The following is a 57,671-nucleotide window of genomic DNA, read 5'->3' as shown; positions in this document are numbered from 1 at the left end:
CAATTGGATTTAAATTTAAAGTAATATTAGGTATACAATCAGCAGTAGATGATGAATTATGAGTATAACTAATTTCAGGTTTAGTATCAAAGCCAGAATAGTAGCCTCCATAAGTAGCATTACCATCATTACCAAAATAAGAAACATAAACCTGATTGGTTGAAGTAACTTTGATGTTACCAGTTCTATTGGTTACCGTATATCTTACAAATTGTGTTGCAGTAGAGGCTGGACCTGTTACAGCAACTGGGGTAGTTGTAACAGTAACGTTGTTGATTTTTACTATGGAACCAGCTACCGTTACTATATTTACAGAAGCTGGAAAAGTTTGTGAACCAATTTTTTGAATCAATGGAATGTTATCTACTACAGTCGGTGTTGAGCAATTGATAGGAGGTACAAAAAACATATTTTGATTTCCTAAATCAGTATTTCCTCCAACTGCCTGATAACAAAAAACTTTTTCGGATGAAGTAACATATAAATTTCCATTAATGAAGTCACTACCATTATAAACATAATATTCTCCCGCGTTTAATGTAGTGGTTGCAGTGGCACTTCCGTTTTTAAATATTTGTGTTCCATTAGTATGCGCAACTACCATTACACGCTCTAAAGCATTACTTCCAAGTCCTCGAACAAAAATATATTCTTGACCATTTTTTTCTAAAGGTACAATTTGATCAAATCCATAATCTTTTCCTCTGAAATCTCCAGTACTAGAACCATCAGTAAGATTATTATTTGAAATTGATCCGTTATCTCCTGTAACTCCAGGCACATAACTATTTCCACCAAAAGAACCTGAATTTACAACAACATTTTTATCCGATTGAATTAATCCACCATGTATGTAACTACTTCTAAAAAGTGTTGTAGTGTTTTCAAATGAAAAAATATAGCTTTCGTGTTTTTGTAGTGTTACAGTAATTGGACCTGTATAAACTACACCATTTGTCATTGGCGTTCCAATTGCTGATGGGTTACTTAAACTAATTGTTACATGAGTATCATTTTCGGTAGCCATTACGGAAGCAAAATTCAAAAGCGAATCATGATTGTTGTTTAAAGGATTCCATTGATTAAGCATTCCAGCAATTCTAAATGTTTTTCCCATAGCGCTTGTTCCTTTTGCTACGAGTCCACCTGCTTGAGAACCATTATTTGATGTTACTCTAATATTTGCATAAATTAAATCTGTTGCTTCAATAAAGTAACCTTTATTAGTTAATACTCCTATAGTATTATTTGGAGTAAATAATTGAGAATTTCTACCAGTATTTCCAGATGTTGTAGTATTAATTGGATATTGAATAGGTGTTCCGTTAGTTACCGTTAAAGTAAAAGGTGTTCCTCCAATAGGAGTTACCGTGACTGTCACAGGTGATGTGTTTGGTGTTGAAATATATAAATATTGTTCACCAGGAGCCATTCCACTATTTGTAGCAGAAGTTATAGGTGGAATATAATGAGTTTTACTAAACTGTGAGTAACTTGCTACACAAGTAAATAAAATGAAAAGAGAAGTAATTATTTTATTCATTTTGAAAAAAATTAATATCAACAAAAATAGCTGCAATCGATTGCACAAAAATAAAAAAATATTAATATGAATGAAGAAATCATTGTTAATATTTGAAAAAAAAGATGATTTTTTTTTACATACAAAAAAAAATATACTAAAAAATTACATTATGAATATTGTTTTTCCAAAATTTAAATATATTTGCAATCGATTGCATGACTTTTTTAGACATAATTAAATACGTTTAAAAAAAGTATCTAATCACCAAAATATATGTTGATATAAGTAAATCAAGCGCTTAATTAATTCACAGCATACAATTATGATTTTAATAAATACGAAAATTTTTATGAGAAGAGTTAATTTTTTTTCAATGTCAAAAGCAATTGTCTTTTTAATGCTCTTAGGTAGTTTTCTTACTGCTAATGCTCAAGGTACTCCGGATGATATAGATGGAGATGGTGTTCCAAATAGTATTGATTTGGATGATGATAATGATGGAATTCTTGACACTGTCGAAAATGTTATTAATTATATTCAACTAAATGGATTCACTGCATATTATCCTGCTGTTATTCCATCATCGGGATTGGTAACTGGTAATCGCTTAATCAAAGTAAATGCACTAACCTATTTGGGTTCATCTTATGATGCTGTACTTGAATTTACTGATGTTCAACCTGGTTCTGGTAGAGTTAGGTTAATTGGTGGTGGGGATATTGCTCTTCAAGATATTTATGCCTACCAAAACCCATATTTTGCATATACTATAAAATTTGTGCCCACAGGAACAGCAACTCCAACAGGTCCAATAACTGGTGCAGTAATAAATAATGTGGCTATAACGATTGCTGATATTGATGGTAATGGTAATAGTTCAGACATGGGAGATGTTGCAGGTTATGCTTTTGCAAACAATATTACAGGTGCGCCTATCGTTGGTGCTAACTTGGTTAATCAGGGCTTTACATTTGGTACTTCTGGAATCGGAGGTCCAGGTCCAGCATTTGATTACTATAGACCTTTTCAATTAACTGCAACAAATGGAGCTCCTAATACAACAATTCTTGCTGATCCTTTATATATGGTAACAACCTATCAGGATGTTTATTCAAGTAGTGAGTTTATTTATGGTGCTACCGGTACAGAAACTAGTGAAATAGGAGAAAGAAGATCTCAAATTTTTGTTCGTTTGGGTAATATTAATGGTGTAGATACTGACGGTGACGGAATTATTAATCAATATGATTTAGATTCTGATAATGATGGTTGTTCTGATTCAAATGAGTATTATTATGATAGCAATCTAGCTGGACCTGGACAACAATATGGACAGACAGGAGGAAATGTTGCTCCAGTTGATGTAAATGGATTAGTGATAGGAGCAAGTTATAGCGGTTATTATGCTTTGGCTATTACTGTTAATGGAGTAAGTGCATTTACTAGTCCTGTAAATCAAGTTATTAATGTTGGCGCAAATACTAGCTTCTCAGTAACTCCTACTGGAGCAACAGGTATAACTACTTTTGTGTGGCAGGTAAGTACCAATGGAGGTCTTACTTGGACGGATGTTATAAATGGAGGAGTTTATTCAGGAGCAAATACAACCACACTTACTCTGACTGGAGTACCTTATTCAATGAATAATTATCAGTTTAGATTAAAAGTTACTGATAGTGATTATGTTTGTGGTGACAGCTTTAGTGCGCCAGCAACATTGACTTTTCTTAATGCCGCACCAGATGCAGTTGATGATAATTTAAGTGCAAATCCTCTATTAGAAGATGGTCCGAATGGTACAGTAAATGTTATTGCTAATGATACAGATCCTGATGGAAATCCAACTGCACCTGTAAATGGAGCAGGACAATTTACGGTAGATTTAGATGCTTCAACACCTGGAATTCAAACAACAGTTACTACTCCAGAAGGTGTTTGGACATTAGATCCGGCAACAGGTATAGTAACATTTAATCCAGCAGATAATTATTTTGGAACAGCTACATTAGTGTATACACTTTGTGATCCGAGTGGAGCTTGTGATTCAGCAACCATTACATTTGTTGTGAATCCAGTAAATGATCCACCAGTTGCTGTTGATGATACTATAACAACTCCTTATTTTACAAGTGTAACTATACCAGTAGCATCAAATGATTATGATATTGATGGTACAATAAACGTTGCAACAATTGACTTAGATCCTTCAACTCCTGGTATCCAAACTACTTTTACGGTTCCTGGAGAAGGAACTTACACTGCTAATAGTGATGGCACTGTGACTTTCACTCCAGTCGAAGGTTTTGAAGGTTCAACAACTCCTATAGGTTATGTGATACAAGATAACGAAGGTTTGATATCCAATATCGGAACTATTTCTATAGTAGTTGGTCCATGTAGTACAGATCCAAATGGTGATTGTGATTTGGATGGATTATCAAATTCAGAAGAAATCAATATAGGAACAGACCCAAATAATCCTGATACAGATGGTGATGGTGTTTTGGATGGAACTGAAGTAGCAGATAATACTAATCCTTTGGATTTTTGTGAATCTATAGAAGAACATGCTACTTTACCTCAATCTCAAGAGTTTATGGATGCAGATTGTGATGGTGACGGTCTTGTAAATGGTCAGGAAATCGGAAATATAATTGGTCAACCATTTGACAGTAATGGAAATGGTATTCCAGATTATTTAGAAGTTAATAATTACTATTTATCAAATTACGAAGACGATTTAGAAATTTTTAATGGAGTTTCACCTTCAAGTGATGATATTAAAAACAATGTATTTACCATCAGAAATATAGAAATGTATCCTAACAACACGCTACAAATATTTAATCAATGGGGAGTTGTAGTTTATGATGTGTCAGGTTATGGAACTAATAACAAATATTTCAGAGGAGTTTCTGAAGGTAGAGCAACAGTTTCTACATCTTCTGAATTGCCAGAAGGCACATATTTTTATGTGTTGAAATATGTTAACTCGAGTGGAAAAAACAAAGAGCGATCAGGATATTTATATCTAACTCGATAATTATAAAAGTTGTTATTATATACTAACGTTCTCAATTTAAAATATATGAAGACAAAATTTACAGGTTTATTTTTAGTGTTATTTAGTGTAATTGCTTTTGGACAGCAAGAATCACAATATACACAATATATGTACAATACAAGTATTATCAATCCTGCATATATAGGTTCAAAAGACGTATTAACTATTTTTGGATTACATAGAGCTCAATGGGTTGGATTAGAAGGAGCACCAAGAACAAATAATTTTTCAATTAATTCACCAATAGGAAAAAATGTAGCATTAGGCTTAATAGTTGTAAATGATAAAATTGGTCCAGCAGACGAAAATAATTTTGCAGCACAATTCTCTTATGGCTTTAATGTTTCAGAGAATTATAAATTATCATTCGGACTTCAAGCTAGTGCTAATATCTTAAATGTTGATTTTACAAAATTGCACATATACAATCCTAGTGATCCTAGATTTCAAAACAATATTGATAACAGATTTACTGCAAATGTTGGAGCAGGAGTTTATTTGAATTCTGATAAAACTTATTTTGGAGTTTCTGTTCCTTACTTAATAGAAAGTAAACACTATGATGGTTCAGCTTCAGATAACTCTAGTACATTTATTGCTTCCGAGAAAGAGCATTTTTACGTTATCGCAGGACACGTATTTGATTTAAATCAAAACCTCAAATTTAAGCCATCAGTATTATCAAAAGTGGTTCAAGGTGCGCCGTTGCAGTTGGATTTGTCAGGTAACTTTTTAATTAATGATAAATTTTCTGCTGGTTTAGGCTATAGGTTGAGCTCTTCATTTAGTGCTTTGGCTGGATTTCAAGTAACTAACTCTATTTTTATAGGATATGCCTATGATAGAGAAACTACGGAATTAGCAAATTATAACTCTGGTTCTCATGAATTTTTTCTGCGTTTTGAGTTAGCCAAAAGAAATGTAAAAATTATGTCTCCAAGATTCTTCTAATAGTAATATCATGAAAATAAAAAATACACTATACAGTTCACTTTTACTTCTTGTTTTATCTCAACAAGGATATTCTCAAAAATCAGAAGTTGCTGCTGCTGACAAAAAATATGAAAGCAGTTATTATGTTGATGCAATTGCTACTTATGAGCGTTTAGCAGAAAAAGGATATAAGGATGAAAATATGTTCCTAAAATTAGGAAATGCTAATTATTTTAATGCAGAGTTACCAAAAGCCGAAAAATGGTACACTGAACTTTATAAAATGAATAAAGAACAAGAGCCAGAATTTTATTACCGTTATGCTCAATCATTGAAGTCAATTGGTAATTATAGCAAAGCCAATGAAATGATGGAGTTGTTCAATAAAAAATCAGGTAATGATAACAGAGCAAAGCTTTATGCAAGTCATAAAAATTATCTGGAAGAAATAAAAGCCAACTCGGGAAAATATGCTGTTGAAGATGCAGGAATTAATTCGGCAAACTCAGATTTTGGTGGTGTTTTAACAGGAAATAAAGTAGTATTTGCTTCATCGCGTCCAGGAAATTCAGGTAAAGTTTTTGAACAAACAAAAGAATCGTTTACGGATTTATATGAATCAGAAGTAGGAACAGATGGAAAACTATCTGAACCAAAACCATTTGGAGGTTCTACTATCAATACTAAATTCCATGAATCATCTGTAACCTTTACAAAAGATGGTAAAACTGTTTATTTTACGAGAAATAATTTTATAGATGGTAAAAAAGGTAAAATTACCAACAACATAATGGTACTTAAAGTATACAAAGCAACTTATGATGATGGCGCTTGGGGTAATGTAACCGAATTGCCTTTCAATAGTAACGAATATAATGTGGCAAATCCGGCTTTAAGTCCTGATGATAAAACACTTTATTTTGTTTCTGATATGCCTGGAACTATTGGACAATCCGATTTATTTAAAGTTGAAGTTAAAGCTGATGGAAGTTTTGGTAATCCAGTAAATCTTGGGAAAACAATAAATACTGAAGGAAGAGAATCGTTCCCATTTGTATCAGCTGATAATAAATTATACTTTGCTACAGATGGTCGTCCAGGACTAGGAGGTTATGATGTTTTTGCTTCTAAAGTAGAAAGCGATGGAAGTTTTAAAAATGTTCAAAATGTTGGAGCTCCGGTTAATAGTCCTCAAGATGATTTTGGATTCAGTATTCAAAGCAACGGAAAAGGATATGTTACCTCGAATAGAGCAGGAGGAAAAGGAAGTGATGATATTTATAAAGTTTCCGAAGCTCAATGCAAACAAAAGATTGAAGGTATCATTACTGATTCTGAATCAAATGAAGTTTTGGCAAATGTAAAAGTGAGTTTGTTTAACGATAAATTTGAATTAATTAAAGAATCTAAATCAGATAGCAAAGGAAGCTATAGTTTTGAGGCAGAATGTGGTAAAAAATATTATATAAGAACTGAATTGGAAAATTACATCACAAAAGAAAGTCCTGTTATGGTTGGTAATGCAAATGGAACAACCACTTTGCCTATTACAATTGAAAAAGCAGGATGTAAATTGGTAGTAGGAGGTGATTTGGCGAAGTGCTTCGGAATTAAAGTAATCTATTTTGATGTAAACAAGTCAGTAATTACTAAAGAAGCAGTTTTCGAGTTAGAGAAAATTCTTGATGTAATGAAACAAAACTCTAAATTAAAAATTGATGTTCGTTCACATACTGACAGTCGTCAATCGGCTCAATACAACCAAACCTTATCGGATAATAGGGCAAAAGCTACAATTGATTGGTTAGTGAAGAATGGAGTGGAAGCATCAAGATTAACTGGAAAAGGATATGGAGAATCGCAATTATTGAACAAATGCGCGGATGGCGTGCCATGTACCGAAGAGGAGCATCAGGCCAACCGAAGAAGCGAATTTATTGTAGTAGCATTCGAATAATTAAAAATGTATATAAGTTATACAAAAACAAATATATTTGTACCTTTGAATGTGTGTTCTATGAGCACACATTCAGGTATTTATACTTTTTTTAAACAAAAATAACGCAATCGATTGCACTGATAATAAAAAGTAAAAATTTCAACTTAATCCGTCATACTATATGAACACGAATACAACACTTTTTTTTGAGGCAAAAACCTTTAAGGCATTCACTCGATTGCTGACTCTTTTTGCATTGTTGTTGACGGTTCATACCAGTTGGGGACAACAAGTAATTGGAGAGTTCCCTGATTTTAACGGTGGATTTGAAAGTTTTACTGTAGGTACTTTGGGTTCAAATACTACAGGGTTGACCTCTGGAACTCAATATTCTGCTTACAGTTTAAGTCACACATCTAGTAATTCTGGTTCTATTACTACAACAACTTCAAGAACTGGTACAAAAATACTAACTTGGGGAACTTCAGGAACAGGAAGAAAATTATATAGTACTACCGTAAATACTAATGGAGGGGTTGCTAATGCAACTGCATATACAGTTCAGTTTTACTATCAAACTTCTAAATCCAATGCACTCAGTTCTGTTCCTACAATAGCCATTTCACCCGATGGTTCAGGAGCTGTAGGCACGCCAGCAGGTTCAACAATTGCATCAAGTTTGGGAACATGGGTGTTTAAACAGATTTCAGTTACATCAGGGACTAGTGCTGCCGCTACAAAATATGGTTCAATTGTTTTTGCTGCTGATAATTTCAGTAATACTAACATCATCTATTTTGATGATATGTGTGTATATGCTGGTGCTGCCGATAATATTGCGCCTACGGCAGCTTCCGGAGCTTCAACATCTGTAGTTTCAGGGACTTCATTAGCAGTTAATTGGACTGGTACGCAATATGCCAGTGATGGTGGAGGATATGTAATTGTTCGTAGCACTTCAGCTACTGTAGTTACTTTGAATGCGAATGGTATTTATGCTGTGGGTAATACTACTGCTACTGGTGGTGGTACCATTGTAGGAATTACTACGGGAATTGCAGGAACCAGTCAAAGTTTTACTGATACTGGTTTGACAACAGGCACTACCTACTACTATAGTATTTTTGCGGTGGATAAAGCGTTCAACTATGCTGCTGCTGCTACTTGCAGTGGAACTCCATATGCAGGTTTAACACCGCCAACACTTACACCTGATACCACTTTAAATACAGTTGATTACAATCTAGATATTACCTTTACTGATGATGTAACCTGGAGAGGATTAGTTACTGCAGTTAAAATAGGAGGGACAACCTTAACAGCAGGAACCGACTATGTTTTAACAGCAGGGAATTTACAATTAAAGCCATCAGGATTAAATGTATTGTTAACCACTTCGGGTTCCAAAGCAGTAACTCTAGAAGCTACGGGTTATGCTCCAGCCCCATGTACCCAAATCATTAATCCGGGTGTACCTGTCGCGGCCAATTGCTCTACTTCAATAAGTCCGGTATTGGCATCGGGAACTACTTCAACGATAACCATAACAGCCAGAGACCAATACAATAATTTGGTTTCGGGATACAATTTTATCTATGATGCAGCCATTACCAACAATGATGCTACAACATCGGAGTCATATATTATTGATGGTACCCCGCGTACCTCAACAATAAATGATTTTTTTGTTACGGTTCCTACCAATTCCAGCGGTGTAGGAGCGTTTACAGTAACGCTTCCGTCTTACATTGACTCAAATGACGGAATCAGCATACAGGTGCAAGTGGCAGATGGTATAACCAATGTTGGTTCTGCTTATTCTTATATCGAACTACTGCATCAAACCATTACGTTTGGAGCTTTGACTGCGGTGACCTATGGCGATGCCAATTTTAACTTAACGGCTACAGCCAGTTCAGGGTTAACCATTACTTATACAAGTTCAAACCCAGCAGTGGCTACCGTTTCGGGTAATACCGTGACCGTTGTTGCACCGGGAACAACAACCATTACAGCCTATCAAACAGGAAACGGTACCTATAGCGCTGCTACTCCGGTACCACAAACTTTAACCGTGAGCACTAAATCGTTAACGGTTTCACCGGCTACGGCCAATAATAAAGTATATAACGGAAATACAGCGGCTACTATTACCGGAACTTTGGTTGGAATTATTAATGCCGATGTAGTTACACTAAATGGGACAGGAATGTTTGCGACTGCAAATGTAGGGACAGGAATAGTGGTTAATTCAACCTCTACCTTAGGTGGCGCTAATGCAGCAAAGTATAATTTAGTACAGCCGATAGGTTTAACCGCTGACATTACTAAAGCCAATCAAGCCATATTATTTCACGGTCCATTGTTGAATTATGTAGGTTTTGCCAATTATACTCCCCCAGCCACTTCACCTTCTTCGGGAACTAATCCTATTTCATTCACCAGTTCAAATACTAATGTTGCTACTATTGTTGGAACTCAAGTCCATTATATTGGTTTAGGGACTACTACAATAACCGCTTCACAAGCGGCAAGTACAAATTACAATGCCGCCAGCGTATCAGTAGCACTTACGGTTATGGCTATGCCGATTGCGGCTTGGAATTTTTGGACTTCAGGTAGTGTTACCCAGACTAATATACAGGCCTATTTGTATGATACAGGTTTGGATTCGACTACGAATAATACTGGTTTACCAGGTACAAACACTTCTGCTACGTTGGCACCAAAATATATTACACGCGGTTCAGGCGTTGCAGCCAGTGGTGGTACAAGTGCTTTTAGAACTTTTAATTTTCCAAATAATGCACCAGCTAACCCTCCGGTTACCGCTGGAAGTAATGATTATTTTCAAGTTACACTTCAAGCTGCTAGTGCTGGTAGTACAGTCTCTCTTTCTACCATAGATGCGTATTTTTATGATTCAGGAAATGGTTTTAATGCTTCACCAGGTACAATTTCCCGATTTGGGTATAGTTTAGATGGAGGAACGACTATAGTGCCAATAGCTTCAGCGGTTCAATCAACCTCTTTACGAATGGGGCAAATTGACGTGTCAGGGATTACAGCTTTACAGGATGTTCCTTTTGGAACTAAGATTATTTTACGTTATTATGCCAGTGGTTATGCAGCTGAAGGTTGGGGCTTTGGTTCACCGAATCCAGGTGGTGGGGTAGGTATTCAAGCTACTGATGGGTTGGTAATCGGCGGAGATGTTTCAGCTTCAACTACTTGGTATTGGAATGGATCAGCATTTGTGTGGAGTAATGGGGTTCCATCTTCTATTAAGAACGCTATTATTTTAGCTCCTTTTGATACGTCAAGTGATACGGGTGGTGGTTTCACTGCTAAAAAATTAACCATAAATTCAGGGGGTTCTTTAACTATTAAGGCCGGAACTACTATTACTGTACAAAATCAACTCATTAATAATGCTGGTTCAAGTGCTATAATTATTGAAAATAATGGTAGTTTAGTTCAGGTAAACGATGCTATTCCTTCACCTAATTCTGGAGTTATAAATTATAACAGGCAGACTACTCCAATTAGCAATATGGATTACACTTATTGGTCTTCACCTGTGCAGGGATTTACTTTAGGAGGTGTTTCTCCTAACACTTTAGCTGATAAGTTTTATTCTTTTAACTCGGTAACTCAAAATTGGAGTCAAGAGACCACATCAACTATTATGAATCCGGGTACTGGTTATATCATCAGAGGTCCACAGTTAAGTGCATATATGTCTCCAAATCCACCTTCTACATATCAGGCTACTTTTGTTGGAGTCCCTAATAATGGCAAGTATCAATTATCTGGAATCGTTGCTAATAAATTATATCTTATTGGAAATCCATATGCATCAGCATTAGATGCAGATACTTTTATTGATGCTAATCAAGATGTTCTTAATGGGACTTTATATTTCTGGACTCATAATACACCAATTGCAAATAATGTTTATACATCTAATGATTATGCTTCATATAATCGTACTGGTGGAGTATCAACTGCAGCTGTAGCACTAAATTCTGGCGTCAGTTCATCAGCTCCATCAGGTAAAATTGCATCTGGACAAGGATTCTTTGTTAATAGTAAAAATCCAGCTCTTACAAATGGGGATACAACAATCGATTTTTCAAATGCGATGAGAGTTGGTGTTGGAGGAATAACTGGTAATAATTCTCAATTTTTTAGAACTACCAATACCATTGAAAGAAATCGTATTTGGTTAGATTTAACAAATACTCAAGGTGTTTTCAAACAGACATTAATAGGTTATGTAACTGGTGCAACAAATGAGTTAGATAATCTTTTTGATGGTGAGAGTTTGAATGCAAATCAATATGTGAATTTTTACAGTATAAATCAGGATAAGAATTTAGGAATTCAAGGACGAGCTTTACCATTTGATGAAAGTGATATTGTGCCATTAGGATTTAAAACTACTATTACTAGTCCTTTGACTATTAGTATTAGTAATGTAGATGGATTGTTTGTTAATCAAGATGTTTTTCTTGAAGACATTGTAACAGGTATAACAACAAATTTGAAAACCGATAGCTACACTTTTAATGCAGAACCTGGAATTTATAACAACCGTTTTGTGTTGAGATATACGACTAATGCATTAGGAATTAATAATCCTGATTTAGACTTAAATAATGTCATAGTTTACAAAAATGATGGAATTGTAAATATAAATTCGGGTAATTTGACAATGAACAATGTAAAAGTTTATGATCTTCAAGGAAGATTGATAGTAGAACAAAAAGATGTTAATGCATCAACTACTTCAATCAAGAATTTGAAAGCTAATCAGCAAGTTTTAATTGTTAAAATAACAACACAAGACAATAAAATATTGTCCAAAAAGTTTGTGAATTAATTGATTCTTAAAATTTACCAATTATAAAACCTTTAAAACATTTAGAGGTTTTCTTTTTTTAAGAAAATCATATCTCAAAAGTGCAAAAATCATCTTTTGTATTCTTTTATTTAGAACTATATTTGTATAATTTTAATTAAAAATTAGTTATGTCAGACGATAAGAAAGTAATATTTTCAATGCAGCGCGTAAGCAAAGCTTATCAAGGAAGTGATAAGCAAGTGCTTAAAAATATCTATTTAAGCTTTTTCTATGGAGCAAAAATTGGTATTCTTGGGCTTAATGGTTCGGGTAAATCATCCTTGTTAAGAATTATTGCTGGAGTAGATAAAAACTATCAAGGAGATGTAGTTTTTCAACCAGGTTATACTGTTGGTTATCTTGAACAAGAACCACAACTAGACGAAACAAAAACTGTTATTGAAATAGTGCGTGAAGGTGTAGCCGAAACAATGGCTATTTTAGATGAGTTCAATAAAATAAATGATATGTTTGGTTTACCAGAAGTTTATGAAGATACTGATAAGATGCAAAAACTGATGGATAGACAAGCTGAACTTCAAGATAAAATAGATGCAGCTGGTGCTTGGGAAATTGATAATAAATTAGAAGTTGCAATGGATGCACTTCGTACTCCAGATGCTGATACTCCAATCAATGTCCTTTCTGGTGGGGAAAAACGTAGAGTAGCGCTTTGCCGTTTACTATTACAACAACCTGATGTATTGTTGTTAGATGAACCAACAAACCACTTAGATGCTGAATCAGTTCTTTGGTTAGAGCAACATTTGGCGCAATATTCTGGAACTGTAATCGCAGTAACGCACGATAGATATTTCCTTGACAACGTTGCAGGATGGATTTTAGAACTAGATAGAGGTGAAGGTATTCCTTGGAAAGGAAACTATTCTTCTTGGTTAGACCAAAAATCTAAAAGAATGGAACAAGAAGAAAAAGTGGCTTCAAAACGCAGAAAAACTTTGGAACGTGAGTTAGAATGGGTACGTCAAGGTGCAAAAGGAAGACAAACCAAACAAAAAGCTCGTTTACAGAATTACGACAAACTTTTAAATGAAGACCAAAAAGAATTAGACGAAAAATTAGAAATCTATATTCCAAATGGTCCTAGATTAGGAAATAATGTAATAGAAGCAAAAAATGTAGCAAAAGCATTTGGCGATAAATTACTTTATGATAATTTAAACTTTACCTTACCTCAAGCTGGAATTGTTGGAATTATTGGTCCTAATGGTGCTGGTAAATCTACCATTTTCAAAATGATTATGAATGAAGAAAAACCAGATGCTGGTGAGTTTTCAATTGGAGATACTGTTAAAATAGCTTATGTTGATCAATCGCATTCAAATATTGATCCAAATAAATCCATTTGGGAGAATTTCTGTGATGGACAAGAATTAATATTAATGGGTGGAAGACAAGTTAATTCAAGAGCATATTTATCAAGGTTCAACTTTGGGGGAAGCGATCAAAACAAAAAAGTTTCTGCGCTTTCTGGAGGTGAAAGAAACCGTTTGCATCTTGCAATGACTTTAAAAGAAGAAGGAAATGTATTGTTGCTGGATGAGCCAACCAATGATTTGGATGTAAATACACTTCGTGCTTTAGAAGAAGGTTTGGAAAATTTTGCTGGTTGTGCAGTTGTTATTAGTCACGACAGGTGGTTTTTAGATAGAATTTGTACTCATATATTAGCGTTTGAAGGAAATTCTGAAGTATATTTCTTCGAAGGAAGTTTTTCTGAATATGAGGAAAACAAACGTAAACGTCTAGGAGCAGATGTAACTCCAAAAAGAATTAAATATAGAAAGTTGATTAGAAATTAACTTAATAAATTAAAAAAATCCTGAGTTTTCAGGATTTTTTTTTGATTTATCATATATTTGATGACTAAACTTAATCAATGAATAGCATTAATAAATTTCTGCTAACTATTATATCTTTTTTTGTTTTCAACTCATTTTTTGCCCAAAAAAATAATGTTGAAGAGAAATCATTAATTAAAAAATACCTAAGAAATGCTGTTGATGAGTTTGGAGATGCACATTACGACAAGGCTTTGTCATCATCCAAAGAAGCTTTAATTAAATCCTATTCAATTAACGATAATTCATATATAGCACAATCATACAATACAATTGCAGCTATTTATGATGAGTGTTCTGACTCAAAAAGAGCCATTGAATTTTATGAAAAAGCATTGAAGTTTGCTAAGCTAGTTAAGAATGATACATTGAATAACTGGATTTATGGAAATCTGGGAAGTGCTTATTATTTTAATGATGTAGATGTTAAAAAAGGCATTGAATACTATAAAAAGTCAATAGAATTTGCTGAGAAAATTAAGGATTCAAGTCAAATTGTTTACGGAAAACTAAATTTAGCAAGTGCTTATTTTGCTGATAAAGATTATGAAAATGTTGAGTTTTTGATTAATCAACTTAGAAGTTATGTTCTAAAAAAAGGAACTCAAGATGCTAAGTTGTCTTTCTATATTTTACAAGGTATGCAAAATACCTACTTAAAAGATAAAGCTGAGGCTGAGAAGAATTATTTTAATGCTTTAAAAATTGCAAATGAAACCGAAAACTACTCATTTGTTTTAAATATTTATGAAAATCTAAAAAAGCATTATAAAGAATTTGATGAAAAGGATTTAGAGGAAAAATATTCAGCAAAACATGATTCTTTACACAAAGAGTTATATTCTGAAGACAAAATGACAAGTCTTGAAAAGCAAGCTTTGGGCATTGAGTTAGATGAATATAAAATTCAATTAGAAAAAATAGAAGATCAAAGCGAAAAGAGTACAAAGATTATTAAAACTTCAAAACTGGTTTTAATTCTTTTTATGGTTATCGTTATAATATTATTACTGTTGTTGTTGACGCTTTATAAAAGTATAAAAACAAGAGAAAAATTAAATCTTGAATTGAAATATGCAAATGATGAACTTCAGATAGCTAAGGAAAAAGCTGAAGAAGCATCACGATTAAAATCACAGTTTGTTTCAACAATTACACATGAGCTAAGAACGCCGCTTTATGGTGTAATAGGAATTACAAATATTTTATTAGACGAACATAAAGAGCTAGCAAATAGTCCACATTTAAAATCTTTAAAGTTTTCTGCAAAATATTTATTGTCATTAGTTAATGATGTTTTGCAAATAAATAAAATAGAGGAAAAGAAGTTAGTTTTAGAAGATTTAATATTCAATTTAGCTGATGAAATTGAAACTATAAAAAGTTCAATTGAATACATTGCAGATAAAAACAACAACAAACTTGTAATTGAAATAGATACTGAAATTCCTGAGTTCTTAATTGGTGATAAACTTCGATTGTCACAAATAATTATGAATTTAATGAGTAATGCTCTGAAATTTACTAAAAATGGAGAAGTTTCTATTACTGCAGATTTAGAAAGAATTGAAAACACCACTTATTACATTGCTTTTAAAGTAAAAGATAATGGAGTTGGAATAGCCGAAGAACATCAGAAAAATATTTTTGACAAATTTGTTCAAATTGAGAGAAAAGAAGAAGATTATCAAGGAACAGGTTTAGGACTTTCAATTGTATCTAGTTTAATAAAATTATTTAATAGTGAAATTAAACTTGAGAGTGAAGAAGGAGTTGGAACAACCTTTAGTTTTACAATTGGTTTTGAACATGATGAAGAAAAGTCAAGAGCAATTATTAATGAAATTGAAGTTGATTTATCATTACAACATACTTATAATATATTGGTAATTGAAGACAATAAAATCAATCAATTAGTGACCAAAAAGATTATTCAAAACAGTAATTTGAATTGCACTATTGTTGATGATGGATATGCAGCATTAGTTGCTATTGAAAGAGAAAATTTTGACGTAATATTAATGGATATAAACATGCCACTAATAAACGGTTTTGAAACTACTCGAAAAATTAGAGAGAAAGGTTATAAAATGCCAATCGTTGCTTTAACAGCTTTTGACAAACAAGAAGTTTCAGATGAAGTTTTTGCATCAGGAATGAATGATATTTTGATTAAACCATTCGAACCTACAAAACTTTATCAAATAATATCAAACCATTTACATAAAAAAGAAAGCGATGATTAATACCATCGCTTTTTATTTTTTTTAGAGCCTTCAGATTTTCTAGATTTATTACCTGAGTTATTCTTCTTTTTGTTTCTTAAATCAGGTTTAGCCTCAGGATTTGGAACACTTTCTTTCCAAGGAAAAGGATGGTCTTTTATAGTTTTTACATTTACTTTAATCAATTTTAAAATGTCTTTCCAATAGGTTTCTTCATCACGTCCACAAAACGATATTGAAACACCATTGTTTCCAGCACGACCAGTTCTTCCAATTCTGTGAACATAAGTTTCAGGAATATTAGGCAAATCAAAATTAATTACAAATGGTAAACTTTCAATATCAATTCCACGCGCAGCAATATCAGTTGCAACTAAAACGGTTATTTCTTTGTTTTTAAAACTGTCTAGAACACGTTGTCTTGCAGTTTGCGATTTATCACCGTGAATTGCTTCGGCATTTACTCCTTGCTTTTTTAACGCTTTTACCACATTATCTGCACCATGTTTGGTGCGGACAAAAACTAAAACATCTTTTAAATTTTCATTGCGAATTAAGTGATATAAAAGTCCGCGTTTGTTTTCTTTATCAACAAAATAAATTTGCTGCTCTATAATTTCTGCGGTAGATGAAACTGGTGTTACAGATACATATTCGGGTTTTGTTAAAAATGTGTCTGCTAATTCTCTAATAGCTAATGGCATTGTGGCCGAAAACAATAAAGTTTGTCTATTTGATGGAACTAATTTTACAATTTTCTTTACATCATTTATGAATCCCATATCAAGCATTAAATCGGATTCATCAAGAACCAAAAAGTGCAAATGATCAAAATCTAAAAAGCCTTGCTTGTGTAAATCTAATAATCTACCTGGTGTAGCAATTAATATATCAACTCCTTTTTTTAGCTGATCAACTTGTGGCACTTGCGAAACACCGCCAAAAATGGTTAATTGTCTTAGGTTGGTATATTTTCCATAAGTGTCAAAACTTTCACCAATTTGAACAGCTAATTCTCTGGTAGGAGTAACTACTAAACAGCGAATTACTTTGGTCTTTTTTGATGAACCAATCATTCTATGTAAATTATGAATGATAGGAATTGCAAAAGCAGCAGTTTTTCCTGTACCTGTTTGAGCACAACCTACTAAATCTTTTCCTGATAGAACTATTGGTATTGCTTTTTCTTGAATTGGCGTTGGACTAGTATATCCTTCTTCAAAAACAGCTCTTTGAATACTTTTTGATAATGATAAATCTTCGAATAACATATTGATTACTTACTGTTTTTTGTAAGTCGAGGCAAAGATAAGGTTTTTAAACTTGATAAAATTTTATCTAAAATTCTCTTTTCGATTTCATAAAATCAGTTACAAGATAACCAATTAATTTTCCAACTAAATGATTGTTTTTTTCATCTCCAAGTTCTGGTGCGCCTTCACAAATATGAATATATTTTGAGTTTTTATGATTTCCAAAATGGCTAATAAAATATCTAAGTTCTTCTATTGAAAAACCGCTTAAAGTCATTGCGCTACTAGGAATATTTGGCAAAGAATCTAAATCGATTTCTATACCATATGCTTCATTTTTTATAAATTCTAGTGCTCTATTTAATTCTCCAGTAAAGCTTTTTTCTTTTCTAACCCCTATTTCATCATAAGTATTGAAATTTATTTGACTTTCTAGTTTTTTTAGATTGTCTAAAACATTTTTTGAAGTATAGTTTTCATGTAATCCAAAAATGAAATACTTTTTTAAAAAACCTTCTTCGTATGCATATGAAAATCCATTTCCACTGTGTCTTCCTTCTAAAATTCTAAAGTCGGAATGCGCATCAAAATTAACTACATTAATAGGTTTACCAAGTGCAAGTGCCGTTCCTTTTATATTTCCATAGGCGTTATTGTGTCCACCGCCAATAATAATTGGAATTTTATCGCATTTGATAATACAACTTATAATATGGGCTAAATCTTTATCAATTTGAGTAACTAATTCGTTTAGTTTTTTTCGGTCATTAGTAATGTTAAATTTTAAATCTTTAGCTAATTCCATTTGTTCCGAAACATCTAAAGTACCTAAAACAAGTATTTGACTTCCTTTACAGAATCGATTATGCTGAATATTTGCAATTCCTTTAATGGCACTTTCCCAAGCACTTGATGCACCAGGACGACCATAATTTGCTCTTACACCTACATCTTCTGGAACTCCAAGTAGCACAAATTTTGCAGGACATGTTTTCAAGAATTCTAAAGGCGAGGCATCTTTTGGAACCGTTAGCATTTTTTCCCCAAATTTGACTTCACCACTACGATGATTGGTCACTTTGGCTAAATCATTTATAGAAAAAGGTATTAATTTTTCCATTAAGTTAAAGTTTTCCCAAAAATATAATATAAATATATATCCTGCGTTATTATGTTAAATATTATTACTTTTGTTAAAACTAAAACAATTTTTTTATGGAAAATCAGAATAGTAATTCTAAGTTAAAATCAATAATAATTATATTATCAGTATTATTGGTTGGTAGTTTGATTTATATTTTCAAATTGACTTCGGATGCAAAAACTTTGCAAAACGTTGTTACAGTTACTAAATCAGAAAAAGAAGATGTATTAAAAGATTTATCTGAATTAAAAACTTCTTATGATGCAGCAATTGCAGAAAACACTTCAATTTCAGATGAATTGATTGCTGAAAGAGATAAAGTTGAAAAATTAATTCAAGAATTAAAAGTTTCAAAAGGTGACAATGCATCACTTAGAAAATATAGAGATCAATACAAAGCTTTGGAACAAAGAATGAAAAACTTGATGGCTGAAGTTGAAGTTTTAAAATCTAAAAATGAAAAACTTACTACAGATTTAGATAGTACAAAAGTAATTCTTGAGGATTCTAAAAATTACAATCAAGTTCTTGTAGGTCAAAATGAAGAATTGGCAAAAACAGTTGAAAAAGGACAAAAATTATCAATTACTAATTTGAAAACTGCTGCTTACAAAGTTAGAAGTTCAGGAAAACAAATAGAAACTGATAAAGCTAGTAGAACTGATATGTTGCAAATCAAGTTTACAATTGCTGAGAACAAAATTGCAAAATCGGGAGATAAAACCTATTATGTTCAGGTTATTGATGCTAAAAATAATGTTCTTGGTGATAAAGCAACAATTTCTTTTGGAGAAACTTCTTTGACGTATAGTTTTACATCAACGGTTAAGTATGAAAATAAAACAGTTGAAGTTTCAGAACAATTACCAGGAAAAGATTTTGCTAAAGGAACTTATTTTGTAAACGTATTTGATAAAAATGAGTTAGTATCAAAAAGTAGTTTTACTTTAAGATAAATTTAAAGAAAAACATAAATAAAAAAGTCTCGATTTCTCGAGACTTTTTTATTTATACTAACTTACCATCAATAAATACTTTTTCTATAAGGTTTGAACCGAATAAATAGGGAAGTTCATAGTATGAATTCAAAGGTTTTGTAATGATAAAATTTGCTTTTTTACCTTTAGTTATGCTTCCATGTGTTTCAGAAATTCCCATAGCATAAGCACCATTTATGGTAGCTGCATTGATGGCTTCCTCGGGAGTCATTTTCATTTTTATACAAGCTGTAGCAACAACAAAATTCATATTTCCTGAAGGAGTTGTTCCTGGATTTGAATCAGAAGCTAATGCTAACGGTAAACCTGCTGTTATCATTTTTCTGGCTGGTGTATAAGGAATACTTATAAAATAAGAACAACTTGGTAAAGCAACTGACATTGTTTTACTGTTTTTTAAAGCTTCAATGTCTTCATCTGTAATAATTTCAAGGTGATCAACAGTTAATGCATTGTGTTTTACACAAGCTTCAATACCATTTATAGCTGTGAATTGATTGACGTGAATTTTTGCTTGAAGACCATATTTTTTTCCGGCAATCATAATTCTTTCTGTTTCTTCAACCGAAAAATAACCTGTTTCTAAAAAAGCATCAATGTAATCGGCTAAATTTTCTTCAGCAATTTTTGGAAGCATTTCATTGATTATTAAATCAATATAACCCGAATGATTCTCTTTGTATTCTTTAGGAAAAGCATGTGCACCAAGAAATGTAGCTTTAATGGTAATTGGATAATTTTTGGCTAACTTTTTTATCACACGTAGCATTTTTAATTCTCCATCAACAGTCAATCCATATCCCGATTTTATTTCAACAGCTCCAGTTCCTTGTTGCATTATTTCTTCTAATCGATACTTTGATTGATTATAGATTTCCTCTTCTGAAGTTTCGTTGAGTTTTTTTGCTGAATTTAAAATTCCACCACCACGATTTGCAATTTCTTCATAACTCAATCCGTTAATCCTATCAACAAATTCTTGCTCTCGATTTCCCGCATAAACAATATGTGTATGACTATCGCACCAAGTTGGCAATACTATTTTTCCAGTGGCATCAATTACTTTTTTTGAATCAGTATTTGGGCAATCATTCATTTCGCCAAAATTGATTATATAGTCGTTTTCAATTAGTAGAAACGCATTCTTAATTGTTGGTAAAGTTGCCATTTCTTTTCCTGAAACTTTTTCAATATTAGTTTCTCTAACTTGAAGCAGTTCCTTGATGTTTGTTATTAATAATTGCATAAATTGATTTTGGGTAAAAATAGTTTGAAAAAAATAAATATGCTTAAATTTATACAAATTTAGCCAAGGTGAGAAAGATAAAATATAAAAAAGGTAGAAAGGTTCAAACAACTTTGCTGGAATATACTGGAATTCATCAAAACACAATTACCGAACTTCAGTTGTTTGTTTATGATGAAAATGATTTAATAGAATACAATCCTTTTGATGTTTCTCAACTAGACAAATGTATATTATCTTCAAAAAATAATTGGTTGAATGTTCATGGTTTGAATGATGAATCTGTTATTAAAACAATTGGACAATTTGTAGAAGTTGATAATTTCATGCTAAGTGATATTGTTAATACAACTAAAAGGTCTAAACTTGAAGAATATCAAGATGTTATTTTTTTTAATATCAAATCAATTTTACCTGTAAAAGACTCAGATAATATAGAAATTGAACAAATTAGTTTTTTACTAAAAAAGGAAATCTTAGTTTCTTTTCAAGAAAAGCGAAGTGACTTTTTTACACATATCAGAGAAAGAATTAGAACACATTCAGGTTTAGTTAGAGATAAAAAATCTGATTATTTGTTGTATTTGTTGCTTGATGCGGTGATGGAAAATTTTTATATCACTTTAGAAAATGAAGAGAATAGAGTAGAAGCTCTAATTAATTTGACTAAAGCAAATACACATCTTCAAATTTTAGAAAAAATTGAAAAACATCGTGATAATTTTAATTTTCTGAAACGCTCAATTATTCCGCTCAGAGATTCATTGTTTTCAATTAAAAGTATGAAAGAAGACAATGTTTTTAATGTAATTGAGGATGATAATTTTAGTTTTTTTTCAAGATTGCATCAAAAATCCATCGAACTTTTAGAACAAATTGAATATGATTTACTTTCTCTAGAAAGTGCTACAAATTTTTATTTTTCAACTCAAAACCAAAAACTTAATGAAGTAATGAAAACTTTGACTGTAGTTTCAGTTTTCTTTATGCCTTTAACTTTTATCGTTGGAATTTATGGGATGAATTTTGAAAATATGCCAGAGTTGCATTGGAAATATGGTTATTTTCTAATTCTAGGTTTTATGTTCATTCTTTTGCTTGGAATGGTATATTATTTTAAAAAGAAAAAGTGGTATTAATTTCTAATCATCATTAAGAACATCTTCTAAACAATCTTTTTTGAGTGTTGACTTTAAATAAAGTAATCCAATTAGAGCAGCAATAATTGATGATACTAAAATCATTATTTTACTATTTGTAATGTGCTCTGAATCAGAAAAAGCCAGGAGTGTAATGAAAATAGACATTGTAAATCCAATTCCACCAAGGAAACTTACTCCAATGATGGTTTTCCAATTTAAGTCTTCAGGAAGTTTGCAAAATTTATTTTTTACAGAAAGATAACTGAATAGCGATATTCCTATTGGTTTTCCAACTATCAAACCAAGAGCAATTCCAATGGTGTAATGATGAGTTAAGGCATAATGCCAATCAGAATTTATAGTTATTGCTGTATTTGCCAATGCAAATAATGGTAAAATAATCCAAGTTACAGGTTTATGCAAAGCATTTTGTAGTAAATAAGAAGTTGACTTTTTATCGCCATTTCCAAAAGGAATTGCAAATGCTAACAATACTCCAGTTATTGTTGCATGAACACCAGAGTTAAGCATAAAATACCACATAAAAACTCCTAATACAAGATATGGAATAAGGTTTCTAACTTTTAGTCTATTCAAAATTAATAAGAAACCAAAAATTCCCAATGCAATAGAAAGATTAAAAAAATCTAAATCTTTTGTGTAGAAAATAGCAATAACCAAAATAGCACCTAAGTCATCAATAACAGCTAATGCTGTTAAAAAAACTTTTAATGAAGTAGGCACTTTGTTTCCAAGTAAAGATAAAATTCCTAAAGCGAAAGCTATGTCTGTAGCCATTGGAATTCCTGCTCCAGATTGTGTTTCGGTTCCGTAATTTAAAAAAAGATATAATGCAGCAGGAACAATCATTCCGCCAATAGCAGCAAATATTGGCAACGATGCTTTTTTGAAATTTGATAGCTCACCAATATAAATTTCACGCTCAAGTTCTAATCCTATCAGTAGGAAGAAAATAGCCATTAATCCATCGTTAATCCAATATTCTAATGGTTTACCACCAATATCATTATGCCAAATATGTATATACTCTGAAGAGAAAATAGAATTGGCAAATATCAATGAAATTATTGTGCAAAGTATGAGTAGGAAACCTCCAATCTTTTCGCTTTCTAGAAAGTCTTTAAAAAGTTTAGTTATTTTCATAGCGGCAAAAATAAAAAAAAGCACTCTATTAAGAGTGCTTTTTAAGTTTTGATTATAATATTATTTAATTTTTATAATTCAGTTATAATAAATTGACTTCTTCTGTTCAATTGATGTTCAGCTTCTGTACATGGAACACCATCAGAACATTTATTTATTAATTGTGTTTCACCATAACCTTTTGCTGTCAATCTGTCTTTTGAAATTCCTTTTGATACTAACCAAGCCATTGTTGATTTTGCTCTTCTATCAGAAAGTCTTTCATTGTAAGCATGAGATGCACGACTATCAGTATGAGAACGAATATCAATTTTCATAGTTGGATATTGCTCTAATACATCAAGTATTTTAGCTAAATCAACGGCAGCATCAGGACGAATATTCCATTTATCTAAATCAAAATAAATAAGGTTTATTCCAAATACATCAGCTAAATCTCCACCAACTGGTATTGGTTTTGCTGTTTTTTCTAGGTCGATATTTAATTCAGTTCTTCCTTCTTCTTTTCCAGTTATAACTGGATTTTCTTTAGTATTGTAACCTTCTTTTTCTGCTTTAATGTAGAATTTAGTATTAGGTTCAAGTTTTAAGAATTCATAAAAACCTTTTGCATCAGTTGTAGTTTCTGCAATTTTATTGAATTTTTCATCTAACAAAGTAATTTTTGCATCAGCTAAAACTTCATCTGTATTTGTATCAGTTACAACTCCAAAAATAGCTTGTTCAATAAATAATTCTCTGGTTTCGATGAATTTGTAAATATCATCACTTCCTTCACCGCCATCGCGATTTGAACTTAAAAAACCTCTTTTAGTTTCGGAGTTGATTATATAAGCAAAGTCATCTTTTGGACTATTAGCTTCTTCACCAACGTTCAATATTTTTGTGAAAATACCATCTTCAGGAATTTTTGCTCCAAAAATATCTAAACCTCCTAAACCTGGATGACCATCTGAAGCAAAATAAAGTTCATTTTTACCATTTACAAAAGGATAAGTTTCTCTACCTTCCGTATTGATAGTATTTCCAAGATTTACTGGATTACCAAAACTTCCATCATCAGAAATTGCAACTTTATAAATATCTGATTTTCCAAATGAACCTGGCATATCAGAAGCAAAATACATTGTTTTACCATCAGGACTTAAAGCTGGATGAGCAGTTTGATAGCTATCACTGTTGAAAGGTAATGGAGTAATATTTACCCATTTTCCTTTTTCATCTACAGTTGCTTTATAAATTTTAAGTAATGTAACTTTACTAGCATCATAACCTCTTTTGTCAAGATAATTGTTTCTTGTGAAATAAACAGTTTTTCCATCTTTTGAAAATACTGGAGTATCTTCGTGATATTTACTATTCAATTTATTTCCAAATTTTTCAACTTCACCAAGCGAACCATCCTCCGCTAAATTTGCACTGTATAAATTTGTAAAATATTCACCAGTCCAAGTATGAATTCTTTTTGAAAAATTACCTGTATCACGAGCAGAACAAAATACTACTTTTTCACCCATAAATGTTGGTCCATAATCTGAATATTTTGAATTAATTCCAGCATTTTCTAATTTATATCTACCAGAATTTTTCTTTATTTCAGCTAGATAGTCTCTGTTCTGATTATAAAGTTTTGCTCTAAGATCATTTCCACTTTTTGAATTGAATATAGCCATCATTTCATCAGCTTTTTTGTAATCTTTTGTAGCTCTCAGAGATTGAGAATATCTATAAAAATATTCAGCTTCTTGATCAGGACTTGTTGCATATAATTCATCATAATATTTTACAGCTTTTTCTAAATCTGCATTGAAATAATATGAGTTTCCAAGTTTTAAAAGCATGTCAGGCGATTTATATCCTTTTTCATATAAACGCTCGTAGGTTTTAATAGCATCGATGTAAGCATACTTATCGTATTCTTTTTTCCCTTTTTGTTCTTTAGTAATAGTTTGAGAAAAACCATTAAAAGAGAAGATTGCTAAAATTGCTATATATATAATTTTATTTTTCATAATGTTTGGGATATTAGAAGAATCTTGGTGTTACAATTTTACTTACTCTATTAAATAATTCAAATCTAAGGAAAATTTCATGAGAACCAGAGTTATAATTTTTAAGATTTGTTGTTTCTCTGTCATATCCATAACCAATGTATAAACCATCAGTAATTTGAAAGCCTGCCATAGCACTAATAGCAGAATCCCATCTGTAAGCAGCACCTAACATAAATTTATCAAATAAAAGGAAGTTTCCTGAAACATCAACTTGCAATGGAGCACCAGTAACTACTTTTGTTAAAAATGCAGGTTTGAATTTTAAATCTGGTGTTAAATCAAAAACATAACCTCCAATTGTATAGAACGTCATTCTTTCTTTGAACACAGTTACTGAATTATCATTATACTTTGTGTCTTGTAAAAAATTTGGGACAGATACTCCAAAATACAATTTATCAGAATGTAAATAAACACCAGCACCAAAGTTAGGAGAGAATTCACTACTGAAGTTTTGTAAATTTGGGTCGTTAGCATCCTGTGGATTTAATTTATTTGTATCTAAATTAAAAATATTTCCAGCAGCTTTAATACCAAATGATAATTTATAAGTTTCAGAAGTTTGAATCGAATACGAAACATCAGCTGTAATTGTATTATTATTGGTTGGACCAATTTTATCATTTACAAAAGAAATCCCTAATCCAATATTGCTTTCATTTATTGGAGTATTTATTGAGAAAGCATTAGTGGTTGGAGCACCATCTAAGCCTACCCATTGGGTACGATGTAATCCAAAAATACTCATAACTCCTCTAGATCCTGCATAAGCTGGATTTACATTAATTGTGTTATACATGTATTGGGTATACTGTGAATCTTGCTGAGCAAAAGAACAGTAACATGTTAACATTAAAGCGAAAATTAAAATTCTTGTTTTCATTTATTTTCTTTTTTTAACCTGAGGATAAATCCTCAGGTATTATTAGTAGGTTTTTATCTTGTAAGGTACAAATATCCGTTTTTAGTTACCGTATTTCCTTCAGTAGTAGTATACTGAATGATGTAGAAATAAGTTCCAGTTGGTAATTCAGACGATTTACTAACAGTAGCTCTACCTTCAGAGATTCCTTCGAATCTTCTTGTTTGGTTGTCATAGTTTGTAGTTTCATAAACTAAAATACCCCATCTGTTATAAATTTCAACTTTATTAGTTGGATAACAGTTTATATCTTCAATATTTTCAATACTGAAATATTGATTTAAAGAATCTCCGTTTGGTGTAAATGCATTGTGAATTACAATATTTTGACAATCCAAAACCGCACAATCACTTATTACACTTAAATTAATATCTACACGTTTTGGACAAGCTTCACCGTTATCAAATTCATAACTAACAGTATAGGTTCCAGCAGCTACATCCAATGGATTAAATATAGTTCCAACAATACCTGGAGTATTGTTCAAAATCCATGTACCATTACTAGGATAATTTGAAACAAATGTAGCTAAATCAATTTGATCTTCTTCAGCTTCATTACATCTATCTGTATCATTAATAGTATCAACTAATTCTGATACAATTTCAACATTAATCGTTTGTGTATAAACGCTTGATTGGTTTCCGCAAGCATCAGTAGCAACCCAAGTTCTGATTATTGTATATGTATCTCCAATTGGATCATTTTGTGTTTCTGTAAAAGTAACAGTTACATTTCCTGAACAATTATCTTCGAAAGTTAATTCAGGAGCAACTGGTATTGTACTACAAGTTACAATCATTTTTTCAGTATAAGTTGAAGTCAGAATTGGTCCAGTAGTATCTTGAACTGTAATAGTTTGAGACGCAGAAATATTGTTTCCACATGAATCTGTTGCTGTCCATGTTCTAATAATTTGATAATTATTTGGACAATTTCCCTGAACTATTACTTCGTTTACAGATACTGTAGCGGTTCCACAATTATCTGAAGCTGTTAATACATCTATAGTAGGTATATTATCACATGATGCGGTTGTATCTACAGGTACAGATTCATTAAATGTAGGCGCAGTATTATCAATTACATTAATAATTTGCGTAGCTGTAGAAGTATTACCACACGCATCGGTAGCCGTCCAGGTTCTAGTAACTGAATACGAACCAGCACATTGACCAGGTGTAGTTACATCATTAGAAGTCAAAGTAAAGTCAGAACCACAAGCATCAGTAGCTGTAGCTTGAGCGAACTCAGGCGTAGCCGGACAGTTGATAGTAGATTCTGCTGGTAACTGAGCAATTACAGGCGCAGTATTATCAATTACATTAATAGTTTGAGTAGCCGTAGAAGTATTACCACACGCATCGGTAGCCGTCCAAGTTCTAGTAACTGAATACGAACCAGCACATTGACCAGGTGTAGTTACATCATTAGAAGTCAAAGTAAAGTCAGAACCACAAGCATCAGTAGCTGTAGCTTGAGCGAACTCAGGCGTAGCCGGACAGTTGATAGTAGATTCTGCTGGTAACTGAGCAATTACAGGCGCAGTATTATCAATTACATTAATAATTTGCGTAGCTGTAGAAGTATTACCACACGCATCGGTAGCCGTCCAGGTTCTGGTTACCGAATACGAACCAGCACATTGACCAGGCGTAGTAACATCATTAAAAGTTAAAGTAGCATCAGAATCACAAGCGTCAGTAGCCGTAGCTTGAGCAAACTCAGGCGTAGCAGGACAGTTGATAGTAGATTCTGCTGGTAACTGAGCAATTACAGGCGCCGTATTATCAATTACATTAATAGTTTGAGTAGCCGTAGAAGTATTACCACACGCATCGGTAGCCGTCCAAGTTCTAGTAACTGAATACGAACCAGCACATTGACCAGGTGTAGTTACATCATTAGAAGTCAAAGTAAAGTCAGAACCACAAGCATCAGTAGCTGTAGCTTGAGCGAACTCAGGCGTAGCCGGACAGTTGATAGTAGATTCTGCTGGTAACTGAGCAATTACAGGCGCCGTATTATCAATTACATTAATAGTTTGAGTAGCCGTAGAAGTATTACCACACGCATCGGTAGCCGTCCAGGTTCTAGTAACTGAATACGAACCAGCACATTGACCAGGTGTAGTTACATCATTAGAAGTCAAAGTAAAGTCAGAACCACAAGCATCAGTAGCTGTAGCTTGAGCGAACTCAGGCGTAGCCGGACAGTTGATAGTAGATTCTGCTGGTAACTGAGCAATTACAGGCGCCGTATTATCAATTACATTAATAGTTTGAGTAGCCGTAGAAGTATTACCACACGCATCGGTAGCCGTCCAAGTTCTAGTAACTGAATACGAACCAGCACATTGACCAGGTGTAGTTACATCATTAGAAGTCAAAGTAAAGTCAGAACCACAAGCATCAGTAGCTGTAGCTTGAGCGAACTCAGGCGTAGCCGGACAGTTGATAGTAGATTCTGCTGGTAACTGAGCAATTACAGGCGCAGTTGTATCTTGAATATTAATAGTTTGCGTAGCTGTAGAAGTATTACCACACGCATCGGTAGCCGTCCAAGTTCTAGTAACTGAATACGAACCAGCACATTGACCAGGTGTAGTTACATCATTAGAAGTCAATAGAACATTATCATCACAATTATCAGTAGCCGTAGCTTGAGCGAACTCAGGCGTAGCCGGACAGTTGATAGTTGATTCCGCAGGTAGCTGATTTATTATTGGATTTTGAGTGTCGTTTACTGTAAATGTTGCACTAGTAGAACTACTGTTTAAACATTCATCTGTAGCTGTAAAAATTACAGTAACAGCTGCAGAACAATCATTTGAAAGTGCATTGAAATTATTTGTCCAAGTTATATTTGAACACTCGTCACTTGCAATTGCACCTCCATTATTTAATAACCAATCGTTTAATGCTGTTTGATTACCTTGTCCGTCACATTCAACAATAATATTACTTGCATTGGTTGATATTACAGGAGCCGTATTATCAATTACATTAATAGTTTGCGTAGCTGTAGAAGAATTACCACACGCATCGGTAGCCGTCCAGGTTCTAGTAATTGAATACGAACCAGCACAAGTACCAGGAGTTGTAATATCATTAAAAGTTAAAGTAGCACCAGAACCACACGCGTCAGTAGCTGTAGCCGTAGCAAAGCTAGGTGTATCAGGACAGTTGATAGTTGATGGCGCAGGTAAAGCAGCAATCACTGGCGCCGTTGTATCTTGAACATTAATAGTTTGAGAAGCCGTAGAAGAATTACCACAAGCGTCAGTAGCCGTCCAGGTTCTAGTAATTGAATACGAACCAGCACATTGACCAGGTGTAGTTACATCATTAGAAGTCAAAGTAAAGTCAGAACCACACGCGTCAGTAGCCGTAGCTTGAGCAAACTCAGGTGTATCAGGACAGTTGATAGTTGATGGCGCAGGTAAAGCAGCAATCACTGGCGCCGTTGTATCTTGAACATTAATAGTTTGAGAAGCCGTAGAAGAATTACCACAAGCGTCAGTAGCCGTCCAGGTTCTAGTAACTGAATACGAACCAGCACATTGACCAGGAGTTGTAACATCATTAAAAGTTAAAGTAGCACCAGAACCACACGCGTCAGTAGCTGTAGCCGTAGCAAAGCTAGGTGTATCAGGACAGTTGATAGTTGATGGCGCAGGTAAAGCAGCAATCACTGGCGCCGTTGTATCTTGAACATTAATAGTTTGAGAAGCCGTAGAAGAATTACCACAAGCGTCAGTAGCCGTCCAGGTTCTAGTAATTGAATACGAACCAGCACAAGTACCAGGAGTTGTAATATCATTAAAAGTTAAAGTAGCACCAGAACCACACGCGTCAGTAGCTGTAGCCGTAGCAAAGCTAGGTGTATCAGGACAGTTGATAGTTGATGGCGCAGGTAAAGCAGCAATCACTGGCGCCGTTGTATCTTGAACATTAATAGTTTGAGAAGCCGTAGAAGAATTACCACAAGCGTCAGTAGCCGTCCAGGTTCTAGTAATTGAATACGAACCAGCACATTGACCAGGAGTTGTAACATCATTAAAAGTTAAAGTAGCACCAGAACCACACGCGTCAGTAGCCGTAGCTTGAGCAAAGCTAGGTGTATCAGGACAGTTGATAGTTGATGGCGCAGGTAAAGCAGCAATCACTGGCGCCGTTGTATCTTGAACATTAATAGTTTGAGAAGCCGTAGAAGAATTACCACAAGCGTCAGTAGCCGTCCAGGTTCTAGTAACTGAATACGAACCAGCACAAGTACCAGGAGTTGTAACATCATTAAAAGTTAAAGTAGCACCAGAACCACACGCATCGGTAGCTGTAGCCGTAGCAAAGCTAGGTGTATCAGGACAGTTGATAGTTGATGGCGCAGGTAAAGCAGCAATCACTGGCGCCGTTGTATCTTGAACATTAATAGTTTGCGTAGCTGTAGAAGTATTACCACACGCATCGGTAGCCGTCCAGGTTCTAGTAACTGAATACGAACCAGCACATTGACCAGGAGTTGTAACATCATTAAAAGTTAAAGTAGCACCAGAACCACACGCATCGGTAGCTGTAGCCGTAGCAAAGCTAGGTGTATCAGGACAGTTGATAGTTGATGGCGCAGGTAAAGCAGCAATCACTGGCGCCGTTGTATCTTGAACATTAATAGTTTGCGTAGCTGTAGAAGTATTACCACACGCATCGGTAGCCGTCCAGGTTCTAGTAATTGAATACGAACCAGCACATTGACCAGGAGTTGTAACATCATTAAAAGTTAAAGTAGCACCAGAACCACACGCGTCAGTAGCCGTAGCCGTAGCAAAGCTAGGTGTATCAGGACAGTTGATAGTTGATAGCGCAGGTAAAGCAGCAATCACTGGCGCCGTTGTATCTTGAACATTAATAGTTTGAGAAGCCGTAGAAGAATTACCACAAGCGTCAGTAGCCGTCCAGGTTCTAGTAATTGAATACGAACCAGCACAAGTACCAGGAGTTGTAATATCATTAAAAGTTAAAGTAGCACCAGAACCACACGCGTCAGTAGCTGTAGCCGTAGCAAAGCTAGGTGTATCAGGACAGTTGATAGTTGATGGCGCAGGTAAAGCAGCAATCACTGGCGCCGTTGTATCTTGAACATTAATAGTTTGAGAAGCCGTAGAAGAATTACCACAAGCGTCAGTAGCCGTCCAGGTTCTAGTAACTGAATACGAACCAGCACATTGACCAGGAGTTGTAACATCATTAAAAGTTAAAGTAGCACCAGAACCACACGCGTCAGTAGCTGTAGCCGTAGCAAAGCTAGGTGTATCAGGACAGTTGATAGTTGATTCTGCTGGTAACTGAGCAATTACAGGCGCAGTAGTATCAATTACATTAATAGTTTGCGTAGCTGTAGAAGAATTACCACACGCATCGGTAGCCGTCCAGGTTCTAGTAACTGAATACGAACCAGCACATTGACCAGGAGTTGTAACATCATTAAAAGTTAAAGTAGCACCAGAACCACACGCGTCAGTAGCTGTAGCCGTAGCAAAGCTAGGTGTATCAGGACAGTTGATAGTAGATTCTGCTGGTAACTGAGCAATTACAGGCGCAGTAGTATCAATTACATTAATAGTTTGCGTAGCTGTAGAAGTATTACCACACGCATCGGTAGCCGTCCAGGTTCTAGTAACTGAATACGAACCAGCACAAGTACCAGGAGTTGTAACATCATTAAAAGTTAAAGTAGCACCAGAACCACACGCATCGGTAGCTGTAGCCGTAGCAAAGCTAGGTGTATCAGGACAGTTGATAGTTGATGGCGCAGGTAAAGCAGCAATTACAGGCGCAGTAGTATCAATTACATTAATAGTTTGCGTAGCTGTAGAAGTATTACCACACGCATCGGTAGCCGTCCAGGTTCTAGTAACTGAATACGAACCAGCACATTGACCAGGAGTTGTAACATCATTAAAAGTTAAAGTAGCACCAGAACCACACGCATCGGTAGCTGTAGCCGTAGCAAAGCTAGGTGTATCAGGACAGTTGATAGTTGATGGCGCAGGTAAAGCAGCAATCACTGGCGCCGTTGTATCTTGAACATTAATAGTTTGCGTAGCTGTAGAAGTATTACCACACGCATCGGTAGCCGTCCAGGTTCTAGTAACTGAATACGAACCAGCACAAGTACCAGGAGTTGTAACATCATTAAAAGTTAAAGTAGCACCAGAACCACACGCGTCAGTAGCTGTAGCCGTAGCAAAGCTAGGTGTATCAGGACAGTTGATAGTAGATTCTGCTGGTAACTGAGCAATTACAGGCGCAGTAGTATCAATTACATTAATAGTTTGCGTAGCTGTAGAAGTATTACCACACGCATCGGTAGCCGTCCAGGTTCTAGTAACTGAATACGAACCAGCACAAGTACCAGGAGTTGTAACATCATTAAAAGTTAAAGTAGCACCAGAACCACACGCATCGGTAGCTGTAGCCGTAGCAAAGCTAGGTGTATCAGGACAGTTGATAGTTGATGGCGCAGGTAAAGCAGCAATTACAGGCGCAGTAGTATCAATTACATTAATAGTTTGCGTAGCTGTAGAAGTATTACCACACGCATCGGTAGCCGTCCAGGTTCTAGTAACTGAATACGAACCAGCACATTGACCAGGAGTTGTAACATCATTAAAAGTTAAAGTAGCACCAGAACCACACGCGTCAGTAGCTGTAGCCGTAGCAAAGCTAGGTGTATCAGGACAGTTGATAGTTGATGGCGCAGGTAAAGCAGCAATCACTGGCGCCGTTGTATCTTGAACATTAATAGTTTGAGTAGCCGTAGAAGAATTACCACACGCATCGGTAGCTGTCCAAGTTCTGGTTACCGAATACGAACCAGCACAAGTACCAGGAGTTGTAACATCATTAAAACTTAAGTTAGGATTTCCACAAGCATCCGTTGCCGTTGCTGTAGCAAAGCTAGGTGTAGCCGGACAGTTTATGGTAGAAGTTGCAGGTAAAGTTGCAATCACAGGAGCTGTTGTATCTCTTATGGTAAAAGTTTGTACTGCAGAGCCTACATTGTTGCAAACATCAGTTACTCTGAAAGTTCTAGTTACAATAGTAGGACAACTTCCGCTAACTATATCTTGATAGGTAAAACTAGCAATAGCTGATGCATCAGTGTATGAAGCTCCTGCTAAAGTAAATGCAGCATTTGAAATTGTTGCTTGTGAACTAGAAAAAGGCAGATTGCTTATCGTAGCAATTGCAGATGTAACACAACCTTCAATTGTAGTGTTTGCTGGCGCATTAACTACTGGAGGAGTATTATCACCACCACTTATAATTACCGATAAAGTTTTTTGACATCCTTTAGAATCAGTAACAGTTACATTATATGTACCAGCTGATAAACCACTTAAATCTTGTGTAGTAGCTCCGTTTGACCATAAATAAGTATATCCTGGAGCACCTCCAGAAACGCTTAAATCAATTGAGCCAGTATTTCCACCACTACAACTTACATTTGTATGAGTTTCAGTTAATAAAATTTCTGATGGAATAATAATTGTCATAGTATAACTATTTGTCAATCCCATTGAATCGGTTACGGTTAATTTAGCCGTGTTATTTGGTGTAGTATATGTAAAGGTTGGATTTGCTAAAGTAGAATCAGTAGTTCCATTGTTATCAAAATCCCATGCATACGTATATGGAGGTGTTCCTCCATTTGATGTAGAAGTGAAAGAAACAGTTGTGTTATTTCCATTTTTACATGCAACGTAAGTGAATTGTACTGCTAATGGCTTTGTAATAATGGTATTTCCAGGTAGCTCACATTGAGACGAACCATAAGTACTACAGTTATAAGAAGCCAATTGAGCTGAACTTCCTCCAGTTCTCCAAACAACTAAAATTCTGTTTAAAGTTAATTCTTGTCCACATGTCCAGTTGAAAGGTCCATAAATAAGTCTTTGACCTGCACCAGGTGTTATGCTACCTAAATAGGCATTAATTGGTGTTACAACATTGTCTATTGTTAAATCTGCAAATAATCTACAGTTGTTCGGTGTGTTACTTGCATTTGAAGTGTAGTTCAACATAACATATACTTGTTGAGTAACTCCAATAGTACATGTGGTATTGTTGATTGGTTGACCATTAACATTTGTCAGACTCAAGAAAACATTATTTAATGTAAAATTGTTTGAATTACAATTAAATACATCCAAGTAATAATTAGGAGCAACTCCACAATTTCTTAAGTCGGGATGTTGAGCATCAAATTGCGAATACAAATTACCTATTGTCGTGAAGAGGATAAGTAATAAAAGTGTAATTTTTGATTTCATACATTTTAATTTAGTAGAATAATTTTTTGAAAAGTTCCATTTAGGGCTTGAATTCATGAACGTAGGCATTTATGAGATAGAGATAATTTGGGTTAAACTATTTGAGGCTAAATTATGCACATTGTTAATTAATGCTTAATTTTTTCTACAAATAGCTTGAAAACTCGATAAAGTGTCTATTTTATTACTTTTTAAACCTTTCGTCGAGCTTTTTTTGCCGTTTGTTTTCTTTTTTATTGTTCATTTGTTTTGTTTTATTGTTAATTTCTTCATCGAAAGTATTTCATATTTTTTATTCCACCAAAAAAAGTATCGACAAAATGCAAAAAAATAGGTTAAAATGCGTTTTTATATATTTTTAATGTATAAAAATACTACAAATAAAATTTAACATTAGTTTGTTGAAAACTTTTGTAAGTAAATCTTATTTAGTTTAAAATTTGTTTGTAAACCTCTTTAATGGTTTTAAATTATTTTTTATAGTTAATTAATATTTAACTATATTTATAAATCAATAATTGCTTTTCAAAATTTAAGTCATGAAACAATTAATATTAGTTAGACATGCAAAATCGAGTTGGGATTTACCAGTTCAAGATTTTGATAGACCATTGTCAAACAGAGGAATACAAAATGCACATTTAGTTTCAAGTAAAGTAGTAAAGTATTTGCCTGAGACTTTTGTTATTTGGTCTAGTGCTGCAAAAAGAGCTATGGAAACTGCGATTATATTCACTCAAAATTTTTTATGCCCTATTGAAAGTATTATTTTTAAAAAAGAACTATATACTTTTGACCTTCATAAATTAGAAAATTCCATAAAAAGTTGCAGTGATCAATTTGATAACCTAATTCTTTTTGGACATAACGAGGCAATTACTAATTTTGTTAATAAATTTGGCAACATTAATATTGATAATGTTTCAACTTCTGGATTTGTATCTATAACATTTCAAACAAATTCTTGGCAAAACATTTCAAAAGGAGAAACGACAAGAGTTGTTTTTCCAAAAGACTTAGAATAATTTATGAGTGAAGAAAAAAACTATTCTTATATAGATAGGGAAAAAAGTTGGTTGGCATTTAATGCTAGAGTTTTACAAGAAGCAGCCGACGATACAGTACCGTTACTTGAGCGACTTCGATTTTTAGGGATTTTTTCCAATAACTTAGATGAATTTTTTAGAGTAAGATTCGCAGCAGTGCGAAGACTTTCGCTTTCTGGTGTTTCTGGTGAAAAAGTCTTAGGAGGAATTTCAGCGCAACAATTAGTAAAAGATATTACCAAAATTGTAATTAAACAACAGTCGGAAAGTTTAAAAGTACTTAATAAAATTGAAAAGCAACTTGAGAAACAGAATATTATAATTGTTGACGAAACACAAGTTGACCAGTCACAAGAAGAATATATTAAAGATTTTTTTATTCAAAAAGTTAGCCAAGAATTGGTTACCATTATTCTTAACGATTTGGCTGAATTTCCATTATTGATTGATAATACTGGTTATTTGACGGTTAGATTAGTAATGAAAAGTGAAGAGAAATCATCTTCTGTTCTTGATATTGTAAAAAAGAAAAAGAAAGAAATCAGGTATGCTTTAATTGAAATCCCTAAGTCTTTTAATAGATTTTTTGTGCTTCCTCCAAAAGAGAACAAGCAATATATTATCCTTCTTGATGATGTTATTCGATTGAATTTGGCAAGCATATTTAATATTTTTGATTACGAAAGTATTTCTGTTCATATGATAAAAATCACTCGTGACGCTCAATTAGATATTGATAGTGACATGAGTAAAAGTATGCTAGAAAAAATAGCAACTTCTGTAAAAGATAGAAGAATTGGCGAACCTGTTCGTTTTGTTTACGACCAAGCGATTGAAAAAGATACGCTTCAATTTTTCTTAACCAAAATGGGAATTGAATCTACAGATAGTATTATTCCTGGTGGAAAATACCATAACCGTCGTGATTATATGTCGTTTCCAGATTTGGGCAGAAAGGATTTATTGTACCAACAAAAAGATCCGTTACCTGTCGAAGGACTTTCGTTGGATGGTAGTATTTTAAATCGTATTGCCAAAAAAGATTATTTGGTGCACACTCCATATCAATCCTATTCATATTTGATAAAATTTTTAAGAGAAGCAGCATTAGACCCAAAAGTAGTTTCAATAAGAATTACACTTTATCGTCTTGCAAAAAACTCTCAAATAATCAGTTCACTTATTAATGCAGCTAAGAATGGAAAGAAAGTAACCGTACAAATTGAACTTCAGGCACGTTTTGATGAAGCTACTAATATATCGTATGCCGAGTTGATGCAACAAGAAGGCATTGAACTTATTTTTGGTATTAAAGGATTAAAAGTTCACAGTAAAATTTGTGTAATTGAGCGACTTGAAAACGAAAAAATAAAACGTTACGGTTTTATTTCTACAGGAAACTTCAACGAATCAACTGCAAAAATTTATACTGATTTAACGCTTTTCACCTGTCATCAGCAAATACTAAAAGATGTAACCAAGATATTCGCCTTCTTTGATGTAAATTATAGAATTCATAGATATAAACATTTAATTGTCTCTCCTCATTATACACGAACTAGATTTAATAAGCTAATAGATAGGGAAATTCAAAATGCAAAAATGGGTAGACCTGCATACATGAATTTGAAAATGAATAGCCTTTCGGATTATCCTATAATTGATAAGTTATATGAAGCCAGTAATGCTGGAGTGAAAATAAAGTTACAAGTTAGAGGAATTTGTTCGCTAATACCTAGAGCCAAAGGCATGAGTGAAAATATAGAAGCCATTAGCATCGTTGATAATTATCTTGAACATTCGAGAGTATTTATTTTTTGCAATAATGACAATCCTGAAGTATTTATTTCTTCTGCCGATTTTATGCGAAGAAACCTTGATGGTAGAGTAGAAGTTACTTGTCCAATTTATGATGAAGACATAAAGAAAGCTATTATTGACACCTTCGAAATTGGCTGGAAAGGAAATGTGAAAGCACGCATCCATTCTGAAAATTTAGACAATCACTATAGAGTTAGAGCGAAAGACGAACCAGTATTTAGAGCACAATTTGAAACCTACAACTATTTTTTAGACCATAATAATGAAGTCTTGAATTCAAATTGTCCTTTACCCGAAAAAAATAAATAATGATTACTATTAAAAAATATGCAGCAATTGATATTGGTTCCAATGCCATGCGAATGCTCATATCTAATATTGTTGAACAACCCGGAAAAGAAACCCAATTCAATAAAAGTGCGCTCATCCGTGTGCCAATTCGTCTTGGTCAAGATGCATTTACCGTAGGCGAAATATCCGAAGACAATATTGACCGAATGGTTGATGCCATGAAAGCTTTCAAGCTTTTAATGAAAGTTTATAAAATAGAAAAGTATAAAGCCTGCGCTACTTCTGCTATGCGCGAAGCCTACAACGGAAAAGAAGTTGCCGATTATATCTACCAACAATCCGATATAATGATTGATATTATTGACGGCAAAAACGAAGCGGCAATTATTGCCTCAACCGATTTGCATTCGTTTATAAAAACAGACCAAGCCTATTTATATGTAGATGTTGGTGGTGGAAGTACGGAGTTTTCATTATTTAATGATGGTAAAATGATTGCTTCCAAATCGTTTAAAAACGGTACCGTTCGTTTGCTGAATGAAATGGTAAACGACATCGTTTGGCATGAAATTGAAAAATGGATAAAAACCAATACCCAAGAACTCGACAACGTGATACTTATAGGTTCGGGTGGAAACATCAATAAGATATTCAAGCTCTCGGGCAAACAGCAAGACCAACCGTTAACCTATTTATACCTCAATTCACAATACCAATACCTCAATTCGTTAACCTACGAACAGAGAATTGCCGAACTTGGGCTAAACACCGATAGAGCCGACGTGATTATACCTGCTACCAAAATATATCTCAACGCCATGAAATGGAGCGGTGCCACTAAAATTTATGTGCCAAAAATTGGTCTTGCCGATGGTATCGTGAAGGCTATGTATCAAGGGATGATTTAAATATCCAAATCAAAAGTTCGTTTAAGCAACTCAAGATTAGGATTAATTTCGTTCATGCGGTTGTACTTATCTTGTGCCGTGAATGCTTTTTTAGATTCTAAAGCTTCGTTTACTTTAACCTCAATTTTAATATCGTGATTGTGCAGTTTGCCACGAAGGTAACCTAGCAGTTCTGGCATTTCGCCTTCAAATTCTTCTTTAGAACTTTCGTTAGGAAGTTCATGAACAATGGTAGTACCTTCAAGAACAGGATCGTTTATGGTTAGTAACGAAGCAATAATCCGCTGACCTTTGTCTTCTTTTCGTTGGGCATATTTTACCCATTGTTCCAGCATTTGGGTTTCAGTAAATTCCTCATTGGGCAAATGAGTAACATCTTTATTAACTGATTTTTGACTTTCGGCTAGTTCTTTTTTAAGCGCAATACTTTTCAGCGAAAAGGCAGAAACTTTGGTTGAAGTATAATGGTCGGTTATTTTTGTTTCTACTTTTTCAGCAGTTACTGTTACTTCAGTTTTAAGCGTACAAACCTCTGAATCTGAAACTACATCTTGAGAACTCGAAACCTGCAATTCAGAACTTGAAACTTCAAGCTTGATATTTGAAACATTTTCTTTAGGACTAACAACCTTTTCAGCAATTGAAAATCCTTGTTTTTTGAAATAAGTTGGTGGAATTATAAAGTTAGCTTTTTTTTTTCTCCATCAAGAGTGATAGAGCAAAGCTGCATGAGGCAAAGTTCAACAAGCAAACGCTGGTTTTGTGATACTTTGTATTTCAAATCACAATCGTTTGCCAATTCAATACCTTTTAATAAAAAGTCTTGCGGAGCTTTTTGCGATTGTAGTCGGTATAATTCTTGAGTTTGCTCGCCAACTTCTAGTAATGATAATGTACTGGGATTTTTGGTAACCAATAAATCTCTAAAGTGCGATGCTAAACCTGCTATAAAATGATGACCATCAAAACCTTTAGATAACACTTCGTTATATGCAATTAAGGTTTCGGGTATTTTATTTTCAAGCAATAAATCAGTGATGGAAATATAGGTTTCATAATCGAGCACGTTCAAGTTTTCAGTAACTGCCTGACGGGTTAAATTATTTCCACAATACGAAACTACTCGGTCAAAAATGGACAGTGCATCACGCATAGCACCATCGGCTTTTTGAGCAATTATGTGTAAAGCATCTTCTTCAAAAGTAACATTTTGACTTTTGGCAACTTCTGCTAAATGTTCGCGAGCATCTTTTACGGTAATTCTTTTGAAGTCAAAAATTTGACAACGCGATAATATCGTTGGAATGATTTTATGTTTTTCGGTAGTAGCCAATATAAATATGGCGTGCTTTGGTGGCTCTTCTAATGTTTTCAAAAAAGCATTAAACGCTGCCGATGACAACATGTGAACCTCGTCAATAATATATACTTTATATTGTCCGGTTTGTGGTGGAATTCGAACTTGGTCAATTAAGTTTCTAATATCGTCAACCGAATTGTTAGAAGCAGCATCCAATTCGAAAACATTGAAAGCAAAATCTTCAAACGGATCATCATAACCAGGTTGATTAATTTTTCGAGCTAAGATTCTCGCGCATGTCGTTTTTCCAACACCTCTTGGACCAGTAAAAAGTAGGGCTTGTGCTAAGTGATTATTTTCAATAGCATTGAGTAAAGTATTGGTAATAGCTTGTTGTCCAACCACGTCTTTAAACGTTTGCGGACGATACTTACGAGCTGATACAACAAATTGTTCCATTACTTTTTTATTGGATTACAAATATAGAATTTTTGTTGGTTTGGTTAATTGGGATTACTATTATTTAGAAAAAAGTTTTCAGCAAAATGTGAATAAAATATAATCAATAAACCTTATAAATTTCCTTTGATGCTTAACTCTCTTAAAACTTGTGCAGCGTGACTTTCGGAATTAGCAGAATATCCAGCTACGAAAACACCTTTATCGCCTTTGGTGGATTTAATTCCGTATACTACCGCTGAATCATCAGGATTAGAATCGCCTTCATACCTATATATATGTATGATTTCAAAATGCGCAGGATTTTGTTCTATAACATCTTCCTGAAGGTTAAAATCAACAGTAAACCCTTTCTCTTTTAATTCTTCTAATGCTTTAGAAACGGAAGCGTAGTGATATCTGTTTTTCATGATAGAATAATTTATATAAATATAGTAAATCAATTCTAAAATTCCCAATGAGTAATTGGTAATTGATTACTTTTGCAGCGCAGACCGCCTTATCGTTCGCCTCGGCGGAAGGAAAGTCCGGACACCACAGAGTAGCATATTGGGTAACACCCAACCGTTGAAGGACGAGGACAAGTGCAACAGAAAGCAGGTACAGGTAATGCTGTAGTGAAACCAGGTAAACTCTATGCGGTGAAATTCCAAGTATATCGGCATTTAAGGATTACTCGTCCGTTGTCGAAGGGTAGGAAGCTTGAGCCAACAAGTAATTGTTGGTCTAGATAAATGATAAGGGTTCGCCTCGGCGGATACAGAATCCGGCTTATAGGTCTGCATTTTTTTTATTTATTCTTCAGTTGCTATTTCAAAGAAACTAAAAACAGAACCACCATAATTTCTGGCAGAAGTAAAAAATTCTAAATGTTCTAAACTGGTATGTTTTGAATGTTCTATGATGAGCATTCCTTCTTCTGAAAGGATGTTGTTTTTAAAAACCAACTCAGGTATTTTCTCAAAGTCTTTTTGGGGTAAATCATACGGTGGATCGGCAAAAACAATATCGTAGCTTTCTTGATGTTTTTCTAAAAAAGTAAACACATCTGATTTAATGGGTACAATATCAAAACTAAATTCTGCTGCAGTTTTTTTGATGAAGTTTACACAACCCATATCGGCATCAACGCATAAAATAGTATCACTACCGCGCGAGGCAAACTCATAACTTATATTACCCGTACCAGCAAATAAATCGAGGATTGTTAATTCTGTAAAGTTGAAATGATTGTTGAGTATGTTGAATAATGCTTCTTTACTCATATCAGTCGTTGGGCGAACAGGTAAGTTTTTTGGAGCTTGTATTCTTCTACCTTTATATTTTCCAGAAATTATTCTCATGAATTTAGCAGGATAAAATGTTCTCTTAGTTGTTTTTCTGAAAAAGAACTGTTATTGGTATCAACTTCCATTAAAGAAACATTTCGGATGTATTTATAAGCAATTTTGAATAGAATGCTTTCTTCATCAATGGTACCAAGGAATTCTAAATTGAAGTTTTCTGGATTTAGATATAACTGTTCTGCAGTGAAAAGCACATAATAAATAAAATCTTCGGGTGTTTTATATTCAAATGAATTATAGAGTTCTAGTTTTTGATTTTTGATGACTACTATTTCAAAATGTGTTTCGGCAACATGAACAAACATTTTTCTGTCAAAAGAATTTCTTGATTTGTCTAACAGTTTTTCTACCAAAATACTATTGGCGTGTTTGTAATCAAAAGTTCCAAATTGGTCAATGAAATAGTTGTTCATATTGACATAAGGAATATAAACGTTATTCATTTCATAATTATCAATAGCATCAAAGGTGAAAAAATCGGTTTCAAATACTTTGGTATTGAATTGAAGATAGCTTCCAATATATTCTTCATCAAAAAGAGCAGTTGGAACAAACGTAGAAAGATTATTGCTGTGGATGATTAAAACATCATCATAACCTGCTTTAAGTTCAGGATATTTTATAAATGCTTCTCCAAAAAGTTCTTCGATAGGCGTATTTTTTTGAAAATTACCCATAGGTATTTTTTCAAATGTTTGCGCTTTGTTTGAAATAGTATCAAAACAAGCAAAAGATAAACCATTCAATGATACTTGAATAACAAGTTTTTTATAGGTTTTGTTTGTGATACTTGTGTTTTGATACATTAAAAGGCGTTCTTGTTTAGAAAAAACAAACTTACGAAAATCAGCGACAATTGCAATGTTAATAATTTACGGAATTTGAAGTTGTATAAAACCTTATCTTTGAACTTCAACAAAAAGTAATAACCCTTCATGACTTCAAGCCAGTTTTACAGTATTCTTAAAAACAAATTTCCATTTCAACCAACTGTAAAACAGGATATTTTTTTTCAACAGATTGCTGTTTTTTTAACTAATAATAATGCGGATGAGGTTTTTCTCTTAAAAGGTTATGCCGGAACAGGAAAAACTACTGTGATTTCGGAGTTGGTCAATAATCTTGCAGTAGTTCAAAAAAAGTATGTATTACTGGCACCAACTGGTCGTGCTGCCAAAGTAATTGCCAATTATTCCAACAAAGCTGCTTTTACCATTCACAAAAAAATTTATTATCCTAAAAAAGGAAAGAATGGTTCCGTTGGTTTTACTTTAAAAGAAAACAAGCATACCAATACGGTTTTTATCATTGATGAATCGTCAATGATTTCGGATGTTGATACTGATTCAAAACTTTATGAAAATGGTTCTTTGCTTGATGATTTGATTTCGTATGTTTATCAAGGAACGAATTGTAAATTAATTTTGATAGGCGATACTGCTCAGTTGCCGCCAGTTCAATTGGATATTAGTCCGGCTTTAAATGTTGATACTTTATCTTTGAATTATAATAAAGAAGTTTTTTTTATAGAATTGGACGAAGTAATGCGTCAGGAAGAGAAATCGGGGATTTTGTATAACGCTACAGAATTGCGAGAACTATTGAAAGAAAGTTTTATAACCGATTTTAAATTCCAATTAAAAGGATTTAAAGACATCGTACGATTAGTAGATGGATTTGACATTCAAGATGCTATTCAAAGTGCTTACCAAAATTATAGTATTGAAGATACTTGTTTTATTGTTCGTTCTAACAAAAGAGCCAACCAATACAATCAGCAAATTAGAACTAAGATTTTGGATAAAGAAAGTGAACTTTCGGTTGGAGATTTCTTGATGGTGGTGAAGAACAATTATTTTTGGCTGAAAGATTCAGACGAAGCAGGTTTTATTGCTAACGGTGATATTGTGGAAGTTTTGGAAATCTTTTCGTTTAAAGAATTGTATGGGTTTAATTTTGCGAAAGTAAAAATCAGAATGGTTGATTATCCGAATCAACGACCATTAGAAACTATAGTTTTACTAAATACTATTACCAGCGAATCACCATCGTTAACTTATGAGGAAAGCAATCGATTGTATCAAGAAGTGATGAAAGATTATGAAGGCGAAGCGCAGTATAGAAAGTTTTTGAAAACAAAAAACAATGAATACTTCAATGCTTTGCAAGTAAAATTCTCTTATGCTATTACGTGTCACAAAAGTCAAGGCGGACAATGGAATACCGTTTTTATCGAACAACCTTATTTGCCTAACGGTATTGATGTTGATTATGTTCGTTGGTTATATACTGCTATTACTAGAGCGAAAGATAAATTGTATTTGATTGGATTTAAGGAAGATAGTTTTGAGGAAAATTAATAATAAGTAATATTATAAGTAGTTTTATCAATCTGTTTTCCATCTAAAAACCGATTTCTGACAATTATATTCCCTTTTTTATCATAAACATTATTGTATGTAACAGTTTCTATGATACTGTTGTCATTTTTATAATATGTTTTTTTAGTTAGGTTTCCTTTTTTGTCAATCTCAAAGGTGAAATAATTTTTATCAAAAGTTGGACTCTTAATAATGTATCCTTTTTTATTGAAAAGCTTTTTAGTTTCCACAGTTGTTGAAATAATAGTGTCAAAAGATTTTCTTGAAATAAAAGAACGTTTTTTATAATCGTATTCAGTTTTAGTTAACGTTTTGTTTTTACCAAAATAAGTAAGTTGTTCTTCAATTGGATTATGATATTTATCAAACTTTTTTGTTTTAACTAAAAATGTTTGTTTATCGTCAAATGATTTTTCTTCAATCAGATTATTGTTTTCATCATACTTATAAGTGGTTTTTGAATTATTTTTTTCATTCAAAGGTATTTTTTCAATAAGTTGATTATTAACGTAGATATAGTTGTTTTCATTCACTTTATCTTCTGTAACTATTTTTTCGTGAATGACATTATTATTTGTATCAAAATCTAATACTGTTGTTTTTACTAGTAAAATAGTGTCTTTGTTGATGTACTTATATTCATAGTTTTTTATTTCCATGGATTTAAGTTTTCCAACTAAACTTTGCGTATAATCTTTGTCAAAGTCTTTGATTTTTGCTGGACTACAAGCAACTAAAAATAGAATAAGAAACAATGAAACTAGCTTTATCATTTTGAAGTGTTTTTATTACTTCCGAAAATAATAAAAAAATGTAAAGAAAAAGCCATTATTATTAAAATAATCGCTTTAAAAGTTTTTAGTATTGATTTTATTATTGTTTGATAATTCTTTCGGTGTTAGTTCCTTTATCAAAATTCATTTTTAAAAAATAAATGCCTTTTGAATAATTGGTTAAATCTAATTTTAAGTCTTTATCATTATAGACGCTAGAGACTAATATTCTTCCTTGTGAATCTATTAATTGATAAGAATTGATTACGTCAGTACCTTTTATATTGATGAAATCAGAACTAGGATTAGGATAGATATCATAGCTGTACGACTCTATATCATTGATGTTAAGTGCTGCACTTTCACCTTGTATGTAAAGAGAGACAGGAATGTATCCCTGACCATCAACAAAAACAGCTTCAGGAACCTCAATTTTGAAAGAATGACTTCCAGCAGTTAAATTATTCATCCCTATAGTTCTAATTGGGATTTTTGCTCCAGGACACCAATTACTAAATGATTGCCATTGAGCAGGAGTTCTAGGAGTTGATCCATAAATTCCATTTCCTTGAGTATTGTATATTCTATAAGGTTCACAAGTTGATTCGCCTGGTTTGTAAGTTAAAATTGAATTATTATCGTGATAAATATAATGCCATCTTCGGTTATATTCTTCACCTCCAGCATTTGCACCATGATTGGAAGTTATTAAATAATAACTTGCATTATTAATGTCTTGAGGTAATATGTAATTAATAGTTCTAATTGTTTGTCCTATAACATCAGTAGCATTTGTTTGATAATTGTTTAAATCCTTTTTGAAATTTAGCGGGAGCAAAAATGTGTTTTCAGGGCTAAAAGAGTTTGTGTTAGTTATAAAATTTAATGTTCCATAAAAAACATCATTTCTTCCGCTACATCCAACAACTTGAGTTTGGGCTGCATATGGAACTCCAAAAACTTCTAGTTCTACCCAAAAATCATAATTTAGATTAATTGTAGTATCTTTAAGTATCTTAGCAATATTACTTACTGTAAAAGAATATGGAACAGAAGTGGGAGAAATGTTTTTATTCATAAATGGAGTTATAAATCTTCCTATTTCTATTTTAAGAGCAGTGTTAGTGTCATAAGTTAAATTTCCCTTTGGCACTAATACTAGATTTACATTTCCAATTCTATCATAATTGTCACACGCAGCAGAAATGGTTACATCTAATTGAAGTATATTGCCAATTTGTGCTAATTGTTCTTGAGTCAATTTAGTTGTAAATAAATCATTTCTTAATCTAAAAACATCAGGTGGAGTTGGTGCACTTACTAAGCCAGCATAACCATCATAAAATAAAACATTGTCGTAGACATTAATGTATGTTTGAGCTTTAGAAGTTGTAAAAAAGGAGGAAATTAAAAAAAGTAATAGTAGTTTTGTTTTCATAAATTATGTTAGTTAGTTGTTTTTACAAATTTAGGTAAAACAATTAACTTTTTAAGTTTACTCATTGTCTAAAATGGTTTTTAATTTAACTTTGAAAGAAAATTTTCTGTAAATAAATCAATGAAAGTTATAGCCGTAATTCCTGCACGATACGCTTCTACACGATTTCCTGCTAAATTGATGCAAGATTTGTGTGGAAAAACAGTTATTCAAAGAACTTATGAAGCTGCCATAAATACTAATTTATTTAGCGATGTTTTTGTAGTAACTGATAGTGTATTGATATATGATGAAATCATCAATAACGGAGGCAAAGCTATTATGAGTATCAAAGAACATGAAAGTGGAAGTGATAGAATTGCAGAAGCTGTCGAGAATTTGAATGTTGATATAGTAGTGAATGTTCAAGGTGATGAACCTTTTATAAATGCTGAACCGTTAGCTAAAGTAATAGATGTTTTTTTCAATGATTTTGAGCAAAAAGTTGATTTAGCTTCACTGATGTTTGAAATTACTGATGAAGAAGAAATCAATAATCCTAATAATGTAAAAGTTGTAACTGACCAAAATGGTTTTGCTTTGTATTTTTCACGTTCAGTGATTCCTTATCCTAGAGAGAAAAATGTTGGGGTTCGTTATATGAAACACATCGGAATTTATGCATTTAGAAAACAAGCTTTATTAGATTTCTATCATTTACCAATGAAATCATTAGAAGCATCTGAAAAGTTAGAACAATTACGTTATCTTGAATTTGGAAAACGTATTAAAATGGTAGGAACGAATCAGGGCAGCATTGGAATAGATACTCCTGAAGATTTAGAAAAAGCACGCCAGCTTTTAGGATAGTTTTTTTATGGTAAACAATTCATTATGAATTTCAACTTTTGGATACATTCTTAATGAATAATTGTCTTTAAATTTCGATTTATAGAGTTCATTTCTTCTTTTATCTTCTTCAGAAATCACCATAGTATTGAATAAAATAAATCCATTTGTATTTAATAAAAAATTAATACGCTGAATAAAGAAATCCTGAAATAAGAAACTTGGCATCGTTGTATCTTGAAAAATATCTATAATAATCAAATCGTATTTTTCTTTAGTACGCAATACAAACTCAAAAGCATCATCGATTATGATTTCTAGATTTTGAACTTTATCTAACTCAAAGTATTTATTAGCAATTTCAACGATTTCTTTATCAATTTCAATCCCAGTAATTTTTCCTTTGAATTTAATTTCGTCTACCAATGTTTTGATAACACTTCCGCCAGCAACACCAAGTATTAATACTGAATCAAATTTTCTTATTCTTTCAAATCCAATATACCTTAAACCTTTTCTAAGTATGCGTTGAAGACTACCATATGAATAATTTGTATTTTTACTATCTAAAACCAATTGACCGTTATTCCAAGTTACTTCTAAAGAACGGCTCAGTTCAGAGTTCTTTTTGTAGATTGTAATGGGCAATAAATAGCTGAATAGTTTTTTAATCATTGGAAATCTAATTTTCTCAAATGTAAAACATAAATACTAATTTTACGAAAATATTAGTCATGCGAAGACAACTATATAAATTTATCTTTTTCAAACTTTTAGGCTGGAAAATCAATGGAACCATTGATGAAGAGTTAAAAAAATGTGTCATAATAGTGATTCCCCATACCTGTAATTTTGATTTTTTTATTGGATTATTCACTAGAGGAATTATGAATATGGAAATGAATTTTGTGGGCAAAAAAGAATTATTTGTTTTTCCGTTTGGATATTATTTTAGAAGTATTGGTGGCGCAGCTTTAGATAGAAGTGGTGGAAAAAATTTAGTTGATGCTATTGTTGATATTTTTAATTCAAGAAAAGTATTTCGTTTGGCTATTGCTCCAGAAGGAACTCGAAAAAAAGTTTCTGAACTTAGAACAGGATTTTATTATATTGCTCTAAAAGCTGGTGTTCCAATTGTTCCGGTTGCATTTGATTATGAAAAAAAAGAAGTTAAAATAGGTAATCCTTTTAATCCAACTGGTAATTATGATGAAGATTTTAAACTCATTTCTAACTTTTATAAAGGTGTAAAAGGAAGATTTCCTGAAAGACAAATAAATTTTTAAAACCAAGATTGTTTTTTTTTCGTAAATAAGATTGTCAATAATCAACAAAATTATTAATTATGAAAAAAACAATTTTAACTTCGGTGCTGTTATCAGCAATTTTGTTCTCATGTAGTAATGATAACAATGAATCTTTGGACCAATTAGAACGTTCGGCCAACAAAGATTTTAAACTATTTACAACAAGTAATACAACAGGAAGTGTTTCTGTTACTGACTTGAATTCTTCATTCCAAGATTACAATTCTTTTTTAGTTGCTTCAACAGATGCTGATGGTGCTTATTATTATCCAAATTCTGATGAAGTTGTTTTTGCTTCAAGAACCAATAATCGATTGGAAGTCTATAACAATGTAGCTAACGCATTAGCTACAAATGCAGCAATGTTAAGTCTTTCACAATTTAGCACTTCTGATTTCAACAATCCAAGAGAAATATCAGTTGATGGAGATAAAATTGTTGTTGCACAAGATCAAAGTGCTGCCAATTCAAACACTAACAAGCTAGTTGTTTATCAAAAAACAAATTCAGGATTGACCTTACTAAATTCGTATACAGTAAACTTCAAAACTTGGGGAATTCATTTAGAAGGAAATACACTTTATGCAGTAGCTGATTTAACTTCAGATTTAGTAGTTTTTGAAAATTTCTTCAGTAATATGGATGGAGATATTCTTCCAACAAAAAGAGTAACTATTGAAGGATTGGTTAGAACTCATGGTATTACGTATTCTAAAAGAAGCAATACAATGGTTTTAACAGATGTTGGAAGCGCAGCATCAGATTCGGATGGTGGAATAATTGTTATAAAAGGATTTACAGATGTTCTGTCACAAACACCAAATATGGGAACAATTGCTATGAACAAACAAACAAGAATTTATGGTTCGCAAACATTATTAGGAAATCCTGTCGATGTAGCTTACGATAATTTCACAAAACAGATTTATGTTGCAGAAAGATTAAATGGCGGAGGAAGACTTTTAGTTTTTGATTTGCCGCGTTCAAATACAAACACTACACCTGTTGATATGAGAAATGAAGCAGGAATTTCTAGTGTTTATTTATACAGAGAATAAATGGTTGGTTAAAATTTGTTTGAAACCTTCATCAGTAAAATGGTGAAGGTTTTTTTTTGAGCATTTGTTTAGCTATTTTTGGACTATGAATTATGATAAACTCCATCAAGAATATAAAGATAACAGCATTTTTGGAAGATATATTTCATTGAAGCACATTGAACCATTGTTGTTAAAATATAATGCCAAAGTAATTGGGAAATCAGTAATAGACAAACCAATTTATAAATTAGAATTAGGAAGTGGCAAAACAAAGATTTTGATGTGGTCGCAAATGCATGGAAATGAAAGCACTACTACAAAGGCATTATTTGATTTTTTAAACTTTCTTCATTCAAATAACTCGCAAAGCAAAGTAATTCTTGAAAATTTTACGTTTTGTTTATTGCCTATGTTGAATCCCGATGGAGCAGAAGCATATACAAGAGTTAACGCCAATGAAATAGACTTGAACAGAGATTCACAAAATTTAAGTCAACCTGAAAGTAAGATTCTGCGAAATACATTTGAAAATTTCCAACCAGATTATTGCTATAATCTTCACGACCAGCGAACTATTTTTGGAGTTGCCGACACAGGAAAACCAGCAACAGTATCATTTTTAGCGCCAGCATTTGATGAAGCAAGAAATTGGAATCAATGTCGCCAAAAAGCAGCTAAAGTAATTGTTAGTATGAACAATGAATTGCAAAAAATAATACCAGGACAAATTGGTCGTTTTGACGATTCATTCAACATAAATTGTGTAGGCGATATGTTTCAGTCATTAAATGTGCCTACAGTTCTTTTTGAAGCAGGTCATTTCCCAAATGATTATGAAAGAGAAATTACCCGAAAATTTATTTTTATTGCTTTATTTTCAGGAATTAAACAAATTTACGAAAACGATATAGTTTGCAACGAAATTGAAGATTATTTGAATATTCCGCAAAATAAAGTTAATTTTTATGATTTTGTTTATAAAAATGTCAAAATAAATTATGATAATTTAGAAAAATGTTTGAATTTTGCAGCGCAGTACACAGAAGTTCTTAATCACGAGAAAATCGAGTTTGAAGCAAGAATTGCTCAAGTCGATAATTTAGAAAATTATTTTGGTCACATAGAGTTTGACGCTAATGGAGAACACTTTTTTGACGGTGAAAATAAGTTTCCACAAAATGACAAGAAAGCTGATTTTTTGATAGGAAATCGCATGAAATTTGTTAATGGATTAAAGATTTGTTAATAAATTCTTTTCTTTAATGAAAATAATGTACTTTTGGGCTTTTAAAATTGACAAACAAAAATAAATACAATGAGTAAGTTTAAATTAGATGAAGTTGATCTACAAATATTAGATATGTTAATTGACAACACCAGAATTCCTTTTACTGATATTGCAAAAAGATTATTGATTTCTGCTGGAACCGTTCATGTTAGAGTTAAAAAGATGGAAGACCAAGGTATTATTATGGGTTCGTCTTTAACTTTAGATTATGAAAAATTAGGATATTCATTCATTGCTTATGTTGGTGTGTTTTTAAACAATACTTCACAAACTAAATTTGTTTTAGAAAGAATAAATGAAATTCCATATGTAACAGTTGCTCACGTAACTACAGGTAAATTTAATATTTTCTGTAAAATAAGAGCAAAAGATACTAAACATGCAAAGGATGTAATTTTTATGATTGATGATATTGAAGGTGTTTACAGAACTGAAACTATGATTTCACTTGAAGAAAGTATCAATGATAAAAAGCGTTTAATGCATACTATATTTCAAGAGTTAGACTAAATACATTTTTTATTAAATATACAAACCTCAAGTTTTTTGCTTGAGGTTTTTTTGTTAACTTAACCAAAAAAATAGAAATGTACACATTGCCAAAAATTGAACGTTTTAATCAAAATGTATTGTCTAAATATCATGTTTATAACAGTGTGTTTATTACATTACCTTTTGATGCTATTGATAACACTGGTGTGATGTTGCCTCTTTTTGCTGAAGTATGTGACAATGGATATAAAAATAATTGGACACCAGAGCAAATTATAAATTTCTTTTCAGAAAAATATTTAGATAACGCGACCGAACAAGATAAAATTGATTTAATGTTTCGTTTTATTCAATACATCGAAAGACAAATTGTTTTATTTGATGCCATAGAAGATGCTGCTTTTGCTGTAATTAATAATCTTGAAGGTCGTGGTTCATTGCGTGATATTAAAGAAAAAACAGAAGCAAAAAATAAACGTGAAGAATTAATTAGTTTTTTGGAAGAGTTTAAAGTTCGAACGGTTTTAACTGCACATCCAACACAATTTTATCCTGGTTCAGTTTTAGGAATAATTACTGATTTAACCCAAGCAATTAGACAAAATGATTTAGTTCAAATTAAACAATTATTAGCCCAATTAGGAAAAACACCTTTTTTCAAAAAAGAAAAGCCATCACCTTTTGATGAAGCTGTTAGCCTGATTTGGTATCTTGAAAATGTATTTTATCAAACAGTTGGTGACATGGTGCAATACATGCAAAAGAATTTATATGGTGGAAATGTTATTGAAAACTCAATTATAAGTCTGGGTTTTTGGCCTGGTGGAGATAGAGATGGAAATCCATTTGTAACTACTGAAATCACGCTAAAAGTTGCAGATAGATTGCGTACATCAATCTTGAAATGTTATTATTTTGATATTCGAAAACTGAGAAGAAAATTAACTTTTACTGGAGTTGAGAATATTATTGTTGAATTAGAAAGCAAACTTTATCGTTCTGTTTTTTATTCAGAAGGTGAAATTTTTATTAGTCACCAAGAGTTGAAAATTCAGTTGTTAAAAATAAAAGACATTCTTATCAATAATCATCAATCTTTGTATTTGGATTATGTAGATGCTTTGATTCAAAAAGTGAACAATTTTGGATTTCATTTTGCTTCTTTAGATATTCGTCAGAACAGTAGAATTCATAGTAAAGTGTTTGATGATATTGTTAATTATTTGGGAAAAGATAGTGCAATTGATTTTCCAAAAAATTACAATGAGCTTGATGAAGCATCAAAAATTGATGCATTACTTTCAGTAAACAAAACAATTACTCCAGATAATTTTGAAGATGAAATAACCAAGTTAACCCTTGAATCTATTTTAGCAATACAAACAATTCAAAAAAACAATGGAGAATTAGGATGTAACCGCTATATAATTAGCAATAATGAAAGTGCTTTGGATGTAATGGAGGCATTTTCATTATTCAAACTTTGCGGTTGGGAAAACCCAACAGTGGATATTGTTCCTTTGTTTGAATCAGTTGATGATTTACAAAATGCACATCATATTTTGGAACAATTGTATACTAATGAGATTTATAAAAAGCATTTAGAGTCAAGAAAAAACAAGCAAACCGTAATGTTAGGTTTTTCAGATGGAACAAAAGATGGTGGTTATTTGATGGCTAATTGGAGTATTTTTAAAGCCAAAGAAACCATTACTCAAATGTCTAGAAAGTATGGTATAAAAGTTATTTTCTTTGATGGTCGTGGCGGTCCGCCAGCTCGCGGCGGAGGGAAAACACATAAATTTTATGCTTCGCTAGGTTCAACGATTGAAAATCAAGAAATACAATTAACGGTTCAAGGACAAACTATTAGTTCAAATTTTGGAACTTTAGATTCGTGTCGATTGAATTTAGAGAATCTTTTAAGCGCTGGAGTTACTAATGAGATTTTTAATAAGGATGAAAATAACCTGACAGTAACTGAAAAGCAAACTATGCAAAAGTTGGCTGAATTGGGTTATCAAAAATATATTGATTTTAAAAATCATCCAAAGTTTGTTCCTTATTTGGAGCAAATGAGTACACTACGTTTTTATGCAAAGACTAATATTGGAAGTCGTCCGGCAAAGCGTAATGCTGATGAAAAATTAAATTTCTCTGATTTGCGTGCTATTCCTTTTGTTGGTTCATGGAGTCAGTTGAAACAAAACGTTCCTGGATTTTATGGCGTTGGAACGGCATTAAAATATTTTGAAGACAACAATCGTTGGGAAGAAGTTCAATCGCTGTATGACAATTCATTGTTCTTTAAAACTTTGTTGGAAAACAGTATGATGTCGTTGGCAAAATCATTTTTTCCATTGACTTCTTATATGAAAGATGACAAAGATTTTGGTGATTTTTGGCAAATCATCTATGATGAATTTTTAGAAACCAAACGATTGTTATTAAAAATTGCTGGACACAAGGAATTGATGGAAAATTATCCTGATGGAAAAGCTTCGATTGAAATAAGAGAGCAAATTGTTCGTCCATTATTAACAATTCAACAGTATGCTTTGTCTCAACTTAGAAAAGGAAAAATTGAAAACGAAGTGCTAAAAGAAGTTTATGAAAAATTAGTTGTTCGTTCTTTGTTCGGAAATACTAATGCCAGTAGAAATTCTGCTTAATAAAAAATATATTATGAAACCAAAAGATTTAAATCCTACCGAATACGCTACTTATTTTGGTAATTATATTAGTCAAGTTTCTGATGAATATACATTAATAGAAGAACTTGAAATTTCGGTTCATCGATTAATAAAATTTGTTCGAGAAATTCCAATGGATAAATTTGATTATCGCTATGCAGAAGGAAAATGGACAATAAAAGATATACTGCAACACATCATTGATTCTGAAAGAATTTTTGCTTATCGTGCTATACGTATTGCTAGAAATGATAAAACAGAATTGCCTGGTTTTGAAGAAGATGATTATGCAAAAGAAGCAAATGGATCGAGTAGAAGTATTCAATCATTACTTACTGAATTAGCAATAGTTCGTGAAGCTACATTATCACTTTTTAAATCATTTTCGGAGGAAGAGTTAAAACGAACCGGAACGGCATCTGAAAATCCAGTTTCAGTTAGAGCAATTGGTTTTATTATTATTGGTCATCAAAATCATCATCTAAGGGTTTTTCAAGAACGTTATCTTTAATTTGAAATAAAAAATCCAAATTTCAATTTATACAATTGGAATTTGGATTTTCTATTTTTGTAAATTCTGTTATTTATTATTCATCTTCGTCATCATCTTCTTCGAAGTTGTCTGAATCAGAAAAGTCGTCTTCATCAATTTCATCGTCATCATCAGAACCACCTTTGTCTTTTAGTAAATCAACATCGTCATCTTCGTCATCACCTGATAAGTCATCATCATCAAGGTCGATTCCTTTTACTGGAGCAATTGGTTCAATTACTGCATCTAAATCGTCATCTTCTTCAAATTTTTCCATTCTGCTGGCAAGTTTTGTGCTTACTTTCACTAAATAAATAGTGTCTTCAGTTCTCACTTCTACAGCTTCAATTAATTCGTTTTGAGCATTTCTAAAACGAATTATATCCGAATCGTCATATCCTTCCGGAAATTTTTCTACTAGTAAATTTAAAATATCACCAGTAAGTTTTGCATAGTCAACGATAATTCTTCTCATAAAATAAGTTTATAAATCTAGTATGTAAGCAAATATTAATGGAGCAACAATCGTTGCATCCGATTCAACAATAAATTTGGGTGTTGTAATGTCAAGTTTTCCCCAAGTAATTTTCTCATTCGGAACTGCTCCAGAATAAGAACCATAACTTGTTGTAGAGTCTGATATTTGGCAAAAATAGCTCCAAAATGGAACATCATGCATTTCCATATCTTGATAAAGCATCGGAACCACACAAATTGGGAAATCACCAGCGATTCCACCTCCAATTTGGAAAAATCCAACTCCTTTACCTTCACAGTTTTTAGTGTACCAATCAGCTAACCACATCATGTATTCAATACCTGATTTCATGGTTGTTGGTTTGAATGTTCCTTTAATACAATATGAAGCAAAAATATTTCCCATTGTACTATCTTCCCAACCAGGAACAACGATTGGTAAATTTTTCTCAGCGGCAGCAACCATCCAAGAATCTTTTGGATCAATTTCGTAGTATTGTTTTAATACTCCAGAATTAATCATTTGATACATGAATTCATGTGGAAAATAGCGTTCTCCTTTTGAATCGGCATTATTCCAAATATCAAATAAATGCGATTGTAATCTACGGAAAGCTTCTTCTTCAGGAATACAAGTATCCGTAACTCTATTATAATGGTTTTCTAATAAATCCCATTCTTCTTGTGGTGATAAATCTCTGTAGTTTGGAACTCTTTTATATGAATTATGTGCCACCAAATTCATAATATCTTCTTCAAGATTTGCACCAGTACATGAAATGATATGTACTTTGTCTTGGCGAATCATTTCTGCCAATGATTTTCCTAATTCGGCAGTACTCATTGCACCAGCCAATGTTATCATCATTTTACCATTGTCAAGCAAATGTTCTTCATATCCTTTTGCTGCGTCAACTAAGGCTGCAGCATTGAAATGAAGGTAATTTTTTTCTATGAATTGACTAATTGGTCCTTTGCTCATTTTGTTTTTTATTACGAGTAGTTCGTGGTTCAAAGAAAAACTTTTTTTCTAAAACCACAAACAGTTATTATTAATTTATTTTATATTTTTTTGAACTATTTTTTAGTGTAACCTAATATTTTCAATACATCATCTGAAGTTTGTTGCTCTGAAAAAACTTCGGTTGCTAAAATTCCATTTTCATCTCTATCAATCAAGATGTGTTTAGGTTGTGGAATTAAACAGTGATGCAAACCACCAAAACCGCCAATGGTTTCTTGATATGCACCAGTATTGAAAAATCCAATGTATAATGGCTTTTCTTTATTGTATTTTGGCAAATAAATAGCATTCATATTTTGTTCAGAGTTGTAATAATCATCGCTATCACAAGTCATTCCGCCCAAAAGAACTCTTTCATAAGTATCATTCCAACGATTTACAGCTAGCATAATAAATCGTTTATTGATTGCCCAAGTATCAGGTAAAGTGGTAATGAAAGAACTGTCAATCATATTCCAAGCTTCACGGTCATTTTGTTGTTTTTGATATAAAACTTGATAGATTGCTCCACCAGATTCTCCTACTGTAAAAGAACCAAATTCCGTAAATATATTTGGAACATCAACTTCAGCTTCGTCACATGCAATTTTAATCTGATTGATTATTTCGTCAATCATGTATTGGTAATCGTATTCAAAAGCTAATGAATTTTTGATAGGAAAACCACCGCCAATATTCAATCCGTCTAATGATGGACATTCTTTTTTAAGTTGGATATATACTTTGATACATTTTACTAGTTCGTTCCAATAATAAGCTGTATCATTAATTCCGGTATTGATGAAAAAGTGAAGCATTTTAAGTTCTAAATTTTCATTTTCCTGAATTTGTTTTTTATAAAAACCAAGAATGTTTTTATAACCAATTCCTAATCGTGAAGTATAAAACTCAAACTTTGGTTCTTCTTCGGCAGCAATTCTAATTCCAATTTTGAATTTTCCTTTAATTTCTGCTTGCAATAAATCTAACTCTTCGTAGTTATCAATAATCGGAATTGCATTTTTGTGTCCGTTGTTAATCAATCGAGCAATATTTGTAATGTATTGATCTCTTTTGAAACCATTACAAATAATGTAAGTGCTTTTATTGATTTTTCCGTTTTCTAATAAATTTTCAACAATATTAATATCAAATGCAGAAGACGTTTCAATATGAATATTGTTTTTAAAAGCTTCATTCATTATGTATTCAAAATGTGAGCTTTTTGTACAATAGCAATAATAATATTTACCTTCATATTTGTTTTTTTCCATAGCATTTCTAAACCAATTTTTGGCTCTTTTTATGTTGTTGGAAATTTGAGGTAAATATGTGAATTTTAAAGGCGTTCCATATTGTTCGACTAATTTCATTAAATCAATGTTATGAAATTGAAGCGCGCTATCTTTGTTTAAAGTAAATTCTTCTTGCGGAAAGTAATATGTTTGGTTTATTAAGTCGAAATATTTAGTATTCATTGAGTTTTATTAAGAAATGTATAGATGGTTTTAAACTAAAATCTATCGCAATTCAAACCC

The 57,671-nt window shown here is 32.7% G+C and carries 39 protein-coding genes and 1 other RNA gene (2 of these 40 only partly in view); 20 read left to right on the top strand and 20 right to left on the bottom strand.

Going from position 1 to position 57,671, the window contains the following annotated elements; all coding sequences use genetic code 11:
- A protein-coding gene (locus RN605_RS03740) for a PKD-like domain-containing protein (protein ID WP_313322339.1) crosses the window boundary here: on the bottom strand, positions 1-1,543 show its start. 5,603 nt of this gene lie to the left of the window's left edge; only the first 1,543 of its 7,146 coding nucleotides appear in the window; the start codon lies at positions 1,541-1,543; its stop codon lies beyond the left edge, outside the window.
- A 355-nt stretch (positions 1,544-1,898) separates the two neighbouring features.
- Here RN605_RS03740 and RN605_RS03735 point away from each other — a divergent pair, with 355 nt between their 5' ends.
- The 6 genes from RN605_RS03735 to RN605_RS03710 all read left to right on the top strand — a co-directional run bounded on the left by RN605_RS03735 (position 1,899) and on the right by RN605_RS03710 (position 16,475).
- Complete coding sequence (locus RN605_RS03735) at positions 1,899-4,568, top strand: T9SS type B sorting domain-containing protein (protein WP_313322338.1); 2,670 nt, start codon at positions 1,899-1,901, stop codon at positions 4,566-4,568.
- Between the two features lie 45 nt (positions 4,569-4,613).
- The gene (locus RN605_RS03730; protein ID WP_313322336.1) at positions 4,614-5,540 is read left to right on the top strand and encodes a PorP/SprF family type IX secretion system membrane protein; all 927 of its coding nucleotides are present in this window, start codon (positions 4,614-4,616) and stop codon (positions 5,538-5,540) included.
- A 10-nt stretch (positions 5,541-5,550) separates the two neighbouring features.
- On the top strand, positions 5,551-7,479 hold the full coding sequence (locus RN605_RS03725; protein WP_313322334.1) for an OmpA family protein: 1,929 nt from the start codon (positions 5,551-5,553) through the stop codon (positions 7,477-7,479).
- 163 nt (positions 7,480-7,642) lie between these two features.
- Complete coding sequence (locus RN605_RS03720) at positions 7,643-12,346, top strand: hemoblobin-interacting domain-containing protein (RefSeq protein WP_313322333.1); 4,704 nt, start codon at positions 7,643-7,645, stop codon at positions 12,344-12,346.
- 149 nt (positions 12,347-12,495) lie between these two features.
- A complete protein-coding gene (gene ettA, locus RN605_RS03715; protein WP_313322330.1) occupies positions 12,496-14,190 on the top strand; it encodes an energy-dependent translational throttle protein EttA in 1,695 nt (564 codons plus the stop codon).
- 77 nt (positions 14,191-14,267) lie between these two features.
- A complete protein-coding gene (locus tag RN605_RS03710; protein WP_313322328.1) occupies positions 14,268-16,475 on the top strand; it encodes an ATP-binding response regulator in 2,208 nt (735 codons plus the stop codon).
- On the opposite strand, the gene RN605_RS03705 is transcribed toward RN605_RS03710, so the two are convergent.
- Both RN605_RS03705 and RN605_RS03700 read right to left on the bottom strand, forming a co-directional pair.
- Positions 16,472-17,725, bottom strand: coding sequence for a DEAD/DEAH box helicase (locus RN605_RS03705; protein ID WP_313322326.1), 1,254 nt, complete (start codon positions 17,723-17,725; stop codon positions 16,472-16,474). The genes RN605_RS03710 and RN605_RS03705 overlap by 4 nt on opposite strands.
- Before the next feature lie 67 nt (positions 17,726-17,792).
- Entirely contained in the window at positions 17,793-18,827 is a 1,035-nt protein-coding gene (locus RN605_RS03700) for a formimidoylglutamase (protein WP_313322324.1), read from the bottom strand.
- A gap of 95 nt (positions 18,828-18,922) precedes the next feature.
- On the opposite strand from RN605_RS03700, the gene RN605_RS03695 reads away from it, so the two are divergent.
- On the top strand, positions 18,923-19,807 hold the full coding sequence (locus RN605_RS03695) for a GAS domain-containing protein (RefSeq protein WP_313322322.1): 885 nt from the start codon (positions 18,923-18,925) through the stop codon (positions 19,805-19,807).
- A 52-nt stretch (positions 19,808-19,859) separates the two neighbouring features.
- On the opposite strand, the gene hutI is transcribed toward RN605_RS03695, so the two are convergent.
- Entirely contained in the window at positions 19,860-21,095 is a 1,236-nt protein-coding gene (hutI, locus tag RN605_RS03690) for an imidazolonepropionase (RefSeq protein ID WP_313322320.1), read from the bottom strand.
- 68 nt (positions 21,096-21,163) lie between these two features.
- Here hutI and corA point away from each other — a divergent pair, with 68 nt between their 5' ends.
- On the top strand, positions 21,164-22,234 hold the full coding sequence (gene corA, locus RN605_RS03685) for a magnesium/cobalt transporter CorA (RefSeq protein ID WP_313322318.1): 1,071 nt from the start codon (positions 21,164-21,166) through the stop codon (positions 22,232-22,234).
- A gap of 3 nt (positions 22,235-22,237) precedes the next feature.
- Here corA and nhaA read toward each other — a convergent pair whose 3' ends face one another.
- From nhaA to RN605_RS03665, 4 genes are all read right to left on the bottom strand, one after another.
- The gene (nhaA, locus tag RN605_RS03680; RefSeq protein ID WP_313322316.1) at positions 22,238-23,401 is read right to left on the bottom strand and encodes a Na+/H+ antiporter NhaA; all 1,164 of its coding nucleotides are present in this window, start codon (positions 23,399-23,401) and stop codon (positions 22,238-22,240) included.
- Between the two features lie 71 nt (positions 23,402-23,472).
- Positions 23,473-25,413: an OmpA family protein gene (locus RN605_RS03675; protein ID WP_313322314.1), complete on the bottom strand. Its 1,941-nt coding sequence runs from the start codon at positions 25,411-25,413 to the stop codon at positions 23,473-23,475.
- A 13-nt stretch (positions 25,414-25,426) separates the two neighbouring features.
- On the bottom strand, positions 25,427-26,338 hold the full coding sequence (locus tag RN605_RS03670) for a PorP/SprF family type IX secretion system membrane protein (protein ID WP_313322313.1): 912 nt from the start codon (positions 26,336-26,338) through the stop codon (positions 25,427-25,429).
- Between the two features lie 53 nt (positions 26,339-26,391).
- Positions 26,392-34,710 (bottom strand): HYR-like domain-containing protein, encoded by an 8,319-nt coding sequence (locus RN605_RS03665; protein ID WP_313322311.1) that lies wholly within the window; start codon positions 34,708-34,710, stop codon positions 26,392-26,394.
- A 539-nt stretch (positions 34,711-35,249) separates the two neighbouring features.
- On the opposite strand from RN605_RS03665, the gene RN605_RS03660 reads away from it, so the two are divergent.
- Genes RN605_RS03660 through RN605_RS03650 form a run of 3 tightly spaced genes read left to right on the top strand, consistent with a single transcriptional unit; the run spans position 35,250 to position 38,776 of the window.
- On the top strand, positions 35,250-35,735 hold the full coding sequence (locus tag RN605_RS03660) for a SixA phosphatase family protein (RefSeq protein ID WP_313322309.1): 486 nt from the start codon (positions 35,250-35,252) through the stop codon (positions 35,733-35,735).
- A 3-nt stretch (positions 35,736-35,738) separates the two neighbouring features.
- Complete coding sequence (gene ppk1 / locus RN605_RS03655) at positions 35,739-37,886, top strand: polyphosphate kinase 1 (RefSeq protein ID WP_313322308.1); 2,148 nt, start codon at positions 35,739-35,741, stop codon at positions 37,884-37,886.
- A complete protein-coding gene (locus tag RN605_RS03650; protein ID WP_313322306.1) occupies positions 37,886-38,776 on the top strand; it encodes a Ppx/GppA phosphatase family protein in 891 nt (296 codons plus the stop codon). The genes ppk1 and RN605_RS03650 overlap by 1 nt, the downstream gene beginning before the upstream one ends.
- Here the strand turns inward: RN605_RS03650 and RN605_RS03645 are convergent.
- The 3 genes from RN605_RS03645 to RN605_RS03635 all read right to left on the bottom strand — a co-directional run bounded on the left by RN605_RS03645 (position 38,773) and on the right by RN605_RS03635 (position 40,945).
- Positions 38,773-39,348, bottom strand: a complete 576-nt coding sequence (locus RN605_RS03645; protein WP_313322304.1) for a DNA polymerase III subunit gamma/tau — start codon at positions 39,346-39,348, stop codon at positions 38,773-38,775. The two genes, RN605_RS03650 and RN605_RS03645, sit on opposite strands and share 4 nt — an antisense overlap.
- Before the next feature lie 104 nt (positions 39,349-39,452).
- Positions 39,453-40,535: a DNA polymerase III subunit gamma/tau gene (gene dnaX / locus RN605_RS03640; protein WP_313322302.1), complete on the bottom strand. Its 1,083-nt coding sequence runs from the start codon at positions 40,533-40,535 to the stop codon at positions 39,453-39,455.
- A 113-nt stretch (positions 40,536-40,648) separates the two neighbouring features.
- Positions 40,649-40,945 carry a hypothetical protein gene (locus RN605_RS03635; RefSeq protein WP_313322301.1) on the bottom strand — a complete coding sequence of 99 codons (297 nt, stop codon included), beginning with the start codon at positions 40,943-40,945 and terminating at the stop codon, positions 40,649-40,651.
- 76 nt (positions 40,946-41,021) lie between these two features.
- Between RN605_RS03635 and rnpB the strand changes: the two genes are divergently transcribed.
- An RNA gene (gene rnpB, locus RN605_RS03630) (RNase P RNA component class A) lies at positions 41,022-41,325 on the top strand.
- A gap of 4 nt (positions 41,326-41,329) precedes the next feature.
- Here the strand turns inward: rnpB and RN605_RS03625 are convergent.
- Both RN605_RS03625 and RN605_RS03620 read right to left on the bottom strand, forming a co-directional pair.
- The gene (locus RN605_RS03625; RefSeq protein ID WP_313322300.1) at positions 41,330-41,878 is read right to left on the bottom strand and encodes an RsmD family RNA methyltransferase; all 549 of its coding nucleotides are present in this window, start codon (positions 41,876-41,878) and stop codon (positions 41,330-41,332) included.
- Positions 41,875-42,687 (bottom strand): DUF3822 family protein, encoded by an 813-nt coding sequence (locus tag RN605_RS03620; RefSeq protein ID WP_313322299.1) that lies wholly within the window; start codon positions 42,685-42,687, stop codon positions 41,875-41,877. Before RN605_RS03620 ends, RN605_RS03625 begins: the two co-directional genes overlap by 4 nt.
- 129 nt (positions 42,688-42,816) lie before the next feature.
- Here RN605_RS03620 and RN605_RS03615 point away from each other — a divergent pair, with 129 nt between their 5' ends.
- Positions 42,817-44,241, top strand: coding sequence for an ATP-dependent DNA helicase (locus RN605_RS03615; RefSeq protein WP_313322298.1), 1,425 nt, complete (start codon positions 42,817-42,819; stop codon positions 44,239-44,241).
- Here the strand turns inward: RN605_RS03615 and RN605_RS03610 are convergent.
- Positions 44,238-45,035 carry a hypothetical protein gene (locus tag RN605_RS03610; protein ID WP_313322297.1) on the bottom strand — a complete coding sequence of 266 codons (798 nt, stop codon included), beginning with the start codon at positions 45,033-45,035 and terminating at the stop codon, positions 44,238-44,240. The genes RN605_RS03615 and RN605_RS03610 overlap by 4 nt on opposite strands.
- Before the next feature lie 100 nt (positions 45,036-45,135).
- Positions 45,136-46,473, bottom strand: a complete 1,338-nt coding sequence (locus RN605_RS03605; protein ID WP_313322296.1) for a peptide-N-glycosidase F-related protein — start codon at positions 46,471-46,473, stop codon at positions 45,136-45,138.
- Positions 46,474-46,593: 120 nt separating this feature from the next.
- Between RN605_RS03605 and kdsB the strand changes: the two genes are divergently transcribed.
- Positions 46,594-47,322 carry a 3-deoxy-manno-octulosonate cytidylyltransferase gene (kdsB, locus tag RN605_RS03600; RefSeq protein WP_313322294.1) on the top strand — a complete coding sequence of 243 codons (729 nt, stop codon included), beginning with the start codon at positions 46,594-46,596 and terminating at the stop codon, positions 47,320-47,322.
- Here kdsB and RN605_RS03595 read toward each other — a convergent pair.
- Complete coding sequence (locus RN605_RS03595) at positions 47,314-47,976, bottom strand: spermidine synthase (RefSeq protein WP_313322292.1); 663 nt, start codon at positions 47,974-47,976, stop codon at positions 47,314-47,316. The two genes, kdsB and RN605_RS03595, sit on opposite strands and share 9 nt — an antisense overlap.
- A gap of 59 nt (positions 47,977-48,035) precedes the next feature.
- On the opposite strand from RN605_RS03595, the gene RN605_RS03590 reads away from it, so the two are divergent.
- From RN605_RS03590 to RN605_RS03565, 6 genes are all read left to right on the top strand, one after another.
- Positions 48,036-48,587 (top strand): 1-acyl-sn-glycerol-3-phosphate acyltransferase, encoded by a 552-nt coding sequence (locus RN605_RS03590; protein WP_313322291.1) that lies wholly within the window; start codon positions 48,036-48,038, stop codon positions 48,585-48,587.
- Positions 48,588-48,646: 59 nt separating this feature from the next.
- The gene (locus tag RN605_RS03585) at positions 48,647-49,666 is read left to right on the top strand and encodes a hypothetical protein (protein WP_313322290.1); all 1,020 of its coding nucleotides are present in this window, start codon (positions 48,647-48,649) and stop codon (positions 49,664-49,666) included.
- Positions 49,667-49,751: 85 nt separating this feature from the next.
- Positions 49,752-50,894 (top strand): M14 family metallopeptidase, encoded by a 1,143-nt coding sequence (locus RN605_RS03580; protein WP_313322288.1) that lies wholly within the window; start codon positions 49,752-49,754, stop codon positions 50,892-50,894.
- A gap of 69 nt (positions 50,895-50,963) precedes the next feature.
- Complete coding sequence (locus RN605_RS03575) at positions 50,964-51,446, top strand: Lrp/AsnC family transcriptional regulator (protein ID WP_313322287.1); 483 nt, start codon at positions 50,964-50,966, stop codon at positions 51,444-51,446.
- 77 nt (positions 51,447-51,523) lie between these two features.
- Positions 51,524-54,100, top strand: a complete 2,577-nt coding sequence (locus tag RN605_RS03570; RefSeq protein ID WP_313322285.1) for a phosphoenolpyruvate carboxylase — start codon at positions 51,524-51,526, stop codon at positions 54,098-54,100.
- Positions 54,101-54,113: 13 nt separating this feature from the next.
- The gene (locus tag RN605_RS03565; protein WP_313322283.1) at positions 54,114-54,632 is read left to right on the top strand and encodes a DinB family protein; all 519 of its coding nucleotides are present in this window, start codon (positions 54,114-54,116) and stop codon (positions 54,630-54,632) included.
- Positions 54,633-54,708: 76 nt separating this feature from the next.
- Here RN605_RS03565 and RN605_RS03560 read toward each other — a convergent pair whose 3' ends face one another.
- The 4 genes from RN605_RS03560 to RN605_RS03545 all read right to left on the bottom strand — a co-directional run.
- Entirely contained in the window at positions 54,709-55,128 is a 420-nt protein-coding gene (locus RN605_RS03560) for a DNA primase (RefSeq protein ID WP_313322281.1), read from the bottom strand.
- A gap of 9 nt (positions 55,129-55,137) precedes the next feature.
- Positions 55,138-56,112 (bottom strand): deoxyhypusine synthase family protein, encoded by a 975-nt coding sequence (locus tag RN605_RS03555; protein ID WP_313322279.1) that lies wholly within the window; start codon positions 56,110-56,112, stop codon positions 55,138-55,140.
- 95 nt (positions 56,113-56,207) lie between these two features.
- On the bottom strand, positions 56,208-57,611 hold the full coding sequence (locus RN605_RS03550; RefSeq protein ID WP_313322277.1) for a type III PLP-dependent enzyme domain-containing protein: 1,404 nt from the start codon (positions 57,609-57,611) through the stop codon (positions 56,208-56,210).
- 52 nt (positions 57,612-57,663) lie between these two features.
- A protein-coding gene (locus RN605_RS03545) for a hypothetical protein (RefSeq protein WP_313322276.1) crosses the window boundary here: on the bottom strand, positions 57,664-57,671 show its end. The gene runs 172 nt beyond the window's last position; the window shows 8 of its 180 coding nt (coding positions 173-180); its start codon lies off the right edge, out of view — the gene reads right to left on this strand; it ends in the stop codon at positions 57,664-57,666.

This window comes from Flavobacterium sp. PMTSA4 (genome assembly GCF_032098525.1).
In the GTDB taxonomy this organism is placed as follows: Bacteria; Bacteroidota; Bacteroidia; order Flavobacteriales; family Flavobacteriaceae; genus Flavobacterium; species Flavobacterium capsici.
The sequence above is the reverse complement of the archived record's forward strand: the minus strand, read 5'-3'. Positions and strand labels throughout refer to the sequence as shown.

Coding starts and splice junctions, on each gene's coding strand:
- RN605_RS03670 (WP_313322313.1), bottom strand. CDS start 26,338: ATGAAAACAAGAATTTTAATTTTCGCTTTAATGTTAACATGTTACTGT.
- kdsB (WP_313322294.1), top strand. CDS start 46,594: ATGAAAGTTATAGCCGTAATTCCTGCACGATACGCTTCTACACGATTT.
- RN605_RS03560 (WP_313322281.1), bottom strand. CDS start 55,128: ATGAGAAGAATTATCGTTGACTATGCAAAACTTACTGGTGATATTTTA.
- RN605_RS03665 (WP_313322311.1), bottom strand. CDS start 34,710: ATGAAATCAAAAATTACACTTTTATTACTTATCCTCTTCACGACAATA.
- RN605_RS03675 (WP_313322314.1), bottom strand. CDS start 25,413: ATGAAAAATAAAATTATATATATAGCAATTTTAGCAATCTTCTCTTTT.
- RN605_RS03705 (WP_313322326.1), bottom strand. CDS start 17,725: ATGTTATTCGAAGATTTATCATTATCAAAAAGTATTCAAAGAGCTGTT.
- RN605_RS03725 (WP_313322334.1), top strand. CDS start 5,551: ATGAAAATAAAAAATACACTATACAGTTCACTTTTACTTCTTGTTTTA.
- RN605_RS03550 (WP_313322277.1), bottom strand. CDS start 57,611: ATGAATACTAAATATTTCGACTTAATAAACCAAACATATTACTTTCCG.
- RN605_RS03650 (WP_313322306.1), top strand. CDS start 37,886: ATGATTACTATTAAAAAATATGCAGCAATTGATATTGGTTCCAATGCC.
- RN605_RS03735 (WP_313322338.1), top strand. CDS start 1,899: ATGTCAAAAGCAATTGTCTTTTTAATGCTCTTAGGTAGTTTTCTTACT.
- dnaX (WP_313322302.1), bottom strand. CDS start 40,535: ATGGAACAATTTGTTGTATCAGCTCGTAAGTATCGTCCGCAAACGTTT.
- RN605_RS03720 (WP_313322333.1), top strand. CDS start 7,643: ATGAACACGAATACAACACTTTTTTTTGAGGCAAAAACCTTTAAGGCA.
- RN605_RS03615 (WP_313322298.1), top strand. CDS start 42,817: ATGACTTCAAGCCAGTTTTACAGTATTCTTAAAAACAAATTTCCATTT.
- RN605_RS03570 (WP_313322285.1), top strand. CDS start 51,524: ATGTACACATTGCCAAAAATTGAACGTTTTAATCAAAATGTATTGTCT.
- RN605_RS03730 (WP_313322336.1), top strand. CDS start 4,614: ATGAAGACAAAATTTACAGGTTTATTTTTAGTGTTATTTAGTGTAATT.
- RN605_RS03700 (WP_313322324.1), bottom strand. CDS start 18,827: ATGGAAAAATTAATACCTTTTTCTATAAATGATTTAGCCAAAGTGACC.
- RN605_RS03555 (WP_313322279.1), bottom strand. CDS start 56,112: ATGAGCAAAGGACCAATTAGTCAATTCATAGAAAAAAATTACCTTCAT.
- RN605_RS03695 (WP_313322322.1), top strand. CDS start 18,923: ATGGAAAATCAGAATAGTAATTCTAAGTTAAAATCAATAATAATTATA.
- RN605_RS03610 (WP_313322297.1), bottom strand. CDS start 45,035: ATGATAAAGCTAGTTTCATTGTTTCTTATTCTATTTTTAGTTGCTTGT.
- RN605_RS03585 (WP_313322290.1), top strand. CDS start 48,647: ATGAAAAAAACAATTTTAACTTCGGTGCTGTTATCAGCAATTTTGTTC.
- RN605_RS03565 (WP_313322283.1), top strand. CDS start 54,114: ATGAAACCAAAAGATTTAAATCCTACCGAATACGCTACTTATTTTGGT.
- RN605_RS03635 (WP_313322301.1), bottom strand. CDS start 40,945: ATGAAAAACAGATATCACTACGCTTCCGTTTCTAAAGCATTAGAAGAA.
- RN605_RS03590 (WP_313322291.1), top strand. CDS start 48,036: ATGCGAAGACAACTATATAAATTTATCTTTTTCAAACTTTTAGGCTGG.
- hutI (WP_313322320.1), bottom strand. CDS start 21,095: ATGCAATTATTAATAACAAACATCAAGGAACTGCTTCAAGTTAGAGAA.
- RN605_RS03710 (WP_313322328.1), top strand. CDS start 14,268: ATGAATAGCATTAATAAATTTCTGCTAACTATTATATCTTTTTTTGTT.
- ppk1 (WP_313322308.1), top strand. CDS start 35,739: ATGAGTGAAGAAAAAAACTATTCTTATATAGATAGGGAAAAAAGTTGG.
- RN605_RS03575 (WP_313322287.1), top strand. CDS start 50,964: ATGAGTAAGTTTAAATTAGATGAAGTTGATCTACAAATATTAGATATG.
- RN605_RS03660 (WP_313322309.1), top strand. CDS start 35,250: ATGAAACAATTAATATTAGTTAGACATGCAAAATCGAGTTGGGATTTA.
- RN605_RS03625 (WP_313322300.1), bottom strand. CDS start 41,878: ATGAGAATAATTTCTGGAAAATATAAAGGTAGAAGAATACAAGCTCCA.
- ettA (WP_313322330.1), top strand. CDS start 12,496: ATGTCAGACGATAAGAAAGTAATATTTTCAATGCAGCGCGTAAGCAAA.
- RN605_RS03595 (WP_313322292.1), bottom strand. CDS start 47,976: ATGATTAAAAAACTATTCAGCTATTTATTGCCCATTACAATCTACAAA.
- RN605_RS03580 (WP_313322288.1), top strand. CDS start 49,752: ATGAATTATGATAAACTCCATCAAGAATATAAAGATAACAGCATTTTT.
- RN605_RS03605 (WP_313322296.1), bottom strand. CDS start 46,473: ATGAAAACAAAACTACTATTACTTTTTTTAATTTCCTCCTTTTTTACA.
- RN605_RS03620 (WP_313322299.1), bottom strand. CDS start 42,687: ATGTATCAAAACACAAGTATCACAAACAAAACCTATAAAAAACTTGTT.
- nhaA (WP_313322316.1), bottom strand. CDS start 23,401: ATGAAAATAACTAAACTTTTTAAAGACTTTCTAGAAAGCGAAAAGATT.